A 57671-nucleotide genomic window follows, 5' to 3' on the forward strand; every position below is an offset into this window, starting at 1 on the left:
CAGCTTTTCGGCGGGATGCCCACGACTTACCAGCACCGCGAACAGACGCTGGGTTCGGGAGTCATCGTCAATGCCCAAGGCCAGGGTTACGTGCTGACCAATAATCACGTGATTGCCCAGGCGGCGGATATCCAGGTGTTGCTCTACGACGGCCGCATCGCCAAGGCCACCCTCGTCGGCGCTGACGAGGAAACCGATCTGGCCGTGCTGAAGATCGATGCCAGCAATCTCCCGGTGATCCAGATGGCCAGCAAGCAAGATCTGCGCGCTGGCGATGTGGTGCTGGCGATCGGCAACCCGCTCGGTCTCGGCCAGACCGTGACCATGGGCATCGTCAGCGCGGTCAGCCGCCAGCTCAACAGCTCCAGCGCCGAGGATTTCATCCAGACCGATGCGGCCATCAACCTGGGCAACTCGGGCGGCGCGCTGATCAACACCGAAGGCCAGCTGATCGGCATCAACACCCTGCTGATCGGCGAAGCCGCTGGCGCCGAGGGCATCGGTTTCGCCATTCCCGTCACCACTGCCCGCAAGGTGCTGGATCAGATCATCGCCAGCGGTCACGTGGTGCGCGGCTGGATCGGTGCCAATTACGTATCCGTCCCGGTGGCTGCCGATAGCGGGCTGCCTTCCGCTGCGCGCGGTGTGCAGGTGACCGATGTCACGCCCGGTGGCCCTGCCGCGCTCGCCGGCATCCAGCCGCGGGATATCCTGCTGAAAATCGGCAACGACGACATCCTCGACCCCACCGATCTGCGCCGCCACGAAGCGGCACTGAAGCCTGGCAGCAAGGCTGAAGTTTCCGGCCTGCGCAACGGCAGTCCCTTCCATCTCGACGTCACTCTGGCGCAGCGTCCGCCAATGAGCGCCACACCCGTGGTTACCAACTGATTCGATCGCGCTGGCTCACACCGACAGCGCTATCAGCGCATGACTAACCCTGACCGTTCGATGCCAGCGGCGGATGAATCGCCACACCGTAGCGTTTGCGCAGAGTGCCAACGCGCTCCACGTAGACCTGCGTTTCGGCATACGGCGGCACGCCGCTGTAACGCACTACCGCGTTCGGCCCCGCGTTATAGGCCGCCGCCGCCAGCTGCTCGTTGCCATTGAAGTCACGCAACAGCAGGCCGAGATAACGCGCGCCGCCGCGGATGTTCTGGCTGGTGTCAAAGGCGTCCAGCACACCCATATCGCTAGCCGTCGCCGGCATCAGCTGCATCAGCCCCTGCGCCCCCTTGATGGACAGTGCGCGCGGATTGAACGCACTTTCGGCATGAATGATCGCGCGCAAGAACGCCTCGTCCACCCCATATTCGATACTTGCCGCGCGGATCACATCGGCATAGGCGGTGAGATTGAGCGCCGTCGTACCCCAGTGAATCGGCGAATGCAGGTTGCAGGCCATGCATGTGTCGATTTCGGTGTAACTGAAAAGCATGGTGACCGTGTTGCCTTTCAGGTGCACTGGCGGAACGTTGGTGTACTCCACGACGCCATCGGAGCGGACAACGCGATAAGTCGAACCCCGTCGCACGCGGTTTCCGTTTTTATCAATCTCCAACTGCGGCGCCATGGCCTCCTTGGATTCGTGATAACCCGGCTGAATGGCAACGACAGCGGCAAGCGCTGTGCTGGGCACCGCTGCCAGTAGAAGTTTGGCGGTGGTTTCCACTGAGCCCTGCACTCCAACGAGCGATGGACGTTGCGCCGACACGCCGCCATCGAGGTGACTGCTGTTTTCGACTCGCGCCAATACCCGATCGAACGAGGCGGAATCAGCGCCATTGGCCGCAATGCTTCGGGCCGAGGTAGTAACGGAGCCGCCGACCAGATTCAGCGAAGTTGGAAGATTCCTTGCCTTCTGACGCGTTGTCGGTGATGCCGAGGCAAAGCTGGCGATCTTCTTGCACCCGCGATACCCGGTCGTGCTGCTGCTGAATACGGTTTCGCCATTGACGCCAGTACAGCGATAGAGCGTGCCCGCGTGTGCCATCGAGAATGCCTGCCGGCAAAAACAGCCTCCCGTCCACAGCATGAAGCCGATCAGGGCGGCAACAAACAAGCGGCTTGGGCGGGAGCGGAAACCGGCGCGCTCCCCTGTACGGACGACGGCATTCATGGCGACGAGTCTGACGAAAGGCATCGGGCAAGCCAAGTCGTCAGTGCGGCGCCGCAAAATACTTATTGCGAATGATTCGTAATAAATATTTAATAGGCCCCAGGTTTCCAACGCAACGAGCCATTCGCCACACAGCCTTTTGCGGTTGCGGTCAGGCCTTCGCCTCCAGGAAAACCCAATGGCAGCCATGGCATCGCTTCGTCATACCGGAGTGCGCCACAGCGCGCAGCAGCACCGGCGTCGGGCAAGTCACAGACCCGCTAGTTCGTCTGCAGCGCCGGTTGCGATGACGCCAGGAATAGGCCCCCCAGACACACCTCTTACGCGTCGAGCAAATACATGTCCGAAACATCTAGTGGCCACTTGAAAAGACGCACGGCGGTTACCCCCATCTATCGACTCGCGGTGGCATCGAGGATTATCGCGACGCTGGTCGGCGGCTACCTGGTCGCCTATGCCAGCGCGGCGCTGCTCACCGTGGTGCTGCCGATGAGCCGAATCAATCGCGTCGTGACTGCCAGTCTTCTCAGCTTCGTGGTGTGGACGGTCGTGGCAATAGGCGTATTTGCTGCGCGCAATGCGTGGCGCTGCTGGTGGCCGCTGCTCGCCGGTGGCGGCGTGATGCTGGTTCTTGCTTTCGTATTCCGCAATTACGGCATGCGCCCATGAGAAACACGTTTCGGCAATCGATGGCCTGGCTGCATACCTGGGCAGGCCTGATCGTCAGCTGGGTGCTGTTTGCGATTTTTCTTGGCGGCACGCTGGCCTGCTTCGACAAGGAGCTGGATTACTGGATGCGTCCGGCCCTGCATCAGCTCAAACCGGGGCCGCCCTCGATGGATGCCGCTGCGAAGACCTTGCGCGGCATGGCTCCGAATGCCGAGACGCTATATCTCAGACCGCCCAGCGACCGCGATCCATCGATTCGCGGCTTCGCCTTTGAACCCGGCAAACCGTATATCGATGTCGCGCTGAATCCACGCGATGGAGCGCTGATTCCGCCCACGGTCGGCGGCAACTTCTTTTTCGTCCTGCACTACAACCTGCAGGCGGGCACGCTCGGCATCTATCTGGTCGGGCTGGCCGGCATGTTGATGTTGCTGGCACTGATCAGCGGCGTGATCATTCATCGCCGCGTGTTCAAGGATTTTTTTGTGTTCCGGCCGCGCCCCGGTGGCCAGCGTGCGTGGCTGGACGGGCACAATCTCACCGGCGTGCTGGGCCTGCCGTTTCATCTGATGATCGCTTACACCGGCGTGATCATCATGATGTCCAGCTACATGACGGCCGGTGTGCAGATCGGTTATCGCGGCGACACGGAGCGCTACTACGAAGCGCTATCCGGCACGTCGCATCCGGTCGAGCAGCACCGACCACCACGCCGGGTGGCCTCGCTGGACAAGATTCTGGGCGATGCGGTGCAACGGATTGGCGGCCCGGTGGAGTATCTGGAGATTGAACATATCCACGATGCTTCGATCACGATCAGCGCGCTGTCGGCCGGCAACGATGAAGTCGCCGGAGGCCGCCGCAACCTGATCTATGACGGCACCGAGGGCAGCTTCCGCGGTGAGCGCGAGGGTCCGCCGACCGCCTATCGCACCTATCAATTCTTGAGCGGACTGCACCGCGTGCAATTTGGCGGCGCGGCAATTCGCTGGTTGTATTTTCTGCTCGGCGCCACCGGCTGCGTGATGCTTGCCACTGCAGCGCAGGTATGGATCGAAAAACGCACACGACAAGTCGAGGCCGCCGGATTGCGCTCCGGCTACGGGCTGGTGCGCGCGCTGAACGTCGGCGTGATTGCCGGCATGCCGCTGGCAAGCGTTTCCCTGCTCTGGGCAAACCGTCTGCTGCCGTATGAACTAGCCGGGCGCGCAGGCATGGAGGCGCAAAGCTTCTGCGCGATCTGGTTGCTCGCGACGATCTGGGGCGTGCTGCGCCTGCGCCACGGCAAGCCATGGCGCGATCTGTTCGGCACCACCGCCGCACTGTTGTTCGCGTTGCCGCTGATGAACGCTTTGACCCAGCCCCACAGCAGCCTGCTGGCCAGCATTATCGCTCGCGACTGGGTGCTTGCCGGCATCGATGCAACGGCTTTGCCCTTCGGCTTGGGTTTCGCGTGGCTGGCCTGGATCAGCACGCGTCCGCGTCAGCTCGCCAGACGTGATCCGCGCATGGCACCGCCTCGATCATCCGTGGCTCGGTCGGAAACGGCGCTTCCCGCGGTGGAAACGCCATGACGATGTGGCTGTCGTTGTTGGCACTGAATTACCTGAGCTGGGCATGCTTATGCCTCGCTGTCGCGCGGCACTACCGGCAGCACTTCGGCGTCGACCCATCGCCCGTACGTAGTCGCGTGCTGCGAATCATCGGCTGGCTGACGACGCTGCTTGCCTACGCCATCAGCGTGCGCTGGCGCGGCTGGGACATCGGCAGCGTCGACTGGTGTGCGAGCTGGATGCTGGCCGCCATCGCCTGGGTCCTGCTGCAACCGTATCGCCCCCGCTTCGCGCGCTGGCTTGCCTTCGTCGGCGCTGCCGCGAGCCTTTTCGCTTTGATCTTTTATCCATCACCAACGCTCTTTTGAGGAACTCCATGAACATTTCGACCCAGTCGTCGGCTCCAAGTCGTCAGTATGTCGGCCTGCGCCGCGCCGCATTGCCCTGCCTGCTGGCAGCGACACTGGCAGGCAGTTTTGCAGCGCACGCGCAAACCCAGCCGACCGATGCAACCAGTACCAACGACGCCAGCAGTACCAAGGAAATCCGTAAGGCGAAAACCATGGACACGGTGAATGTGCAGGGCGTCGGCTTGCCGACCTTCGGTGGCGGAGAAATCGCCCGCCGCGGCAATCTTGGCGTGCTGGGCGAACAAGACCTGATGGACACACCGTTTGCAATGACCAGCTACACCGAGAACTACATCGCCAGCCATCAGGCGTACACCATTGCCGACGTGGTTGCCGATGATCCGGCCGTGCGCGTCGCCGATGGCTTCGGCAATTTCGCCGAAACATTCGTGCTGCGTGGCTTTCCTCTTGATGGCGATGACATTACGTTCGGCGGTCTGTACGGCATCATTCCGCGACAGATGGTGGACGCCGACGCGATCGGCCGACTCGACGTACTGCGCGGCGCCAGTGCGTTTCTCTACGGCGTGTCGCCCGGCGGCAGCGGCATCGGCGGTTCGATCAACGTGGAACCGAAGTGGGCGCTGGACACACCGCTGACGCGTGCCACGGTCGACTACGGCAGCGACAGCCAGGCCGGCGCGCAGTTCGATTTCAGCCGGCGCTTCGGCACCAATGACGAATACGGTATCCGCGTCAATCTCGGCGGCCGTGATGGCGATACGTCGATCGATCGCGAAAGCCGCAAGTCGAATGAACAGTCCATCGCGTTCGATTACCGCGGCGACAAATTCCGCATCAAGGCCGACATCAGCCATCAGCTTCAACGCATCGACGATGGTCGCAGCGTGGTTTACCTGACTGGCGACGGCGTTCCCAAGCCACCATCGGCGAGCGCGAACTACGCACAGCCGTGGAGCTACTCCAGTCTGGAAGATACCTACGGTCTGGTTCGCGCCGAATACGATTTTCTACCCAACCTGACCGGCTACGTCGCGGTCGGTGCCGACCATTCCAACGAAAACGGCGAGTACGCGTCACCCACCGTGGACGGCAACGGCAGCGGTTCGATCTATCGACTGGGCGTGCCGTATCAGAACGACGCGCAAAGTGGTGAGGCCGGCCTCAATGCGCATTTCACCACCGGCGCGGTCAGCCAGAAGATCAATCTGGGCGTCTCCGCGCTGAATCAGAAAAAGACCGTCAGCTACACGTTCTCCGCGTCCTCGCCGACCAACCTCTACGACTATGTCGCGATGCCGTATCCGCCGACTGTCTTCAGCGGCGGCGATCCGGTGGTGACCGGCCGCACCAAGCTGCACAGTCTGGCGCTGTCCGACACGCTGGGTTTCGCCGACGATCAGGTGCTGCTGACCGTTGGCGCCCGGCGGCAGACGCTGCAGACCCTGGGCTATGCCTACACCACCGGCGTGCAGACCGCGGACTATCGCAAAACCGCCACATCGCCGGTGATCGGCCTGGTGGTGAAGCTCAATCCGAATTTCTCGCTGTTCGCCAACTCCATCCAGGGCTTGTCGCAAGGACCCGAAGCACCGATCGGCGCCGCCAATTTCGGCCAGGTGTTCGCGCCGTATCGCTCAAGGCAGCTCGAAACCGGCATCAAGTATGACCAGGGCAACTTTGGGAGCACCTTCAGCCTGTTCCAGATCAAGCAGCCCAGTGGCATCACCGATGGCGTCACGCGCGTTTTCAGCATTGCTGGCGAACAACGCAACCGCGGTGCGGAGTGGAGCGTCTACGGCGAACCGGTGAGCGGGCTGAAACTGGTCGGCGGTGCCAGCTATATCGATGCCAAGCTGACCGAGACCGCTGGCGGCCTCGACAATGGGAACACCGCGGTCGGCGTACCGAAATGGCAATACAACGCCGGCGTGGATTGGGCTGTGCCAGGCACCAGCGGGCTGGGGCTGAATCTGGGCGTGACCCGCACCGGCGGCGAATACGTCGATCTGGCCAACACCTTGCGCATTCCAGCCTGGACACGGGTCGATGCCGGCGCCAGCTATGCCACAACCATCGACGGTCGTCAGGTGACCTTCCGCGCCGCGGTACTCAATATCGGCAACAGCAATTACTGGGCCTCGGCGCTCGGTGGTTATCTGACGGAGGGCGCCTCGCGCACGATCAAGCTCTCGGCCAGCGTCGACTTCTGAGTCGAAACGCTGGCTCTGAACAAGCGGCCCGGTCCATCCCGGGCTGCCTGTTCACTGGCGAGCCCGATCACGGCGGCGTAAACTACGCGGTTCGATGCTGCACAATGGCGGCATCGCGCTGGCTGGCAAGGTATGCAGCCCTCAGCCTTCTGTTTACGAACCACGGTAACTCCCCAATCATGAGCGGCAAGCTTTTCATCAAGACCCACGGTTGTCAGATGAACGAGTACGACTCGGCCAAGATGGCCGATGTGCTCAAGGCGTCGCATGGCATGGAGCTGACCCTGGACGAAGCCGAAGCCGACGTGATCCTGATCAATACCTGCTCGATTCGCGAGAAGGCACAGGAAAAGGTCTTCAGCCAGCTCGGCCGCTGGAAGCAGCACAAGAAAGACGGCAAGCCGGTGCTGATCGGCGTCGGCGGCTGCGTGGCCTCGCAGGAGGGTGACGCGATCGTCAAGCGCGCGCCGTATGTCGATCTGGTATTCGGCCCGCAGACCCTGCATCGTCTGCCCGAGCTGATCGAAAAGCAGCGCGCTACCGGCCGACCACAGGTCGACATCAGCTTTCCCGAGATCGAAAAGTTCGACAACCTGCCCGAGCCGCGCGCGGAAGGCCCTACCGCCTTCGTGTCGATCATGGAAGGCTGCTCGAAGTACTGTAGCTACTGCGTTGTGCCGTATACCCGCGGTGAGGAAATCAGCCGTCCGTTCGACGACGTATTGGTCGAGGTCGCGCAACTTGCCGCCCAGGGCGTACGCGAAGTGAACCTGCTCGGCCAGAACGTCAACGCCTATCGCGGCCCGACTCATGATGGCAGCGTGGCTGACCTATCAGTGCTGATCCATGCGATCGCGCAGATCGACGGCATTGGTCGCATCCGCTTCACCACCTCGCACCCACTGGAGTTTTCCGATTCGCTGATCGAGGCCTATGCCAACGTGCCGCAGCTGGCCAACTACCTGCACCTGCCGGTGCAGGCCGGTTCCGATCGCATCCTCAGCGCGATGAAACGTGGCTACACCGCGCTGGAGTTCAAGCAGAAGATCCGCAAGCTGCGCGCGGTACGACCGGACATCTGCGTGTCATCCGACTTCATCGTCGGCTTCCCCGGCGAGACAGCCGAGGATTTCGACAAGACCATGAAGTTGATCGACGACGTCGGCTTCGACCAGAGCTTCTCCTTTATTTTCTCCTCGCGCCCGGGCACGCCGGCCGCCAACCTTGCCGATGACACGCCAGCGGCAGAGAAGCACGAACGGTTGATGCGCCTGCAGGCGACGTTGAACGCCAATGCGAAAAAAATCAGCGCAGCGATGATCGGCAGTGTGCAACGCGTACTGGTGGAAAAGCCGAGCACACGCGATCCGAGCGAACTGACCGGCCGCACCGAGAATATGCGTTTCGTCAATTTCTCCGGCCATTCGCGCTTGATCGGCCAGTTTGTCGATGTGCTGATCACCGACGCGATGAGCAATTCGCTGCGCGGTCGCATCGTGCTGGCTGACGAAATCACCGACACACCGGTCGCACTGGCTTCATGAGCGAAGCCGTTGCGCTGCGCGAAATCGGTGCCGACGAATTTGTACGCGTGTGGCCGATATTCCAGTCGGTGATTGCTGGCGGCGACACGTACAGCTATCCAGCCGACATGCGTTTCGAACAGGCGCGCGACATGTGGACCGTGCCGCCCAACCGCTGTTTTGTCGCCGAATGCGATGGCAAAGTGCTTGGCGCTTATCTGCTGAAACCCAACCAACCCGGCCTGGGCGATCACGTCGCCAATGCCGGCTACATGGTCTCACCCGCGGCACGTGGCCAGGGCATCGCAGGCATGATGTGCGAGCATTCGATGGAACAGGCCCGCTGCGCCGGCTTCACGGCCATGCAGTTCAACTTCGTGGTATCCACCAACGCCACCGCCGTGCGCCTGTGGCAGCGCCACGGTTTCCAGATTGTCGGCCAGGTGCCGGGCGCGTTCCGCCATGCCGTGCACGGACCCACCGATGTTTACGTGATGCACCGGGAACTATGACCAGCACAAGCACGAATAGCGGCATCGGCGAGAACGACTTTGTCCTCGATCCCGAAGACAACGCACGCCTCGCGAATCTCTGTGGTCCGTTCGACGAACATCTACGCCAGATCGAGCTACGCCTGGGTGTGGAGATCAACCATCGCGGCAATATTTTTCAGATACTTGGTGAACCCGCCGTCATCAGGGCGGCAGAAAAAGTGCTGCGCGCGCTGTACATAGCCACCGAAGACGAATCGTTGACCGGCGCCAAGATCAACCTGCACCTGGCCGAATCGGGCATCGATGCCATCACCGACGCATCGACCGAAAGCACGCAAGAAGTCGCCATTCGCGTGAAGCGTGGCGTGATCAAGGGCCGCGGCACCAACCAGACCCGTTACCTGCACGCCATCGCCACCCATGACATCAACTTCGGCATCGGCCCGGCCGGTACCGGCAAGACCTATCTCGCCGTCGCCAGTGCCGTGGAAGCTCTGGAAGCGAATCGCGTGCAGCGCCTGCTGCTGGTGCGCCCCGCGGTGGAGGCTGGTGAAAAACTCGGCTTCCTGCCCGGCGATCTCTCGCAAAAGGTCGATCCGTATCTGCGTCCGTTGTACGACGCGTTGTACGAAATGCTCGGCTTCGAGAAGGTCGCCAAACTGATCGAACGCAACGTCATCGAGATCGCACCACTGGCCTATATGCGCGGTCGCACGCTCAACGATTCCTACGTGATTCTCGACGAAGCACAGAACACGACCGTCGAGCAGATGAAGATGTTCCTGACCCGCATCGGTTTCGGCACCGTGGCCGTGATCACCGGCGACGTGACTCAGGTCGACCTGCCCCGCCACGTCCGTTCCGGCCTGCGCCAGGCGACGGAAGTACTGCGTGATGTCAGCGGCATCAGCTTCACTTTTTTCACCTCGCGCGATGTGGTGCGTCATCCGCTGGTGGCGAAAATTGTGCGAGCCTATGAAGCATTCGAGGACACTGGCGATACCCAGTCAGGCCTAGGCCACGGCAAGATGTCGGGCAATACGGACTGAGCCGCCGTGCCTGAAAGGCCATCATCATGACTCATGGCAGCAGCAAGGCTTCCACACATTCCGTCGTCGCCATCGGCTATGCGCTGCCGCGATCAGGTCTGCCCGCTGCCGTCAGTTTTCGGCAATGGGTGGCGGCAGCGCTGCGCGGAGCGAAATACCGCAAGCCCGCAGAGCTGGCCATCCGCATTGTCGATAGCAATGAGGGGCGCGCACTCAATCGCGATTACCGCGGCAAGGACTATGCGACCAACGTACTGTCCTTCCCCGCAGAGCTGCCACCGGAATTCAAGTTGCCGCTGCTCGGTGATCTGGCCATATGTGCCCCGGTGGTTCTGCGTGAAGCCGCGGAACAAAACAAGCTGCCACGCGATCACTGGGCGCATATGACCATCCACGGTGTGCTGCACCTGCTTGGCTACGATCACATCAAGAACAGCGAAGCCGAGGTAATGGAGGCACTGGAAACACGGATCCTGGCCGGCCTCGGCATTGCCGATCCGTATCGGTAGTTGCGCCCGCTTCGGAGAAACTTGCGCAACCCGTTACACCACACCGTCATCCGCACATCAACGCCACTGCGCTGAATCGTCACGAATTTTCCGTTAAACTCGATTTACCGTCCCGTTAGCGGGCAGCACCCACGCGATAAATGAACGACGACCCTGGCAGTACCAGCGGCCCGGCGCACCGTAGTTGGTGGGACCGACTGGGCCATATGTTTTCCGGCGAACCACGCAACCGCGTCGAATTGATCGAGGAGTTGCGCGCCGCCCAGACCAACGGACTGCTATCCGTCGACACCCTGACCATGGTCGAGGGTGCCATCAAGGTCACTGAGCTGAGCGTCGACGATGTCATGGTTCCTCGCGCGCAGATTGTGATGCTCGCTGCCGAATCGTCGCTGTCGGAGATGCTGGCCGTAGTTGTGGAATCCGGCCACTCGCGGTTTCCCGTGCACGGCGAGGACAAGGACGACATCCTCGGCATCCTGCTGGCCAAGGATCTGCTGAAATTCTTTGGCGATGCCAGTCAGTTCGACATCCTCACGATTCTCCGCCCGGCCGTACTGATTCCCGAATCGATGCGGCTCAACGTGTTGCTGGCCGAGTTCCGACTCACCCGCAATCACATGGCCGTAGTGATGGACGAATACGGTGGTGTGGCCGGCCTGATCACCATTGAGGACGTGCTCGAACAAATCGTCGGCGAGATCGACGACGAGCACGACGACGACGAACCCGAATTGATGCATGAACAGCCCGGCGGCGACTGGATCGTCAGCGCGCTGACGCCTATTGCCGACTTCAACGAAAACACCGGCGCCGATTTTTCCGACGAGGAATATGACACCGTCGGCGGCATGGTCACTTCGGAATTTGGCCACCTACCTGAAGTTGGTGAGGAAGTGGTCATCGGGATTTATCTGTTCCACGTCACCGAAGCAGATGATCGCCGCGTGCAGGCGTTTCGCGTGCTGCGACAAGGCAAGGATTGAAACGGCAGCAGCTTCCGTTTCTTGATCGAACGGGAGCCTCTTTCGATTCCACCGCGATATCAGAAATGGCGAAAATCATCACTCCAATCCTTGCCTGCTTCGACCGGCACCCATGCATCTCATGAATCGACTTTTGCTGCTCACACTGCTTTTTGTCGGCCTGCTTTTAGTCGACAGTACATCTGCGGTCGATGCCAGCGTCGCCAATGCACCGGGCACGAATCTGGAAGTCTCACTGATCAGCTATGGCCCTGGCGAAACCTATTGGGAGCGCTTCGGTCACGATGCAATTGAAGTGCGTGACACCGTTTCCGGCGAGTCGGTCGACTTCAACTATGGCGTGTTCGACTTCAACGAGTCGAACTTCTTCGTCAATTTCGCACGCGGCCATATGCATTACCTGATGGACGCCGAATACAGCGCACCCGAGCAGGCCAGCTACACGCAGGATGGCCGTTCGGTCACGCGCCAGCGTCTTGCATTCACGCCGCAACAGGCCGGTGCGCTGCGCGACTTTCTACTCTGGAACCTGCGCCCGGAAAACGCCGGCTACAACTACGACTACTACGCCGACAACTGCACCACCCGCGTGCGCGATGCGCTGGACAAGATTCTTGGTGGCGCGTTGAAAACACAACTGATGGCGCAGCCCGGCGGCATGACGTTTCGCCAGCAGACCGCTCGCCTGATGAGTGCGCAGCCATGGCTGATGTTGGTGCTCGATCTGGGCCTCGGACCGTATGCCGACCAGCCGCTCAACGCCTGGCAGGAAAGCTTTCTGCCCATGGTGCTGCAGGAACAACTGCGCACGGTGCGGATCGACAACGGCCATGAAGGTACGCAACCGCTGGTGCAGAGCGAGCAACTCATCTCGCCGAATCGACTGGACGTGCCGCCAGTCAATGCCCCCGATCTGCGACCTCCGCTGGCGGTAGCCGGTCTGTTCCTCGCCGTAGTGATCCTGCTGACGCGACGCTGGTGGCCCATCGGCTACGCCCTGCTGAGCTCGCTGTACCTGATCGCAGCCGGCATCGTCGGCATCCTGCTGCTGGTGCTGTGGACACTGACTACTCACCACTCCGCATGGGCCAATGCCAACCTGTTTTTGTTCAATCCGCTCGCATTTCTATTGCTGCCCACCGTATGGCGTGCGCGTCGCGGCAGCGCGCCTTCACGTTTCATCGAAGTACTGCTTTCATTGCAGCTACTGGCGATGCTGATCGCCCTGCTACTGCACCTGCTACCTGGCGTCGTGCAACAGAACCATCCCTGGCTATTGTTCGCGCTACCCTGCTGGCTGGTGCTGGCATGGAGCCTGCGGCAGAAGGCACGTCTTTCTGCATAGCGCGCACTGCAATTGCCCTGTCTTCGGACGCGGGGCATCATGTTTGACATGAACCTGACAACACCCGCCCCGCCCGCACCACTCGTCACCGACAGGAAAATGGTGGTCAACTGCATCGCCTATCGGAAGGATGGCAGCCGAATCGGCGACATCGCTCTTGAGGCCATAAGCGATGTGCTGACCGAGCCGGACACTTTCGTATGGGTCGGACTGCATGAGCCAGACGAAGAATTACTGCTGAAGCTGCAGCAGGAATTCGGCCTGCATGATCTGGCGATCGAGGATGCGCATACGGCCCATCAGCGCACCAAGATCGAAACCTATGGCGACTCGTTGTTCGTCGTGGTGCAGACGGCGCAACTCGTCGAAGGACAACTCGCGCTAGGTGAAACCCACATTTTTCTCGGCCCCCGTTATCTGGTCAGCGTGCGCCACGGCGCATCGCTTTCCTACGCGCCAGCACGGCGCGCTTGCGAACATACGCCCGAGCTGATGTCGCATGGCCCGAGTTACGCGCTCTACAGCATTCTGGATTTCATCGTCGACAACCTGCTGCCCATCGTGCGCGAGTTCCGCGAAGAATTGCAGCAGCTGGAAAAAGACATCTTCGCCGAGACGTTCAAACGCAACACCGTGCGCCGGCTTTATGACATGCAACGTGACTTGATGACGCTGCGCCTTGCCGTAGCACCCATGCAGGACGTCATCAGCCAGCTGACACGGCTGCATGCGAATCTGATACCAAAGGAACTGCGCGCGTATTTCCGCGACGTCTACGATCACGTATTCCGCGTCAACGAATCGATCAGCGCCATGCGCGAAATGCTCACCGCCGCCATCAACGTCAACCTTTCCCTGGTCACCTACGGCCAGAACGAAGTCATGAAAAAACTCGCCGGCTGGGCCGCCATGCTGGCCGCCCCCACCCTGCTCACCAGCTGGTACGGCATGAACTTCACCCACATGCCCGAACTCGCCCAACCATGGGCTTACCCCGCTGTCATCGTCGTCATGCTGATCGTCGTCGGCGGACTTTTTGTTGCGCTCAAACGAGCGAAGTGGCTATAAATCCAGCCCCTCGGCCGATCAAGCAATAGGAGCAAAGTCTCTAGACTAGCTTGACCGTGCGAGCACCGCCGAATGAAAACCTAGGGAAACGGGATGTTCAAAAGAAGTAACTACCGATTTGCGGTCATTTACATCGCGATTATAGTTTTGGTCGCCATTACTTATTGGCCCGTCGTCCATGGAGATTTTGTATGGGATGACATGCTCGATCTTCATGACAGCTCGTGGCTACGTGTTGGGGATGAGTGGAAGCACTATATTTTTAGAGGCTTTCACTACTGGTCGAATTACTTTCGTCCGCTCGGTATCGGGCTTCTCACTCTGCAAGTCCGATTGTTTAACGATATGCCAGGACCGATGCACGCCGTCTCACTGGCAATGCATCTGATCGATACCGTGCTAGTCGGCTTGCTTTCCTGGATATGTCTTACGAAGACGACAGGCAATGGCAATGGCAAGATATTTATCGCTGCCTCCATGCTGCTTTATGGACTACATCCGATATTGATCGAACCAGTTGCGTGGATCGGCTGTCAATTTGAACTTCTCTTGACCATGCTCATTCTGCTTGGGCTAATCGCAAATTTGAGCGTTCGAAACATTTATATTAGAGCAGGAAGCGTGGCCTGCCTGTTTTTCCTCGCTGCATGCGCAAAAGAAGCGGCTTTCTCGTTTCCGTTATTACTGTTTATTTTTGATTGGTTGCTATTCAGAAGCCGACTTGGCCAAAATACGTTTAACAATATACTCTCAGTTATTGCTCGAAATTGGCTGGTCTATGCAACCACATTCTTGGCTGGCATGGCTTATCTGGCCTTTCGCTACTGGGCCCTTGGAAAGATCATTAATCCGGCCGTGGTCAGTTCCTTATCCGCTTTCGCAAGAATGCAGGAAGTGTGTTTCCTATACTTGCACTATTGGAAAACACTGATCTGGCCCATGGGTAGCATCGGCCCCATCCACCCCGTCGACGTGCAGCAGTTCGCCATCATCTCGCCGCTATCCTTACTGACGGATATAATTGCTATCAGTATTGTGCTCATCGGCTTTCGTCTCGTTGTCAGCAAGTCGTCAGTCGTCGGATGCATGCTCCTGGCGGTAACCGCGGCTCTGCTGCCTGTAATACATATTGCCTCGGTGGATTTTGACAGCAGCCTTTATCACGAGAGATACGCGATGACGGCTCTGACGGCTATGCTCCCAATGCTCCCGCTGGTGCTGCTGCGCATTCAGAACTCCGGCAAGCTGAGCAAATTAGGCTCACTGGTGTTGGCGACCGCAGGGCTTTTCTGGCTCATATTTGCATTCGTCAATATTCGCGCCACGTTGCCCCTTTGGTCCAATAACGTGAATCTTTGGCGCTGGGCTGTCGCTCAAAACCCGGGTTATGCCGAGGCCGAAAACGGCTTGCTTGTCGCATATATCGATTCACATGATTATGCCGACGCACACAAGCTGATAGATACGCTACTGCTCAATCACGTTGAGTGCCCCAGCTGCATGATTAGTGCTGCTTTTTTAGCTATCGCCGAACACAATACTGCTGCCGCAGCCAGCGCGTTAAACCAGGTTAGAGACTCCAAGCAAGTCCTGGTAGATAAGAAAATGTTTGCCGCTTATCTCTTCGCTACCGGTGAAATGCTTACCTTGCAAGGTAATCTGGTTGACGCCGAGGGGGCGCTGCGTGCCGTTGTAGAAATGGATACTCTCTCTCCCGAACCGAAAATTGCGTTGGCCATGACGCTCGCACTTGCCGGCAAAGCAGAGGAGGCGAGGCAAGTTGGTGATGCGGGTATCGAGATACTGCCTGCCAATGAACGCAGCGCCAGGCAAAAAGCGCTTGACCAGGTTATCGAGTCGGTCCAATCGAAGGCATCTATCAAACACTCGCACTAAGTTGGCGCGTTCGACCCAAGGAATCGGATCTTCATTACCGTCCACCCTTATCCGCCGCCGTACAGCCATCCAATTCGGGCCGATTTTCGTTGAATTCGCCCACCACCCTAAGACCTCGGAACAAGAAAGAGTTCGTCCCTGGTAATCAGTTGCGATGATTTCGGCGGCTCATAGTTCTGGAACAAATCTTCCATCAGAAAACGCGGCAATCGGCCATCATCCAGCGAAACCCGTTCTATCACCACGTAGGTATAAGTCCTTTTACTTATCTTGGCTAGAAAACCTGTCGGCGCATCCGCATACACCGATCCGGTAAGAAGCTTTTGGCCATAGTTGAAAAAATCAATCTCCATTGGTTTATGCGCCCAATAACATATTGCGAGTGTTTCGCATGCTACCGGCCCATCTGATCGAGCCAATGTTTCGGATAATTTCTCCCATTTCGGAGCATCCAAGATTTCCGCTAACGTCGTAATATATGGATTACTCAAATAAGTTAACAAACTTGTCGCCACCCATGGAACTACAATAAGGAGTACAGCGAATACCTGCATTTTCCCACGTAGGGCGTCGAATCGATTCGCGATGTCTCTAATCGAGATAATAAAGATCGTGGTTCCGAGTGATAAAGAAATAATCGCATCGCACATGACGTTTTGATTCACCCCGGCCCCCGAAAACATCCAGAACGCATTGAACATCGACCAAACGAGATACCAAAGAACGAAAGAAAATTTTTTCCCATCTGCCCTCAACAACCAAGCAATAACCGTCATCAAAATGTAGGGCAAGAGAAGTGGCAGATCGTGAAGCATCATGAACACTGATCTCTGGATGGATTTTTGTCTGGCATTAAATAAAACGCTGTCGAGCATCGCCATGCCCCAAACGGAGTAGGCAATAGCACCCACTAGTATGCCAACAATTATGCTGGCAATTAGAAACACGCCAAGGCGACGACGATCATTAAATGCCGTATAAGCACAAAGAGCGAGAGGTAGTGAAATTGTGCTGTGTTTAATCAACCCGCCCAATATCATTAACAATGAGGCAAAGAACATTCCTTGCCATAGACGCGACTCTCTTGCCTTGAGAAAAGCGAGGCCTGCAGATGTGACAAAAGCATGCGCCAAGAATCCTGGGTCATTCAGAGCAATATACTGCGGCATCAAAGTATAGATCCCCAGCAAGAAAACTCCCATGCTCAATCCCGCGAGCATACGATCTGACCCGAGCCAGCGGCTGAATTCGAATACATTCCTCGCGATAACCATTAACGCCAAGAAAGCAATCATTCGGCCAGCCACGATATTGTCGCCCACCAATTTTCCGACGGAACCAATAATATAAAAGGACAGCGGCGGATAATTATTAATCATCATCGAGTCGCCAGACGGATAGAGAGCTCCGCCAGTGATGGCTGCCTGCGCAAAGTAAGCGTTCCATCCTTCGTTATAGTTTCTAGAGATATGAAAAGGGATGGAATAAAGCGGAATGGCAACCAAAGCCAAAAATTCAAGCACGATGCCAAGCATCAACAGTCGCTCCCAACGTACCGTTCTATGGGTAATCATCTAGGCCCCAACACTTTCCGATCGAAGAGGGGTCAGTCTGCGGGATCGAAGGACGCGCGACAATGCTTTTTAGTAGAAGTAGAAAGCGCTACGCGTTGGTTCGACTGCAGTTTCGTTGACAAGCTCAGCACAGCAGAACCGACTGAAATTCGCACCTTTCCTTTGGCGCGCCATCGCCGGAGTTTAGGATCAACGGCGGCGGCCAACTTCAAAATACGGCGTTTGAAGGGAGCAGAAAGACATAGTTGAGTGTTTTAAATCCTAGCGTTTCGCGAATTGTTGTTGAACTAGACCTTCGATGCTCTGAAGATGCTCGTCGGCGAACGCGTTCATGCTGATGCGCTCTGGTAACTCCACTTGCAAGTAGAACCGCCTAGGCTACGGGGCGCCTGACCCACTACGACGCTGCGATGGTGCCATATTTCATAGTTGAGTCCGCTCCCGTGGCTTGAGCTTTATTGAGCCGTCCATCGCTTAAGCCATGCTGCTACAGCATCGTGCCACTGCACGCTATTGTGCGGTTTCAGCACCCAATGGTTCTCGTCCGGGAACGTCAGCAGCTCGCTGGGGATACCGCGGCGCTGCAATGCAGTGAAGGCTCCCAAGCCCTGCGTGATCGGAATACGAAAATCATCGCCACTGTGCACGATCAGCATCGGCACGCGCCAGTCCTTGACGTGATTGACCGGATTGAACTTTTCGTAGTTCTGCGGCTGGTCGAATGGCGTGCCGCCGTTTTCCTTTTCCTCGAACCACAGCTCCTCGGTGTCGTAATACATCGCACGCGCATCGAACACACCGTCGTGATCCACCAAGCACTTCCACGGCTGGTTCCACACGCCCGCAATCCAGTACGTCATATAGCCACCGTAGCTCGCGCCGAGTGCGCAAGCACGATTGCCATCCAGGAAACGATACTTGCCGAGCGCAGCCTTCCAACCAAGTTTCAAGTCATCCAGCGGCTTGCCACCCCAGTCGCCCGAGATCGCATCTGTAAACGCCTGGCCGTAGCCGGTGGAACCATGGAAGTTGATCGTCACCACCGCAAAGCCCTGCCCAGCGTAAGTCTGCGGGTTCCAGCGATAGCTCCACTCGTTGCTCATCGCACCTTGCGGGCCGCCATGAATGATAAAGGCCACGGGATAGGTCTTTCCCGGCTGATAATCGACCGGTTTCACCACATAGCCCTGTACTGTCTCGTTGTTCCAGCCCGCAAACTTGAAGAACTCGAAATCACCGACCTTGGCATTTTTCAGATCCTCCGCGTTGAAGTGTGTGACCTGCTTCGAATGCGCGCCGGTTGCCGATGCCAGATACAAGTCGACTGGCCGCTTCAGGTCATCGCTAGCCATTAGCAGCTTGTCTGCGGCCAGCGAATAACCTTCTACCGCGCCGTCACCAGACAGTCGCGTGACCTCCCCATTGGACGTGCTGATCGCGAACAGTGGATGCTGGCCTTCATCATCGGCCGTGGCATAGAGCGTTTTGCCATCAGCGGAAATCGTCATGCTTCCCGGCGAGCGGTCCCAGTGCGGGTCAACCTCATGCGTGGCACCGGTCGCTAGATCGAGCGCCATGATCGCGAAGCGATCGGCCTCGAAGCCGGGCGTCTTCATCGCCAGATAGTAAAGCATCTTGCCGTCTGGCGAAGGTACCGGATACGCATCCCAAGCCTTGTTGTCCGCGGTGAGATTTTTCGGGGCGGATGAACCATCCACCGGCACGCGATAAACATCGAAATTGGTCGACCACGGCTCGCTGTTGCCCGCAATGCGTACATCGAAATAAACGCTCTCACCATCCGGCGCGAATGCAAATTCGCTCTCATCGCCAAAAGGCTTGCTGGGAATATCGCCATCGATACCGCGGCTCAGCAGAGTTGGTTCGATAGGCAGCTGTCCCTTGTCATCGAAGCTGGCGACAAACAGCTGATTACGCCGACCGTTGGCCCACGTACCCCAATGCCGCACGAACAGCTTGGTGTAAAGCGTGCCGCTGGCCTTGTCCTTGTCACGCGCATCCGCACGCTGCTTTGTACATGTCAGCGTGGCGCAATCCGTAAACACTTCATACGACAACAGCACACTCTTACCATCTGGCGACAGCTTGTACGCGCCTAGATCCAGCGGTGCGTGACTGACCTGCACAGGGTTGGCATGAGCCGATAGATTCAAGCCACTTTTCCCGCCAATATCCGCCCGCCAAAGCTGAGCCACGCCGCCCACCGATGCCATGTAATAGAGACTGCGCCCGTCTGCCGACCAGCGCGCCGAGCTCGCCTTGTCGAGCACCTTCACCGGTTTAACATTACCCGCCGAATGATCGGCAAGATCCAGCACGTAAACCGCGTTCACGCCCTTGTTGGCCGCATAGTCCGTACTACGCACCCCGAACGCCGCGTACCGTCCATCGGGCGAAAGCTGCGGATCACTCACCCGATCCATCATCACCAGGTCTCGTATGTTGAAAGAGTGCGGAGAATTCCGCCCGGCAAACGCCACCGTCGAAATATCCGCGGCCACGGCGGGAAGCGCCAGGGAGAAAAGTAACAATGCCATAGACAGCGGTTTCATGAGGATTCCTTGACCGAAATTCCAGGGTGGAGATCGAACTTTCATTGGCGCCGGACAAGCTCATGCTCTATAAGCGAGCAAGCCTTTTAGCATTCTACAAATTGTCCGAAGCTATCGGATCACTATTGCGCACAAATCCTCCAATCACCATGAATCATACGCCGCGAATGCTACCCCGGTTCCTCGAACACTCGCCGTGGAAGTGGTGGCTGCTTATGGCGGTTATCGGCAGCTTCGCACTCGGCATACGCCTCTATTACGTAACGCATGCCGTGGTGTTTCAACCGGCCAACCTGCCAAACGCCCACGGGGATGCTGTCGAGTACTACGACTATGCCCGCAACCTGTTCAAATACGGAATTTTTTCCAAGGATCCCTTGGGGGTGCTCCCGCCGGTCAGCGATAGCTTCCGTGATCCGGGTTATCCGGTTTTCCTCGCTGCTTGGATGATGATTTTTCCGCAGTGGGATAGCTGGTATGCCGCTGTGCTGTTCGCCCAGGCAGCACTTGGCGCATGGACTGTACTGCTGTGGTTGCAAATCGGACGCCGATGTATGCCGCTGGGATGGCTTGCTGCGGCCGGCATGATCATGGCGATCTGGCCGCATAGTGTTGCAATGAGCAGCGACATCATGTCCGAAACGTTGTACGGATTTCTTGTCGCACTGGCGCTGGCAGTTTTTGGCATCGCCGAGCGAAGAAGCAGCGTGGTCTGGGGTGTAATCAGTGGATTCTGCTTTTGTCTGGCCGCGCTCACCAATGCGGTATTGATCCCATTCGCCGTGCTGATAACACTCTACAAGCTCTCCAGGCATCAGATGCGTATTCGTGTGGCCACTGCGGTAATTGCAAGCACGCTGGCTCTTCTTAGCCCCTGGATTATCCGCAATGCAACCCTGCACTCCGACAGACAATCCTCTTCGGACCGGGTACAGATGAACTTTGTGCAGGGTTCTTGGCCGCTGTACCACAGTGCAGTCAAGGCATCTCAAATACTCAAGGATCCTCGTGCCACAATGGTGGTAAATCAAATCAACAATGAAATCTATGCGATAGAAGCCAACCACCTGGCCGGCCTGTCAATGATGTACCAGCGGATAGCGCGCGACCCGGGAAGCTACCTGCTCTGGTATCTGCAAAAGCCCGCCCTGCTTTGGGAATGGAGCCTCCGCACTGGCGCGGGGGACATCTACTTTCATGTGACATACCATTCACCGTTTGACGTCAATCCGGTATGGGAAGCAGCGGCTGCGGTTTGTCACGCGTGCAATGGACTGGTGATGCTCCTGGCGCTGGCTGGATGCCTGATAGCGTTGTCCACCAGGCTTTCTCCGAACGATCTAGCTGCCTCCGCTCTGATACTGTTGTTCGTTACAGCCATTTACACCGTACTACAGGCAGAACCCCGCTATTCGATTCCGTGCCGGGGAGCAGAAATCATGCTCGCCGTGTTTGGACTCAACCTGATTGTTCGTAAAGTGTGGGAGATTCGAAATCGATCTAATGCTGGCGTCCGATCCGGTTTTTAAATCTTGGCATTGAGCAAATATCGACAGCTGCCTGAGTTTGGCCAGCATGGGGGGATGACTTTTGAGGGAGTCGTGGCTGAATGTTTTTCGCGAAAACGTGTCGCTGGTGGAGCAACCGAGACGCGCACTCGAATGGCGGCAACAACTATGGAAGCTCTCTAGCTAATTTTCCTGCCTATACCGTCATTCCGTGATTTTCTCGAAAAGCGACATCGACGAACACGTCAACTTATGTCGGCACCGTCTCAATGCTGAAATCCATGGCAGCACCTTATTTTCTGGCTGAGTGCGCGGCTCCAATTCCGCATGTAATAGCCAATTGAATTCACCGAAAGTTTGTCGCACACATCATTTATCCATCAATCTCATGAATAACTCGGCACGCGTATCCATATCAATCACCGCCCGACTCCAGGACAAACGCTGGTGTTGGCCGCTCGCCTTGTTTGCCATCACGGCATTGGCCATGGCGCTGCGATGGTATTACGTAAGTACTGCGGTGGTCCTAAATCCGGTGCGAGGCGATGCGGTGCAGTATTATTCTTACGCGTTGAATCTGGTCAATCACGCCACCTTTGCCAAAGACGCACCCGGATCAACCTCCATTACACCCGACAGCTATCGAGATCCCGGGTATCCGTTTTTTCTGGCGCTCTGGATGAAAGGATTTGGCACAGGAGATGCCTGGTATGCGGCGGTACTTTTAGCCCAGTCGTTGCTTGGCGCCTTGACGGTAGCTCTGGCTACACAACTGGGGAAATACTGGCTGTCATCACCTTGGGCTATTCTAGCCGGGTTTCTGATGGCTATCTGGCCGCATAGCATAACCATTAATGGTTACTTGCTTAGTGAAACCCTTTTCAGCTTTCTGTGCACGCTAGGGATGTTTCTATGCATTACCGCTTATCATAAAAAAAGCACAGCGCTGGCAGTTCTTGCCGGCCTGATATTGGGCGCTGCCGCCCTTACGAATGCCATTTTTTTGCCATTCGGACTTTTGCTGGCGATATTTTTAATATGGCGAAAATATATTGGTAAAGGCATTTTTTTTGCCGTCGTTCTTGGCGCACTACTGCTGCCTTTTTGCTGGGCAATCAGAAATTCACAGATTCCACCTGCGTCCGATTTCGACTCATCGACGGATCGCGCATTGATCAATTTTGTACAGGGTGCTTGGCCGGATTATCACTCAGCATGGCGCGCTTCTTTTTCCGGGAATGCGTCCGAGAAAGAACATTCAAAATTTGTGTCCGATGGTTATGAAAGAGAATTTGGCGAATTGAAAAGGTCCCCGATTAAAGGCGGCAAGGCCATACTTGAGCGATTCGGAGGACATCCATGGAGATATGCCTACTGGTATCTACTGGAAAAGCCGCATTTGCTGTGGGATTGGGATATCCGCATTGGGCAGGGCGATATTTATGTCTATCCCACCCGCCATTCGCCATTCGATGGCAATCCTTGCTGGATAGCGCTGTACGCCCTTTGTCACGCCATCAATCTGCTTTTGATGCTGCTGGCGCTCGCCAGCTTATTTTTTGCGTGGTCAAAACGAAGCGTATTGTTTGCAAGTCCATCGGACCACATCGATCGCGGTGCACTTGCGGCGGTCGCTTGCCTGATGGTTTTCGTAACGACGATCTATTCCGTGCTGCAAGCTGAGCCGCGGTATTCGATTGCTTTTCGCCCCTTCGAAATGCTGTTGGCAACCACTAGTCTGTGCGGTTTCAGCTTCATGTGGAAACACCGAAAAGTGATCAGTCCACAATCCCCAGAGGTGCGCCGACCGATCGGTTGAACACAACTTTGTAGCTTTCAAGTAACGTGATCCAGCGCACGCCACATTTAGTTGACTTGGTACGAAACGTGATTGATCCGTTCTACCAATGGGGACTAACGGGGACTTTTTCATGCGACGCATGCGAATCTGGTCGGGCTTCACCTTGATTGAACTGATGATCGTTGTCGCTATCATTGCGATCCTGGCGGCTATTGCGATACCGGCGTATCAAATTTATTTGATACGTGCCCAGGTATCCGAAGGCATGGTTCTCGCTGCCGGGCCTCAAGCAGCGGTGTGGGAATACTACGTCAACACGGGCGATTACCCCCTCAACAATTTATCGGCCGGCCTACCCGCAAGCCCCTCATCCATCAGTGGAAAATACGTAAAGTCAGTGACTGTGGCAGGCGGCATTATTACTTCTGCCTTTGGCCCTGGCGCCAACTCAAATATCGCCTCCAGCGCGTTTGTCCTTTCCGCCATCACAAAGGGGGGTTCGATAGCTTGGAGCTGCAGAAACTCCAACATCTCTTCGATTTATCTGCCAACACCATGTCGCCAGTGACATCCAAATAAGTTCTCAAAACAACGTCGTGTTTTCGTAGCAACAAACTGACAAAAAGCGTCACAAATAGTCAGATAGGGACAGAAGCTTCACTGCTAGCCTCGGGTTGTTTTTCTTAGAAAAGCGGATGCGTCGCTTGCTCCCTGCTAGCTTTTGTGACGAAAGGCACAGCAGATACGACTCGGCCATGTCGAAATGCGCTGCCTGCAAAGATGGCACGTAAACTGCTATGCCTTACTCAGGCTTTCTGGTCGGTCCTGACCAAGAGCATGGGGGTATCGGTCTCGCATAGAAGAACGCGGGAGTGGGGCTCGGGGGCATCACCAACGGTTAGCTAACCAGACAAACAGAGGAACAACATGAAGACCATGCAGAAAGGCTTTACCCTGATCGAACTGATGATCGTGGTTGCGATCATCGCCATCCTGGCCGCCATTGCGATTCCGGCCTATCAGAACTATCTGATTCGTGCGCAGGTGTCTGAAGGCGCAGTACTCACTGACGGTGCGAAGACCGCAGTGGCCGAGTTTTACTCCAACACGGGTCGTTTCACTTCAACGTCCGCATCCCTCGGACTGCCGACAACCGCCACTTCAATCTCTGGCAAATACGTCAGCCAGGTCACGTTTGGGTCTGCCGGCACCATTCTGGCGCAGTTCGGCAACTCGTCCAATAGTGCAATCCAGTCAAGTGTGTTCGCGCTTTCAGCGATTGTGAACGGCGGTTCGATCGCCTGGAGCTGCAAGAGCAGCGCCACCTCAGTGCCAAAGGCGTACCTGCCGACCTCCTGCCGCCAGTAATTGGCAAGTGGTTTGACGAGCGAAGGGCCACCTAGTGTGGCCCTTCGCTTTTTTGTGTTTGCGCAGTTATGGACGAGTTGACCACGTGATTGAGCGTTACCATCGCAGTCTTTTCCTGTTGACCTTGACGTTGCTGCTAAGCGCGACTTGGCTGATCTATGCGCCGGGCTTGCACGGTGGTTTTCTGTTTGATGATTACGCCAATTTACCCAGCCTGGGTGCCGCCGGCCCGGTAGACAACTGGCCCGCCTTCTGGCGCTATATCACGTCGGGTATCGCTGACCCTACCGGTCGACCACTCGCCCTGCTCAGCTTTCTTCTGGATGCTCACGACTGGCCCGCTGATCCACTTCCGTTCAAGCGCAGCAACCTGATCCTGCATCTTTTGAATGGCGCACTGCTTTCGCTGCTCCTCCGGCGCCTTGGGCGGTCGTTCGCTGTCCTCAATGGTCCACTGAGAAAAAATCAGTTAGCGCTTCGAATTGATCTGGCCGCCGTACTGGCCGCCGGACTTTGGTTGATGCACCCACTGCTGGTTTCGACCACGTTGTATATCGTGCAACGTGAGGCAATGCTTTCTTCGACATTTATCCTGCTTGGCCTATTGGCATGGCTGCGGGGGCGCGCGGCATTGCACGCCGGTCGCACGCCCGGAGGCCTCTTGTGGATAATTCTTGGCCTGGGTGGATGCACATTACTGGGCCTATTAAGCAAAGCGAACGGCATCCTGCTGCCTGCGCTGGCGATTGTCATTGACTGCACTGTACTGCGCACAGCAAGGATCGCTAGCGACCAACAACGAAGCATCAGGTGCACCTATCTATCAACGATGGCACTGATGGCATGGCTACCCGCAACGCTGGTGGCCGGCTACCTGCTCGAACAAGGCTGGAGCGGCCTGACGCATGGTATTTCATTGCTGCGCCCATGGACCTTGGGGCAGCGACTGTTGACCGAGCCTCGCGTGCTGATGGATTACCTTCATTTGCTGTGGCTGCCGCAACCGTTTACGCCCGGACTATTCAACGACCAAATCAAGGCCTCAACTTCGTTATGGTCACCGGCAAGTACCCTGCCTTCGCTGCTCGCTGTACTAATTTTTATCATCGGCGCATGCCTCGGACGGCGTCGCTACCCGGTATTGGCACTAGCGGTGCTTTTCTATTTCGTGGGCCAGTCGCTGGAGTCGACCACCGTACCCCTCGAGCTCTATTTCGAACACCGCAATTATCTTCCTGCCATGCTGATGTTCTGGCCCTTGGCGCTGTGGCTTTGCGGAGTAAGCCCGAGCCAGAGCACCTTCAGCGGAGGCATTGCGGCAACGAAGGCCATCCCACAAAATTTGCCTGTACTGGAACGCCTTCCTACCGGAGTAGCTCCGTCAAAAGAACCCATCACTGTGTGGAGGGTCGCCAAACCATTCGTTGCCATCGCGCTGCTAACTGGACTGGGCGTGATGACCTACTCGCTAACCCTTCTGTGGGGGAATACAAAGGATCAGATACAACTCTGGGCTTTGCTCAACCCTGATTCGCCGCGGGCACAGGCCATTGCCGCTGGCGTCGATATGAGTGCAGGCCATCCCTACAATGCCGTTGGACGGCTAAAGCCAGCTCTCGCCAAAGCACCAAATCAGGTGCAGCTGGCAATGAACCTCTTTGACGCAGAATGCCAGCTGGGCCGGGTCGATAAATCAGTGCTTGCGCAGTTTGATAGCGCATTGCGTACAACGCATGATCCAGGCACCTTGCTTGTGAACTGGTTCGCAGGTGAAATGGATCAAGTCCACAAAAACGTTTGTCCCCAGCTGACTTTCAGCACCATTGACAGATTGCTAGGCGCTGCCGCTGTCAACCCAAATCTGAATAGCGTTTACGGGCGCCGACAAGATATTTTTTACCTGCGCGGTCGACTTGCCTTGCTGCAGAACGATGCGAATACGGCACTGATCGATTTCAACAGCGCGCTGGATCAAGACGCTCAGGTATCCACGGCACTTCAACAGGCGGCGCTTCTCGGCGAAATGGGATTTCCACGTGTGGCGCTCGCGCATCTGGACCATTACGAGTCAGTGCGAAAGCATGTGGTCAATTCGAGCTTTGGGATGGCACGATTGCATGATTGGGTTTTGCAACGTCAGCAATACTGGCCCAGAGAACTGGCACACTTGCGCGATACACTGAATAAAGATGCATCCCACCAGGCAAGTGCAATCAATGAGCCCTGCAAACCTAGCGAAAAAAACTGTGCGGAGTAGTTGGTGCGGATGGTCGCTCTTGCTGGTCGCGATGATCATCACGGGTGCGGTCTATAACACGGGTCTATCGGGAGCTTATCTGTTCGATGACTACCCGAACATCGTCGATAATCATGGTGTGCAACCAGCGCATGCAAACCTTCCCAACCTGGTAGGGGCTGCGCTTGCTTCACCGGCGAGCGAGTTCAAGCGCCCTCTCGCTTCGCTGAGTTTCGCTGCGAATTATCTTGCAAGCGGACTTGACCCTTACTGGATGAAGCTTACCAATCTCGTCATTCACCTGTTGAATGGCCTGCTTGTGTTTCTGCTGGCCAAGTCACTGCTGAAAACATCTGCCGAAGTGAACTTAGCCAAAAATAGCGGCTGCGCAAGGGTCTCTACTGCCGTAATAGATGAGGGTGCAACGGAGAATACTCATGCCGCACCGACAGGAAATGAAACTCCACCAATCAACCCGAATTCTCAGGGACTCTCCAAGCATGAATACGTCGTTGCAGCGCTGATCGCAGCGAGCTGGATGCTGCTACCGATTAACCTCACCGGAGTGTTGTACGTAGTGCAGCGCATGGAAAGCATGGCCAATGTGTTCGTACTGTTGGGGCTGATCGGCTATATCGCTGGCCGCCAACGAATGATGGATGCCCGGAAGCATCCAACATACGGGCACTCGGTTAACCGGGGCTGGAAAACGCTATTCGACCGCAGCTTTATTCTTTGCCTCATCAGCATCACTGTTCCAGCCGCGCTTGGCATTTTGGCCAAGGAAACAGCAGCCATGCTGCCACTGTACGCGCTACTCGTTGAATGGGCACTTTTCGATTTTAAAACCAGTGCGCACGAAGAAAACCTGGCTCAACCACAGCCTAGAAGTGACCCACGTATCATCGGCATGTTTTTGCTGATTCTGCTGCTGCCAATGGTCCTCGGCCTGACGTGGCTATTGCCTGGCATCCTCAAACCAGAAACATGGGCGGTCCGAAATTTTACGCTTGAAACTCGCCTTCTCAGCGAAACCCGTATCGTCACCGACTACATGATCTGGACGGTACTACCTACGCCGCACGCCTTATCGTTTTATCACGATGATTTTTCCGTTTCGACAGAACTGCTGAAGCCATGGACGACACTGGCAAGCATCGTGTTTCTCGCACTTTTGCTTGCCTTCACCATATGGCTACGCCCGCGTCGACCATTGATGGCGCTAGGCTTGGCTTTTTTTCTGGGTTGCCAGCTGCTGACCGCTACGATTATCCCGCTTGAGCTCATATACGAACATCGCAACTACTTTGCCAGCTTCGGATTGATGCTTGCTCTCATACACTGGCTCGCCGCTCCACCCAAGCGCCCGGCAAAGCATGCGACTTTGTCGCAAAGTGAAGCCGTATCGACTGCTTTGATGGATGAGTTTGGAAACGCGCGGGACAGCCTGCCCATGGCCTTGCCGCGTTATGTCTTACTGGGCGGCCTAATGCTTTGCTGGGCCTCACTAACTGCAATGACCGCTTATGCGTGGGGCAACCCGCTGCGCCTTGCGGAAGATCTGGCCGCCCGCGCGCCATTGTCGCCGCGTGCCCAATATGAACTCGGACGAACCTACATCATCTACTCGCACTACGACCCGGCGTCACCATTCACAAAGCTGGCTTATGGCCCACTGGAAAAAGCCACTGCTCTGCCCGACTCATCGATCCTGGCTGAACAGGCGCTGATCTTCATGAACGCTCGCATGCATAGGCCGCTAAAAGACGCCTGGTGGAAAAGCATGATTGCGAAGTTGAAATCGCGCAAGCCCACCGTGCAGGATGAAAGCTCCCTGAGTGCACTTACCCGATGCGCAAATGAATACAGCTGCGACCTGCCAAGCCGCTATATGGTAAGTGCCTTTACCGCCGCCCTTTCCCATCCCGATCCCAGCGCGCGCTTATTCGCTACCTACGGTGACTACGCCTGGAATGTCCTCGGAGATCACGCGCTGGGTCTGCGGATGACTCAATACGCCGTAAAAGCAGAACCGCACGAACCTGCGTACCAGATCACGCTTGTCCGCATGCTTGCAGCCGATAAACAACCCGAACAAGCACGCAGGGCACTCGAAGCGCTGCAAAATTTGAATTACGGCGGCCAACTCAACGACAGCATCAAAGACCTTCGTGCGCGACCAGGAATGCAATGAACCGGCAACGTTTCAAGGCGCAGCCCATAAGCTCATCGTTGCAGGCAACGCCTGAAAATCACAGCAACGTCTTCAAACCCTTATCGAGACGGTTGGAACTGTCATCTCGCATCGCATTTCGGGGATCGCTCCGTTGACGTTCAATCATTAACCACGTGCCTGCACGTCGACTCCATCAAAAATACAGCCGCTTCATCACAGTGAATACCCAAGGATTTTTGCACAGCCATGCTCGCCAATGTTCTTCGCCGATTCGGATTCGGGCAGCTTGCACATAACACTGTGCTCGGCTCGATATGGCAATTCGTGCGTATTGGGGGACAGGCCTTGTGGGCAGTCTCCATTGTGCGTGTTCTTGGTCCCTCCAACTACGGTACGCTTGCACGCATTGGCGGGATGGCGGCTAGAGTCGGCGGCCTTGCTGGCATGGACACTAGCTACATTGTTGTTACAGAACGTTTCGCGCGATCACACCACTGATGCGTCTGCCTGACCGCACAGCATTCAGCGGGCCTATAGCCCGCGCCACGATACGCACCAGCTTTGTGCTCGGTCTGCGACTGCTCGTCCAGACCGGCACGCTATTGTTTGTCGCACGCTTGCTAGGTCCACAACAATTCGGCGCATTCGCGGGCGTAGCAGCACTAGCCGTCGTGCTCGGCACTTTGTCCACGTTCGGCATGCACTTTGTGCTGCTAAGTGAGGTATCGCGTGAACCGGCACTGCGTCGCGAGGTGCTGCGCTACGCGCTACCCACCACCCTCTTGTGCGGTAGCGTCCTGTTTGCCGTCTACCTGCTGATCACCATGCTGGCTCTAGGCCGCACCGGCATGTCGCTACCGACGCTGATCGCTATCGGTGTCACCGAAACGCTGCTGCAACCGCTGTTTGGTATACCTGCCGCAGAACACCTCGCACTTGAGCGCACCGCCCGTTCGCAACTGTTGACCACCCTGCCTCTCGCGCTGCGCCTGGTGGCCGCAGCCACGGTATTTTTTCTGCATCCGACCGACCCGCTGTCCGCCTACAGCTATGGCTACCTGCTTGCCTCTTTGATTGCACTCGCCGTCGCTACCTTCAGTATGCCCGCCCCATGGCCGGCTCCGAAATGCTGGCGGCTACCGACAGGTGGCGAGATTCGAAACAGCGCCGGCTACGCCGCGCTTGCGGTCACCGCCAACAGCCCTACCGAGCTCGACAAAACACTGGCCGCGCGACTCCTGCCACTTGCCTCGGCAGGCATATACGCAGCCGGTACGAGAGTCATTGGTGCGACGACCCTGCCAGTGATCGCGATGATGCTGTCTGTATTGCCTCGCCTGTTCCGCGAAGGACATGTCCTGCATCAGCGGACCACGCAACTTGTTCGCTGGGTACTGGGAGCTACGTGCGCCTATAGCTTCACGCTGGCCGCTCTGATGTGGTTCATTGCACCAATCTTCGTTTACCTGTTTGGTCCGAAGTACCATGGCCTGGGACACGTCATGCACTGGTTGTGTCTCGCCATTCCCGGCATTGCGCTGCGGTTGGCCGCCGGCAGCGTCCTGATGGCGCTGGGCAATCCGTGGATGCGGGCGGGGTTCGAAGTGATCGGTCTTGCTGTCATGCTGGTGGCGGCCATCCTTCTGACCGCGCGATTTGGGGCCACAGGCATGCCGCTGGCGCTGGCATGCTCGGAGTGGATGATGACCTTGCTTGGGTGGGCCTTTGTCTTTGCTTGCATGCGAAGGAAGAGGACAACGTGAGCACGCGTCTGTCTGACGAAAATCCGAGCTTCACCACTTGAAAGTCGGGCAGTTCGACGCCTTTCGGTATTGTTCCAATTAATTAGTGTTTAAAGGATTTGTATGACGGAAATCCTGGTTAACGCTGAAACGTTGGTTATCACACTGGCGACGTCAAGCGCCAATAACCCATGATTCGCTTATGACGTCCAAATCGTCAACGATGGCGAGCAATACTAGCCGTACTCTTTCGGCTCACACACCGCGCAATTAATTAAACACAAAATGTAACACTGGGAGACTAGATTAATGTTCGATCCAATTGCGGCTTGGAAGAAAGCTATAGCCACGTTTTCGCGAAGGCTGCATGAGCTGAGCAATGAGCAGGCTTTATTGCATCAAGAATATACCCGCATCAAGAAAGATGTCTCAGTTCGTACGCCGGGAAACCCTGCTCTGCACGGATACAAAGTGTATTCCCAGTTCGACGAGGACGGGATCATCGCGCATATTTTTTCCAAGCTCGGATTCGGTGATCGTGTTTTCGTGGAGATCGGCTGTAGCGATGGCCTTGAAAACAACACTCATACACTGTTGCTGAGTGGGTGGCGAGGCGTATGGGTTGACGCCGATATGGGCAAAATTCGTTACGTCTCAAAACAGCTGCCCGAAAACAGGCGCCTCGTAGTAAAGCAGGAGTTCGTCTCGGTCAGAAACGCCAGCAAAATCGTATCAGATGGACTTACCGCACTTGGCGTGTCCTCTTTGGATTTTCTTTCAGTCGACATTGATGGTGATGACCTAAATGTGCTGATCGCTCTGCTCGAAAATACTAGCCCACGTGTCATATGCGCAGAGTACAACGCCAAGTTTCCGCCCCCCATCAATGTCGCCATACAAGCCAAGGCCAACAAGTTCTGGCAGGGAGATGATTACCAGGGAGCCTCGCTGACGGCCCTTTCAGAAGCACTGAGGCCGATGGGCTATACGCTGATCACCTGTGGCCTGTCTGGCGTGAATGCCTTCTTTGTGCGTGATAGCGATTCCGCTCTTTTCCCCCGTTTTTCCGTCGAACAGCTCTTCCAGGAGCCACGCTATTATCTAAGGCGCCTCGCCAGCGGCCACCGACCGTCGCTTAAATTCCTGGCAGATCGGATGTCTGTCAGCGACTAGATGCTGCCTCGCGAAACAACCGTGCCATAACTTTTCCAGCATCATCCCAGTCGTGGTCCAGCTTGACGGGTACAGGCGCCGGTTTCGCCAATGCTAGTTCTAGTCCGGCGGCGATGCCTTGGGGCGTCGGGGCAACGTAGGTGGTAGTGGCTCCGCCGGCTTCGCGTAGTTCGGGGCTATCGCTGGTGATCACTCGACACCCCAGAGCCCGCGCCTCGATGACAGGCATCCCGTAACCCTCATACAAGGACGGAAAGAGAAATGCCTCGGCATGCGAATAGAGGGCGGCCAGCATTTCGTCACTGACATGGCCAAGAGGCTTGATCCAGTCGCTTCCGTTATCCTGTTCCACGGAACGATTACTGCGGTTCCAAGCCTCCCCTCCGGCCATCACCAGCTGGTAATCCAGCAATTGGCCGCGCGCCTTGAGCAATTTCACGGCGGCCACCACACTGACAAGATTCTTCCTCGGCGCTCGGGTGCCCACGGTCAACAGGAACGGCCTCCGCACCCCTAGTTTTGAAAGCGTCTCCGCGGCAGTCCCGCGATCAAGTGGCAGCACTGGAACTGCAGGATAGGCTATGCCGTCAGCGTGACGCCCAAGGCGATCGCGCAGACGCTCGGCAGTCCCCTGCGAAATGACTACCACTTTATCAGCCCGTCGCACGTCAGCGTCGAACCAGCGCCCATAGCCGAGCCGGGTGAGCGGGGGTAGTGTCTCCGGCACAAAAAGGTGGATCAGATCGTGGACCGTCGTCACGCAAGGCGCAGATGCCTCGAGCCCTCGGGGCACCAACGTATTCGCCGCCCAAAAAACGTCCAGTCCATCGGATTTGGCCATACTCATCAGTCGATAGTGAATCCACTGCGGCGTCGGCAGGCGACTGAGGATGGGGTGCAGGTCACTGCGCACCGACCAGCGACTGGACGGAAGCACAACACTGCATTGGCGACGTGCATACAGGACGAAGGTGGCATCCGGAAGCTCCCGATCCAGCGGGGCCAGAATGCCTTCCGTATATCTGCCAACGCCAGTCATCCCTGCTTTCAGCCGACTGGCATCAATTCCGATCTTCATGGTCCAACCTATCGTTGATGGAGCGGCTCTGCTTTGGCATGGCAGGGCCGCGCTTTCGGCGCTCAGACACGGCAGTTCAAGCAACCGAGCCGTGAAGCATGCTGAGTTTCAAACTTTTGTTGTACAGGCGCACGTACGCGTCAACCATCAGATTCTGATCCAGTGCGTCGACCGCGCGCTGCCTGGCCGCTTGCGACATGCTCGTCCTCTTGCCCTCGTCATCGGCCAGTGCACGTATCGCCGCTGCGAAAGCCACTACGTCGTCTTGCCGACACAAGATACCAGTGACGCCGTCGTCAACCACCTCCGGCAGTGACGATCCACGCGTGGCGACCACAGGCAAACCGCAAGCCATTGCCTCGGCAGCGACCAGTCCGAAGCCCTCGCTGCGGGACGGGAAAATCAGGATGTCGGCATCATGCATTGCAGCCACTACCGCATCGTCTCCGTGCAGTCGCCCCAGATCATGTGTATTGCCAGGCATGCCGGCTCGTCCGCTGAGCGCCTCCTCTCCGCCCGTGTAACGCAGCTCGAATCCTTCACCAAGCATTCGCATGATGGGCGCCAGCAGATCGACCCCCTTCAGCGGCGCCCACTTGCCTATGTACAGCAACCGGAATCGCCGGTTCGAGGATCGCTGCGCCGGCGGTCTGAATTTCTCCACATCAACACCGTTATGGATCACCGGAATTGGCCGATCGACTTGAGTCCGACGCGCGGCCTCGGCGGCGAACAGGCTCACTGCCACAAGGCTATCGGCCCGAAGCATGGTGCGACGCTCGGTCGGAACAAACCAATACTGGTGATAAAGCGACCTAAGCCAACCCTTGTACCGCCTGAGTTCAGCCTGATGCATGGCATGGTGCAGCGTTGCCACTACCGGCATGTTCCCTGGCAGAAATCGGGGGTGCAGCCAAGTGTTGACGTGCGTGACGTTCGCCCAGGAGGGGGGCTCGGGAACCGATACGCACCACGGCGCGAATTCCGTGTGGTGCGGTAGCCAGGCGATTTCCGCGCGCAGCCCGCGCCTGCGCAAGCAATCCACCAATCGTTCAGTGAACACGGCGCTGCCGCTATCCGTGCGAATTGTCGGAAACCATACGGCAGGTTGTCGTTGCTCACTCATGGCTATCGCCGCTCTAAGCGATAAATCAGCGTCGGAATAATGCGCCGCAGCGGCACCAGCAACGCGTCGGGCATCGCACGTAACACCCGCGCGCCAAACGTGTGCGCCTTTTCGATCTCCAATGTTGCACGCCATGCCTCAATACAAATGTTGCGATAGCCCAGGCCGACAGCGTCCAGCATGCGCTCCAACTGACGCATCTGCAGGGGCTCGCAGTCGTATATGTCGCCCCTACGCATCACGCGCAGGTAGGGCGTGCGCCAGGCATGCGGCCACCAGCTCAGAAATTTCAGCTGAAAGTGCGGCTCGGTCAGCATCCAGCGGTTGGGTACGGCGAGGTAGCCGATGCCGTCGGCTTTCATCACCCGACGGATTTCCGCAAGATGACGATGTTGCGCGTTGGCATCGCCGACGTGCTCGATGACGTGATTGGTGAGCACCACATCGAAGGTGCCATCAGCAAAAGGCAACTGCGTGTCGCGGACCTGTTGGTAGCGAAAACCCTCTGTCATCAGGCGGTTGTCGTGGACATCCACAGCCTCTACGTCACATCGCAACTGCGGATGCGTGCCGAAGTATTGCGCAATGCCGCCAGAGCCAGTGCCAACCTCGAGCATTCGAATGGGCTGAGGTCGACTGGAAAGATCAAGCAGGCGCTCGATTTTTAGAGCCTTCCAACGCCGCGACGGCAGGTCCAGCACGGCATGCGGCTGGCGCGCGGAGGAATCCCCGGCATCAGCTAGTTCGTGCCCTTGATTATTGGATGACATGTCAGGCACGGTGCGAATCCAGCAGACTGCGCAGGCGCTCTGCGAAAACCGGCCATGCCTTGTGGGCAGCGAAATCGCGACACGCCGCGACAATGTCATTTTCTCGCGCCAAGGTCAGTTGCCGGGTCACTGCATCGGCGAGCGCAACATAATTGCCCGGCTCGATCAGGATACCGGTATATCCATCCAACACGGCATCGGGCACTCCTCCAACTGCAAACGCCATCGTTGGAAGTCCGTGTGCCGCAGACTCCAATGCGACCATGCCAAAACCCTCGACGTCACCCGGCAGCTCAAGCACGGGGAAAACATGGATGTTTGCGGCCTGATATGCAGCGCTGAGTGATGCGTCATCGCAGCGGCCGAGGAAGCATAGATTCTGTTCCACTCCGTGGATTTGAGCTGCTGCGAGAATGCGTTCGCGCTCCGATCCGGTCCTTGTGTGAAGCGCATCGCTGGCTTCATCACCGATCACCATTAAAAGTACATCGGAACGGTGCGAGGCAATGCTGGGCAACGATTTCGCGACAAATTCGGCCAATCCTTTGCGCTGGGTCAAGCGGCCTACCGACAGCAACAAAGGGCGCTCCCCGAAACTGTTCCGTTGACGAAAGTCTCGAGCAGCTTCGGCATCCAGCGTTGGCAGATCGGTGCCTGGATGCAGCACATGCGTATTGGCGAACGGCACTCCTCGACTCCGGGCCAGCTTGGCCGTGTTCGCGCTATTGACAATAGCGAGGTCGCAGCGTCGGATGAATGGCAGCCAAAGCCACTGATACAGACGACTGGGCGCGATAATGTCGAGCCCATGCAGATATACGGCTGCCCTGCCCCCCGCGCATCGCGCCGCCAACCATACTATCGGTGCGGTCAGCCCGCTCCCCGCGATGACCCACTCGGGCTTGCGCCGCCACGCAAAGCGTGTCGCGCGCCACAGTGTTGTAGCCAAGAACAGTGGCAAAGGCTTCACCCTGCTCTGCTGCACATCAGTCTGTGGCGGAGCGTACTGGGCGCATCCGGCAGGCCCGCACAAAGCCGTACGCCAAACTGGCTGCAATGCGCCAAGTAGGTGCTGGTTAACCTTTTCCATGCCGCCGAGCAGCGGGGGGAAGTTACGCGTAACAAGCAATGCCAGAGCGTTTGAGTTACTGAGGTCAGGCATCTCGACGGTACATCAACCCGGTAATCTGCTCTGACACCAGCCCGATAAGGAAAACAATCACTGCTGCACTCCACATCAGCGTGCTTCCGTTAGTCAGCCTGCCCTGATGCACATATGTCCAAGCGTAGTTCACGCATCCAAGCAGGAAAAACAGGCCGCTCGCCGGCACGAACAGTTTCAGTGGCGAATACAGCGTGGCAATCTTGAAGATGATCAGCAAAAAACGCAGGCCGTCCCGGACCGGCTTGATATGGCTCTTACCGATGCGCTGTGCAGCCTTGATCGGCACATACGCCACCGGATAGGCGCTACGAAAGAAGGCCATGGTGCTGGTGGTTGGATAGCTGAAGCCGTTCGGCAGCAGGTGCAGGAATTCGCGAAACTTGTTCGCACGCACGGCGCGGAAGCCCGACGTAAGATCAAGCACGGGATGACCGGTCATGCGAGTGGCCAGCCAGTTGTACAGGGTGTTAGCAAGCCCTCGGCCAACGCCAGCCTGGCTACCCCAGTCACGGGCACCAACCGCCATATCGTATCCCTTATCCAGCTCATCGGTAAGCCGATCGATATCGGCAGGGTCGTGCTGCCCGTCACCGTCCATGAACACCAAGACGTCGCCAGTTGCCGCTCTTGCGCCGCGCTTGATTGCTGCTCCGTTACCCATGGAATATGGTGACGACAGACATTCAATCGCGTTGCCGCGACAAATACTGCGCGTGTCATCGGTAGAACCGTCGTCGACTACAATAATTTCGGCACTGGGATGAGCTGCGCGCAGCCGAGGCAGCAGTGCTGCTAGCGCTGGCGCCTCGTTCTTGGCAGGTAGAATGATGCTCAAGTGATTCAAAGATGTTCCCCGATTTCTGGCAAATCATAGCGTGAAGCCAGGAAGCGCGTTGACCCGATGATTTGAAACTCGATGGTATCTACAGGGTGCTGTCCAGTGGCTTCCCGCTGCAATCTGATAGCTTGAATGGCTGCGTCATCAGAAATAACGAATCACGCGTGCCTCATAATCTTGCGAACCGATTTAGACCTTCTCGACAGGCCGTATAAATAAACAGCCTTATGCAGCACATGGAGTTCCCAAGGTCGGAGTGTAGGTAATGGATGACCTGACGACCGAACTGCGGTAGATTCAATTACATACGCGCAAGGGGTCAGAAACCATGTCATCACAATTGCAGCCGTCGCTAGTGGGCCTGTCAGGGATGGCTCGCCGACTGGTTTCGGAGGGCGTGTTGCCCGAGGCCGACGTGCGCAAGGCGATGGCCGACAGCGTCCAGAACAAGACTGCCCTCGCTTCCTGGTTGCTCGATCACAACCTCGTCGAGAGTATTCAGCTGACGCAGATCGCTTCGGCTGAATTTGGCATGCCGATGATTGATGTGGCGTCACTCAATCCTGCCAATATGCCGCTCGATCTGATCAGCGAGGCTCTGATCAGCAAGCATCAGGCGCTGCCGTTGTTTCGCCGCGGCAAACGTCTTTTTGTCGGCATTGCTGACCCCATGCAGTCGCATGCGCTGGACGAGATCAAGTTTCACTCCAACTGCATGGTCGAGCCTATCCTGGTCGAGCGCGGTTCGCTGGTACGCGTGATCGAAAGCCTGCTCAACAATATGCGGGACACCATGCCCGATTTGGGCGGCGGCGATTTGGAAGGCCTGGATCTCGAGGGTGGTGATGAGGAGGCCGAACAGACAGGCATCGATGCAAATGCCAATGATGACGCTCCCGTCGTCAAGTTCATCAACAAGATTCTGGTGGACGCCATCCGTCGCGGCGCCTCGGATATCCACTTCGAGCCGTTTGAGACGCAGTACCGGGTTCGTCTGCGCATGGACGGCATGCTCAAGGCTGTAGCCAGCCCGCCGATGAAGATGGCCAATCGTATCTCATCGCGATTGAAGGTTATGGCGCAGCTGGATATCGCAGAAAAACGCACGCCACAGGACGGCCGAATCAAGCTCAACCTGTCCAAGACACGTGCAATCGATTTTCGCGTGAGCACCCTACCAACGCTGTTTGGCGAGAAAATTGTGTTGCGTATCCTGGACGGTTCTTCGGCCAAGATCGGCATTGAGAAGCTGGGTTACGAGCCGGAACAGCAGAAGCTTTATATCGACGCCATCCACAAGCCCTACGGCATGGTGCTGGTTACCGGCCCGACCGGCTCCGGCAAGACGGTGTCGTTGTATACCGGGTTGAATATGCTCAATACGGCCGAACGCAATATCTCAACGGTGGAGGATCCGGTCGAAATCCGCGTCGAGGGCATCAACCAGGTTCAGCAAAACGTCAAACGCGGCATGACCTTCGCCAGCGCGCTGCGCTCGTTTCTGCGACAGGATCCCGACGTGATCATGGTCGGCGAAATTCGTGACCTGGAGACCGCCGAGATCGCGATCAAGGCTGCGCAGACCGGCCACATGGTGCTGTCCACCCTGCATACCAATGATGCGGCGCAGACCATCGCGCGTCTGATGAACATGGGTATTGCGCCTTACAACATCACGTCCTCGGTCACGTTGATCATCGCGCAACGATTGGCGCGGCGCCTGCATGAGTGCAAGAAGCCGCAAGAACTGCCGCCCGAGGTGCTGCTCAAGGCCGGCTTTACCCAGGCCGACATTGATTCCGGCATGGTCATTTATCAAGCTGTCGGATGCGATGGCTGCAATGAAGGCTACAAAGGTCGGGTAGGTATCTATCAGGTGATGCCAATGCTTGAAGACATCCAGAAGATCGTGCTCAAGGGTGGCAACGCCCTGCAAATTGCCGAAGTAGCCAAAGCTGCGGGTATCAATGATCTGCGCGCGTCAGCGATGCTTAAAGTCAAAAATGGTTTTACGAGTCTCGCGGAAATTGATCGTGTGACCAAGGATTAAACCGTAAACCGCCCCGAATGCTGCAATGAACTTGCGCACGCGACCACGGTTTACAGTCGTGATTTGAGATAAATTGGCTAAATACCTTGTCAGTGTCATGTTTGCTGACGGGTCTGAGCTGGACCACAGGGGAAAACGGCATGGCCACGGCTAACACAGCAGCAAACAAGTCGCGAGCACTCGGTGCTCAGCGCGCTGAAGTCAGCAAGCAGGCAACCTATGAATGGGTTGCCCTGGACAAGCGCGGCAAACGCATGAAAGGCGACATGCCGGCAAAGAACGCCTCATTGGTCAAGGCTGAACTGCGTCGCCAGGGCATGAACCCGCAAACCGTGCGGGAACGCGCAAAACCGCTGTTCGGATCCACCGGCAAAAAGGTCAAGCCGGGAGATGTGGCCGTTTTCAGCCGGCAGATCGCGACCATGATGGCTTCGGGTGTGCCGATGGTGCAGTCGTTTGACATCATCGCCGATGGTCAAAAAAACATCCGCTTCAAAAACATGCTGTTGGATGTGAAGCAGAACATTGAAGGTGGCGCAGCGCTGCACGAGGCACTAGCCCAATATCCGCTGCAGTTCGATGAGCTTTACTGCAATCTGGTCCACGCAGGGGAAACCTCAGGTGTGCTGGATACCGTGCTCGATACGGTCGCCACTTACAAGGAACGTACCGAAGCGCTCAAGAAGAAGATCAAGAAAGCGCTGTTTTACCCGATGATGGTGCTAGCCGTGGTTTTTGTCGTCATCCTGATCATGTTGTTGTTCGTGGTGCCGGTATTTGCCAAGACCTTTGAGGACGCTGGTGCACAGCTGCCCGCTCCGACCCAGCTTCTCGTTGACGCATCGAAGTTCATGCAAAGTTATTGGTGGGTTGTGATCGGAATTATCGGTGGCAGCATTGCAGCCATCGTCATCGCAAAAAAACGCTCTCCAAAATTTGCGCATTTCATGGATCGGGTTGCGCTGAAAATGCCGGTCATGGGCGATATCGTGCGTAACTCGGCCGTCGCCCGCTTTGCGCGCACGCTGGGTGTGACTTTCCGCGCCGGTGTCCCCCTAGTCGAGGCGCTGGACGCTGTGGCTGGTGCCACTGGTAGCATTGTCTACGGTGACGCCGTGCGCCAGATGCGCGAAGACATTGCCGTAGGCCATCAATTGCAACTGGCGATGAAGCAGACGAATCTGTTTCCCAACATGGTGGTTCAAATGGTTGCGATTGGCGAAGAGTCAGGCGCATTGGACAATATGCTGTTCAAGGTTGCCGAGTTCTACGAAGAAGAGGTCGAGAACGCCGTCGATACGCTATCCACGCTGCTCGAGCCACTCATCATGGTGGTTCTCGGTACCATCGTGGGTGGCATCGTGATCGCTCTGTATCTGCCGATCTTCAAGCTAGCCGGCACATTCTAAAATTCGTTGTTCAGAGACGCCGCAGAGTTGCCATTGCCTGGTGATGATGCGGCGTTTTGTTTAGCTCAGGAATTAAGTCATGCCCGAGATGCCACTGGTGGTCTGGATTGCCTTTGCCGGTGTGCTTGGATTGGTCATGGGAAGTTTTCTCAATGTGGTTATTTTGCGCTTGCCTGAGCGTATGGCGGCATCGTGGGAGCAGGAGGCGCGCGAAGTACTGGCGCTGGAAGCCGAGCCAGTGCCGCTACCACCCGGTATCGTGCGCGAACCATCACATTGTCCGCAGTGCAAGCACACGCTGTCGGCGCTAGACAATATTCCTGTGTTTGGCTGGCTGTTTTTGCGAGGACGTTGCCGCTACTGCCAGATGAAAATTTCCATCCAGTATCCCTTGGTGGAATTGCTGTGCGGTGTACTCAGTGCCGTCATCGTCTGGAAATTCGGTCCGTCATGGTCAGCCCTTGCCGGACTGGTGTTTACCTGGTCCCTGATTGCGCTTTCTGGCATTGATTTCCGCACACAGCTATTGCCGGATCAGTTGACCTTACCCTTGCTGTGGTTAGGATTGTTGCTGGCGCTTTTGCCGATGTTCGTCGCTGCACCATCGGCCATCATTGGAGCAGCTATCGGCTACCTGAGCCTATGGAGCGTCTACTGGCTTTTCAAACTGCTGACTGGTAAGGAAGGCATGGGCTATGGCGACTTCAAATTGCTGGCTGCACTTGGCGCATGGATGGGGCCGGTTTCACTGTTACCCATCGTTTTGCTTTCCTCGTTGATCGGCGCGTTGGTAGGCAGTAGCTTAATCGTGTTGCGCAAGCGGGATAGCCAGATCCCCATGCCGTTTGGGCCATTCATTGCTGCGGCCGGTTGGGTATGGTTTATTTTTGGCCATCGCATGCTGGAGAGCTACTTCACCATGTTCAACTTGGCCAGATAAAGTCCAGTATGCGTTTTTCACTGAGTCTAAAACGTCGCTCATGGGTCGCAATATCTGCACTTATTGTACTTCTGATGTTGCCGAACCTTATTTGGATCTACGTGGGATATGGATCGCTCATATGGATACCGGGGCTGATCATTCCTACGCTTTTGCTGACGTTTTTTTTCGCTGTGTTTGGCAAAAGAATGTGGCTGGGCTGCATTTTTCTCGTACCGTTCGCGGTATTAGCGCCCATCGAGGCAGGCTACATAGCGACGTATCTGCATCCTACTAATGCGGAGATATTGGCCACCTTGTTTGCCAGCACACCACGAGAGACCTACGAATATTTGGGAATATCGTTGCTGCCAGTATCAGCATGCGTTGTCGGCGGCGCCTTAATAGGCTTTATTGCTTCACACTGGGCGTGGCAATCGTCAGTCGGCTGGCAACATAAGTCACGCTCGCTCGTTATTGCCTTAATTATTGCTTTGCCGCTGGTTGGAGCGATTGCCACATTTGTCATACCTGAGCGTCTGCATCCGGGCGAACATATGGTGTCGGAACTGAGTGACTTGATTGAGTCTGGTTATCCTTTTGGGCTCCTGCAGCGGATCGAAAAATACCGATCGCAATGGCAAGAGGTTCGGGCCAATAGCTCCAAGCTTGATTCGTTTCATTACGGCGCTTACCGCACAGCGCCCGTCGCTCATCGCCAAGTATATGTGTTGGTAATCGGTGAAAGCAGCCGCCGAGATCGCTGGCAGTTGTTCGGCTATAAGCGCACGACAAATCCAGAATTAGTCAAAGTGCCGAACCTGATTCCAATTCCAAATATGCTGTCGTCGTGGCCCGTAACGATAATGGCCATACCACAATTATTGACAAGAAAGTCTATAAACGACACGCGATTGACCGGAACGGAGGCTTCGATCTTGCGCGCAATGCAGGAGGCTGGTTTCGAAACATGGTGGATATCAAACCAATCACCGGTGGGGGAGTTCGATTCACCTGTATCAATGTACGCGCTTGAGGCGAATAACACCCTGTTCCTCAACCATGCTACGTTAGCGTCAGCAGGCAGCTATGACGAGGTGCTCCTGCAGCCATTACGTGACGTACTGAAGGAATCCCATAAGGATCTTTTCATCGTGTTGCACATGATGGGCAGCCATGACAGCTATGACAAACGTTATCCAGCAGAATTCAAACACTTTCGGCCAACGTTCGACGATGAGAACAGCAGTTTGTCATCAGGAGAGCGGCAACCAAACAGCTACGACAACAGCATTCTTTACACTGATCACGTATTAGCGCAGGCAATCAATATTCTCCGTACGGATAATGCAATCAGTACGCTATTTTACGTATCTGATCATGGAGAAGCGCTGGCAACACCAACCTGCTCAAAAACTGGGCACGGCGAAGGAACTCGTTACGAATTTGAGGTTCCCGGCCTGCTCTGGTATTCAGATTCTTACGCTAAAGCATTCCCTCAACGGCTGACCGCATTTCGAGCCAACGCCGATAAGCCCACCTTAAGCGCGGACACGTTTGAATCGCTGTTCGACATGGCGGGGATTGAATTCCCCGGCCTCGATCGTCAAAAAAGTCTGTTTAGTACCAGCTGGCGGTACGAACCCCGCATCGTTAATTCTATTTGGCAAACCGACTTCGACAAAGCCGTATTCAGCAAAAAGTGCGCGATTGTTTTGCCACCAGGCGCGAATACGGAAAGCCATTAAATTGCACATCTTCGACCCAGTCACACAGATAGTGGCCATCACGGGTGGCGTCGCGGCTGGGAAGAGCGCTGTGGCACGCAGGTTTGAGGCGCTAGGCATACACGTACACGATGCTGATATCGCAGCGCGGGAAGTGATTGCACCGGGTACATCGGGACTGAGCGCCGTAATTGAGGCTTTTGGTGCGGATGTGCTTGATGCCATGGGCAAGTTGGACCGCCGGGCCATGCGAGAAAGGGTATTCACGGACCCAATGGCCCGACGCAAACTGGAGGCGATTATTCACCCTCTCGTTCGCGACTGGTTGCGCGATCGTGTTGCCGCCGAGACCGGGCCTTATTGTCTGCTGGCCATTCCCTTGCTGGCTGAGAACCTCGCGCACTACCGGTGGATCAAACATGTGCTGCTGGTCGACGCGCCGGAGTCGGCGCAACTCGACCGACTTGTCCTGCGTGATGGTATTGATGAAACATTGGCTCGCCGCATGCTCGCCCAGCAGGCCAGCCGCGCGGAGCGACTGGCGCTAGCGGATTACGTCATCGACAACAGCGGCGACGAGGTCGCGCTCGATATGGCTGTTGCTCAGCTGCATCAGAAATTTCTGGCGCTGTCACAACGAGCCCAGTAATGAACGCATTGTGCCTTCGCTGAATGGGCAGACACCCGATATTTCGTCTACTCAGACAACACTCTTCAAATCGGCCAGAATCCCAGAATACCCGCCATGCCTTGGGCACCCATCTGCTTTGCTTGCGTCAGGTCCCGTGAACCGAGTACGCCCACGGTATACACCGGTAACGAAGCTTCTTCTGCGAGCAACTGGAAGTCTGACCATTCCGCCCGCAGGGCATCCGTACCGCCGACTGAAGCCATTTTCAAAGGCAAGATAGCGAAGTCCGCTTGTATCTCTGTTGCTTTGGCCAATTGCGACGCATCGTGGCAACCGACACTAATCAGTTGATGCCACGGCAAAGGCCGCTCCGAGGTTTTCAGCAACTGTTCGCTGGTGATGTGAGCACCGACACCGAGTCCCTGCGCACCCTCAATATCGCCATTGAGCAGAAGCTGCGCGCCGTACTTGCGAGTGGTCGGCAATAACTCCGCTGCAAACGAACGAACGGCCGTGACCGGCCAGAGCGGCAGATGAAGCTGCAACAGCCGCACACCGTCTTGAATTGCCCGACAGATTCGCTCGCGCCATTCATCACGCTGATCGAGCGTGACATCGGCAGGCGTGATCATATACATGGCCGGTAGCCGCAGCGCCTGCAGGATCGGCCGATCAGCAGGCGTCATGCTTTCCGGATCAATCTGCGCGGGATCGCACCATTGCAGCGCCTGTCCTTCCAGCGATTGCGGCATACCGTCCCATCGATCCACATGCCAGGCGTCCAGCACCAAGGTGCGGTCATCGTAGGTCCACGGCACTCGTATAAGTGGCGTGGCCGACTTGAGCTCGATACCAAGCTCCTCGCGCAATTCACGGGCTAACGCTGCGAATGGTGATTCGCCCGGCTCAAGCTTGCCGCCGGGGAACTCCCAGAATCCTGCAAGATGCTTACCCTGCGGACGCTCCGCCAGCAGCACGCGTCCATCCGTATCAACGATGAGACCGGCCATCACATGCATGGCGGGCGGGACTCGGTAGCTAGAGCGTGTCATCAAATGCCAGCGGCCGCGACGGGTAGTTCCGTCAGTTGCTGCGCAGGTACTCGACCATATCGAAGTCGTAAGCGTGTTCGGCATCGGCCTTGTGATGCACACGGGAAACTTCGGTCCAGTCGCTGAAATGCGTGCCGGGAAAGAAGGTATCCGCACCGTTGATCGCTGCGCTGACCCAGGTCAGATACATGCGACGGGCAATCGGCAATGCCTCGGCAAATACCTGACCGCCGCCAATCACCATCAGGCCGGTCTGATCGGTACGCGCCAGCGCTTCTTCCACCGAGCGCACGGTAATCTGACCCGGAAATGGTGCTTCGTGCCGGCGGGAAAGCACCATGTTGACGCGATCCGGTAGCGCACGGCCAATGGATATAGCGGTGTTGTAACCCATCAGCACGTTCTTGCCGGTGGTCAACTGCTTGAACCAACGCAAATCATCCGGCAAATGCCAAGGCAATTGCCCCTTGAGGCCAATGGCAAAGTTCTCATCAAGCGCGGCAATCAGCGAAATAGCCATGAAATTCCTTGGAAAGCATGATCGGTAAGTTGGCTTCTGACCTCAAGGAGTCAGTACCAGCGGCGACGAATCTTAGCAGGCCGGGGCTCTGCAGGGCGTCTCGCCCAACTATCAGGCGGTCGTGCCCGGAGGTTCTGCTCCATCGGCCTGAAGCCTCACAGCTGAAGCAGCGTTCAGACCGCCACGGCCCCCTTGATCAGCGGGTGTGACGTGTAATTCTCGATGACGACGTCTTCAAAGCGGAAATCGAAGATCGATCTCACCTCGGGATTGAGCTGCAGCTGCGGCAGCGGACGAGGCTCACGGCTCAACTGCAGCTGCGCCTGCTCCACGTGATTGTTGTAGAGATGCGCATCACCCAGCGTATGCACGAAATCACCTACGCCCAGCCCGCATACCTGCGCCACCATATGCGTCAACAAGGCATAGCTAGCGATATTGAACGGCACGCCGAGAAAGATGTCGCCCGAGCGCTGGTACAACTGACAACTGAGCTTGCCATCAGCAACGTAGAACTGGAACAGGCTGTGGCAAGGCAGCAACGCCATCTTCGGCAGCTCCCCGACATTCCACGCACTCACTATCAGCCGTCGCGAATCAGGGTTGCGTTTGATCTCATCGATCACCCAGGCAATCTGATCGACCACGCCGCCATCGGCCGTGGGCCAGGCTCGCCACTGTTGGCCATAGACCGGGCCGAGATTGCCATCCGCGTCGGCCCATTCATCCCAGATACGCACGCCATTTTCTTTCAGATAAGCAATATTGGTATCACCACGCAGAAACCAGATCAGCTCGTGCACAATCGATTTCAGATGCAGCTTCTTGGTGGTCACCAGGGGGAAACCCTGCGCCAGGTCAAAGCGCATCTGCCAGCCAAAGACGCTGCGCGTGCCGGTGCCGGTGCGGTCGGATTTCTCGGCGCCGTGTTCCAGCACATGGCTTAGCAGATCGAGATAAGGGCGCATGATCAATCAGGCCTTCGTGCTAATGGGAGCCAGTGGCAACGTGGGTGCGCGCCGTGACAGCAGGATCAACCACAGTCCAACCACGATCAGTGGCAACGACTGCAACTGGCCCATCGTCACCCAGCCGAACGCGAGATAACCGAGCTGCGGATCCGGCAACCGAACGAATTCGATCGCAATGCGGAAACAGCCGTATAGCAGTCCAAACAGACCCGATACCAGATAACGTGGCCGTGGCTTTAGCGACACCAGCCAGATCACCACAAACAGCACGGCTCCCTCAAGGGCCATTTCGTACAGTTCGGAGGGATGACGCGGCAAACCGCCAAATTGCTGCAACGTGGGCAACCAGGTCGGATGGCTTTCGGCATACGCAATATCATCGGCGCGTGCGTTTGGGAAAATCATGCCCCACGATAACGTGGTCGGCTTGCCCCACAACTCGCCGTTGATGAAGTTGCCAAGCCGGCCAAGCCCCAGACCGATCGGAACAAGTGGCGCGACGAAATCGATCGTGTCGAAAAAATGCAGCCGTTGCCGGCGCGACCACCACAGGCCTGCAGCCAAAACGCCAAGCAGGCCACCGTGGAAACTCATGCCGCCATCCCACACCCTGAACAGCGCAAGCGGCTCGGTCCAGATCCAGTGAAGACCACCCGCGTAATAAAACAGCATGTACCAAAGGCGGCCGCCAATGATCACGCCCATCATGCCGTAGAAAAACAGGTCTCCCAACGTTTCTCGACTCACCGGCAGACGACCACGCCTGCGGCGATATTCGCCCAGCACTGCCACGACCAGAAAACCCAGCAGATACATCAAACCGTACCAGTGCACCTGGATGGGTCCCAGGCCGAAGGCCACCGGGTTGAACTGGACGATGAAAGGCTGGGTCATGAGCGAACCACGGTAATGGGAATGTCCAGTTTAGCGGGACGCCTACCCTCATTGCAGCGCCATTGTCAGCGATACCTTGGCTTGACTAGACTCACAGCCTGTGGCGAACCGCTGGTATGCGAAATATCCGCCACGCATATGGTTCCGTTGAGACAGCCATAAAGGGGACATTGATGTTTACTCAAAGAATGAGGGCCTTGCTGGCCTTCATGTGCGTGATGCTACCCGCTGCCGGGTTGGCGGCGGACCTGCTTCCGGTTGAGGACTTTGCGAAACACGCCGAGTTGTCGATGCCGCAACTATCTCCGGATGGACAGTATCTGGCGCTACGCGTGGATGACGATAGCGGCCAGCACGCCCTGGTCGTCTACAAGCTTTCTGACATGACCGCGCCAATCAGCATGCTGAGGATGCCGAAATACGAGCTGCCGGCGAGTTTCGACTGGGTCAGTCCGACGCGATTGGTCATCATGAAAGGCCAGAAGTTCGGCTCGCTCGACAAGCCCGAGCTGACCGGTGAGATCATTGCCACGGACATGAACGGCAAACATCAGGACTACCTATACGGTTACCAGGGTGGCGGCAGCCGCGGGGGCACCCGCAATCATGACGAGGGTTATGCCGAATACGACAGCCGACCGGAGCCGGCAAACAACCACTTCTACATAACTACTCATGCGTGGAATGCCGACCGCGAGAGCTCGCTCTACGATGTAGACGCGACTGCCAACAAACGCCTTCTGATCGGCAATATCGGGGTGGCCGACATGGACTTCATGGTCGGCGCGGACGGGAAAGCTCACTTTGCCTATGGCGTCAACGACGACTACAAGTACGTCGTCTATCACCGTGAAGCCAATAGCTGGGTCCAGATGAACACCGCGGAGATGGGCCGAAGCTTTGTGCCGATCGACTTCACTCCCGATCACCAGCGCATCTATGCAACCTATGCCGCTGCGGGTGGCCCGACCGCCTTGATCGAAGAAGACGAAAATGGCGGCAACCGTAAAGTGCTCGCCAAAGACGATTCCAGCAGCATTGGCGGCATCGAATGGACCGCCCTGCCGCACCAGCCGTTCGCCACCGTGCCTGCCACCGGACTTCCAAAAGTCAGCTATGTCGACCCCAACATGGATGCCGCCAAGCTGCACATGGCACTCAGTCTGAAATTTCCGGGTGAGTCCGTTGACTTCATCAACTACAGCGAAGACGGTGGCCAGTTGCTCTTCGGGGTCAGCAGCGACCGTGATCCGGGCACGTACTACCTGATTGACACGCACAGTTACAAAGTACGCAAGCTGTTTGACGTGGCTCCATGGATCGATCCGGCCAAGATGGCCGAACGGCGACCACTCCATTTCAAAGCCAGCAATGGCACCGAACTGGAAGCCATCCTGACCTTTCCGAAGGGGGCCGCCGAGACGAATCTGCCCATGGTCCTGCTGCCGCACGGCGGCCCAATCGACGAGCAGGACGATTGGTCCTACGACAACGTTGCACAGTTTCTTGCCAATCGCGGCTATTTGGTCTTGCAGGTGAACTTTCGCGGCTCAAGCGGACGCGGCACCGATTTCATGAAAGCCGGTTACCGCCAATGGGGCACTGGTATTCAACAGGATCTGATTGATGGCGTGAAATGGGCGATCGCAGAAAAATATGCCGATCCGAAGCGTATATGCGTGTTCGGCGGCAGTTTCGGCGGCTATTCGGCCATGATGGCCGTGATCCGCGCACCGGGCATGTTCAAGTGCGCCGTCGGCTATGCCGGCATCTATGACATGGCCATGCGATACACGAAGGGCGACACCCAGGAAAGCGAACTCGGACGCAACGCATTACGCGCCCAGATGGGTGACGACCCAGCCGACCTCGCGGCCAACTCTCCCGACAAGCTGGCTGACCAGATCAACGTCCCGGTATTTCTGATCCACGGTGAGGACGACCAGCGCGCGCCGTTCGCCCAGGCCAAGGCGATGCGCGCAGCGCTCGATGCGGCCCACAAGCCGTATGAATGGATGAGCAAGCCGGGCGAAGGGCACGGCTTTTATGATGAGAAGAACAATATCGAACTCTACACCCGACTGCAGGCGTTTCTGGAGAAATACATCGGCAAGGGCTCCTGATTCGATAACCGGTCCCCCTGGAAACGGCCACCGCGAGGTGGCCGTTTTTTTGCCGCCTCGTCAGAGCAATACCGGACGGTCAGGCAATTCATCAGGATTGTCGATACCTTCGCTGGGAAAGTGCTGCGCCAGCAGCGCATGCGCAGCGGCGATGCCCGCAAGGCTGCCTTCGCACCAGCGCCCGGCCGCATAGCTGTTGCGCATGGCGGCGCAGACGGCGTCCCATTCGGACTGGGCAACACGGTTGGCGATGCCGCGATCGGCGACGATCTCAATGCGCTTTTCGGCCATCAGCACGTAAAACAGAACGCCGGTGTTGTGCTCGGTATCCCATACTTGGAGCTGGGCGAAAATCTGGCGTGCGCGGGTCGCCGCATCGACGCCTTCCAGCACAGCCCAAGGCGACAGTCGAGACTCGACCGCAAATCGTACTTCACCCAGATGCGTGCGCTCACCGTTGGCGATGGCTGCGGTCATTTCGTCGAGTAGCGATTCGGGAAAGCTGCGGCGCATGGCAAACCATTGGCCGAACAGGTTGGTCAGCAGCCGCTGCAGTCGCGCCATCACCAGCTCCCCGACGAACCGCCACCGCCGAAGCTGCCTCCACCGCCGCTGAAGCCACCGCCTCCGCCCCCACCAAAACCACCACCACCCGAACCAAACCCGCCACCGCCGAATCCGCCCCAGCCACCGCCGCCTATGAAACCACCGGCACCGCCTGGCAGCAACATCAGAATGCCGCCCATGACCGCGCCAATGATGCCGGCGCCAGTCGACACGAGCAGCCACAACAGGCCTCCGGTGAACAGCGCGCCAATCGGCGCACGAACCCAGCTGTTCGCCCGCCCGAGCACACTACGCAGGAACAGCGCCAGAAACAGCCCCATCATCAGCCCGTGCTGCAATCCGAAGCCGGAACGCTGATGCTCGGGGTTGCCCTGCACAGGCGGCGGTAACGGCTCGCCGTCGATCAGCTGAGTCAGCGCACCAACCGCATCCGTGATGCCGCCGAAATAGTCGTTGACGCGAAATTTGGGGGCGATGTATTCGCGGCTGATGCGTGCAGCAGCGGCATCAGGGATTGCGCCTTCCAGGCCATAACCGACCTCGATGCGCACCTGCCGATCGTTCTTTGCAACGAGCAGAAGCACACCGTCATCGGTGCCTTTGCGGCCGATCTTGTTGGCCTCGGCGACCGCAATCGAATAAGCGTCGATATCCTGCGGCTGGGTGGTCGGAACCATCAGCACCACCAGTTGCGCGCCCTTGGCTTTTTCCAGCGCAATCAACTGCGAATCCAGCTGATCGACCTGCGCCGCGGTGAGTGTGCCGGTCAGGTCGGTGACGTGACGCGCGAGCGTGGGCACCGCATCGGCCGCATGCAGTAAAACCGGCGACAGCAGAGCTATCGCCAGGATCGACAACAGGCGCGAAAGGCGCCGAGGCATCATCAATGGGCCGAGCTGGCAGGGGCTGGCGTATTGGTACCGAAGTCCACGGTTGGTGCGGTGGAGATCGCTTTCTCGTTATCGACGCTGAAATTCGGTTTGATCTGGTAGCCAAACATCTTGGCGGTGAGATTGTTCGGAAAGGTGCGGATCATCGAGTTGTAGTCAGCCACCGACTGGATATAGCGGTTGCGTGCCACGGTCACGCGATTTTCGGTACCCTCCAGTTGCGCCTGCAGATTCTGGAACAGGCCATCGGCCTTCAACTGCGGATAGTTCTCGCTGACCACCATCAGTCGCGACAGCGCGCCGCCCAACTCACCTTGCGCCGCCTGAAATTGTTTCAGCTTTTCCGGGTCATTCACTGTATCGGCATTGACCTGCAGGCTGCCGACTTTGGCGCGCGCATTGGTTACCTCGACGAAAACCTTCTCTTCGTGCTGCGCATAGCCCTTGACGGTATTGACCAGATTCGGCACCAGATCGGCGCGCCGCTGATACTGGTTCAGCACCTCGGACCAGGCCTGCTTGACCGCCTCATCCTGCCGCTGCATGGCGTTATAGCCGCAACCGGACAGGCCACCGAGAATCAGCAAAAGCACCAGTACGCGCAAAGTTTTCATCAAGGCTTGCTCCATTGCGGATTGACTACCATTGCAGCACCCCTGCAGCCCATACGCAATAAAGTGCCGGGATCGGATCAAAACTCCTGACCGACGCCGTAGCGCTAGGTCAGAACCAACGCGGTAGCAGGATCAGCCCCCAACTCAACGCCACCAGCACCAGCAGCACGAAAACCGCGGCTGAGCCCATGTCTTTGGCACGGCCGGCCAGCTCATGAAATTCCGGACTGACTTTGTCGACTACGGCCTCGATGGCGGAATTGAGCAACTCGGCTGAGAGCACCAGCATCGGCGGAAAAATCAGCGCGAGCTTTTCAAGCGCGCCGTTGCCGAGCCATAGTCCGAGCGGAATAAGAGCAATGGCCAGACAGGCTTCCAGTCGAAACGAGGCTTCATGACGCCAACCGGCACGAAAACCTTTCATCGACCACTGAAATGCTTTCCAGAGCTGCTTGGGACCGCGAAAACCTTCGGCTGCCATCGTCCGGGATCCGGTCAGGCGATCGCTGGCAGCAACTGGCCAGCAGATTGACGATCGAACTGGCGCTTGCTGGCGATAAAAGACCTGGCCACCAAGGTGCGCGATGGAATAAAAGCAACGATCAACATGGTGAGGCAAGGTCCCTGGTTCCAGAGGCGACTTGAAAGCAGCACGCTTCAAGCAGCCGGTTCAATCAACAAACACAAGCGACTAATAATGCCACAAGCCCCGATGTTTCAAGATTTGGCTGGCTCCCGCGACTTACACATCAGCCCGAGCAGCCGTAAAGGCTCCCCCTCATCGCATGCTGCACTGCTACTACACCCGCGTGGTGAATAGGTTACGCTTCTAGAGATGTGACCCGCTCCACAGTCGCCTTGAACAGGGGATGCCACGGCAGAGCCGCGGCCCGAACCACGTATATCGAATCACGCACGGAAACGTTAATGGCAATTCAGAATCCGCCCGTCTCGCAAAATCGCTCCTTCAGCGCCGTCTTCCTGATTGAAATGTGGGAGCGCTTTGGCTTCTACGGCATGCAGGTGCTGATGGTCACTTTTTTGATGAAGAAGCTCGGCTTCGTCGATACCAAGGCCAATCTGGTCTGGGGAGCGGCGGCCGCTTTGATCTACGCCACGCCAGCGATCGGCGGCTGGGTCGGCGACAAGCTGCTGGGCACGCGCCGCACCATGCTGATCGGCGCCACGGTGCTGGCGTTGGGCTACGCCATGTTGTGGATCCCCTCGAACAACCCGTACATGGTGTATTGCGCGCTCGGCGTCATCGTGGTCGGCAACGGTTTCTTCAAGCCGAATGCGGGCAATTTGGTGCGCAAGATCTACGAGGGCGACGAAACCCGCATCGATAGCGCCTTCACCATCTACTACATGGCGGTGAACATCGGCTCGATGATCTCGATGACGCTGACTCCATGGATCCGCAACGTCGTGGCCGCGCGCTACGGCGACGACATGGGCTGGCATACCGCTTTCGGCGTCTGCTCGATCGGCCTGATCCTGGGCTTGATCAACTACATTTTCATGAGGCGTGCACTGGCACATATCGGCTCACCGGCGGACGAGCGTCCGATGGAGATGCGCCGTGCGCTGCCCGTGTTCGCAGCAGGCATCGTGCTGGTGTTTGTGGTGGCTTTCATTCTGCAAAGTCAGGTGGTGGCACGAGCCTGCGTGTATACCGCCGGCGTGATCATCCTCTGCGTATTCGCGCATTTGATCCGAAGCAGCCAGAAGAACGAGCGCGCAGGTCTAATCGCCGCCTTGGTGCTTACCGTTCAGACGATCTTCTTCTTTATCTTTTACTCGCAGATGGCGACATCGCTGAACCTGTTTGCGCAGCACAACGTGAACCTGTCGTTCGACCTCTTCGGCATGCATCTGTTCAACTGGATTCCCGAGCAGTATCAGAACCTCAACGCGATCTGGATCGTGGTCCTGAGTCCGATACTCGTCTTGATCTACAACACGCTGGGCCGCGTCGGCAAGGATCCTTCCATCGCGTTCAAGTTTGCGCTGGGCTTTGCAGCAGTCGCGATCGGCTTTTTCATGTATGGCGTCGGTGGGCACTCGGCGGTCAACGGCCAGGTGTCGTCATGGACCATGGTCTGGGGCTACGGCTGGTACTCGCTGGGCGAAATGCTGGTCAGCGGTCTGGGCCTGGCAATGATCGCGCGCTATGTGCCCTCGCGCATGGGCGGCTTCATGATGGGTGCTTATTACGTCGCGGTGGGCCTGTCGCAGTATCTGGGCAGCATCGTGGCCAACGCGGCACACATCCCGGATAACATCACCGATCCAGTACAGTCGCTGGCGATCTACGTGAGCCTGTTCAACAAGCTCGGCTTCGTCGGCATCGCCTGCGTGGTGGTCGCGCTGATCATGCTGCCGCTGATGAACCGGCTGTCGGCCAGCCACTCCGATCCTGCGGTCAACCACCATCCGCTGCCGGCCGTTCGCAGTGAGGAGTTCGACAACCGCGCCTGATGCGCATCCACCCGCCGCATGATGCGGCGGGTTTGCTGGATGATTGATTACCCATGACGCGACGTCCAGCCCAACGCATCGGTCCGTTTGCGCTCACACGCACCCTGGCGTGGCTGAGAATCTGTGCCATCGCCGGCCAGAGCGTCGCCGTGCTTTTCTGCGCGTGGTGGATGCAACTGCAGATTCCGCTGCTGCCACTGTTGGTCGGCATTGGCCTGCTGGGAGTGTTTGCGGTGTTCGCTGCGTGGCGGCTCAGCCAGCCATGGCCGATGCGCGAACGGGAAACCCTCGTTCATATCGCCGTCGATATGCTGGTGCTTGGGTACCTGCTGTATTTCACCGGCGGCGCCAGCAATCCGTTTATCACCCTGCTGCTGGTACCCATCGCCTTGACGGCGGCGGCGTTGTCGGCGCGTGCATTGCTGGCAGTATCTGCACTGGCAGGCGTGGCTTACGTGATTCTGCTCACCTGGCACGTACCGCTGCCAGTGCCGATGCACGACGATTTCCAAAACAACCTGACCCTGAATGTGGCCGGCACCGGCGTCAATCTGCTGATCAGCGCGCTGCTGCTGGGGTTTTTCATCAATCGGCTATCGCACGCATTGCGTCTGCAGCAGCATGAAGTGCAGCGCGTACGCGAGCGGGCACTACGCGACGAGGGCATTTTAGCCATCGCCACCCAGGCCGCCGGCGCCGCGCACGAACTCAATACGCCGCTATCGACCATGCGCACGCTGCTACCTGAGCTGCGTCGTGACTATGCCGCCGACGGCCTGCTGTCTGAAGATCTGCTGCTGCTGGAAGACCAAGTCAATCGCTGCCGCACGATCCTTCGCGAGATGGTGGCGTTCGGCAAGGCACAACTGTCGCAGGAATCGGAACGGCTCACCGTCGCCCAGTTCACCCACGGCTGCCTGGAACGTTTTCAGCTGCTGCGACCAGAGGCGGATGTCTCCCTGGTGCTGGACGACAACACCTCCCGCACTGCACTGCGCACACCGCCGGGTTTACGCCATGCACTGCTCAATCTACTCAACAACGCGGCGGATGCTTCTGCCAGTCGCGGCTCACAGATGGTCGCATTGATCGTGGTGCGCGAAGGCAGCTGGCTGCAGCTGTGCGTGCGCGACGAAGGACCTGGCTTTGCGGTGACCGGCGAACTGGCACTGCTTGGCGAGTCGCAGAAACAGGGTGGCCTTGGTATTGGCCTGGCACTGGCCGAGGCGACCGCCGAGCGACTCAATGGCGAACTGATCGCCGGCAACACCGAACACGGCGCCGAAATGTGCCTGCGCCTGCCGCTGGCCGTGATCGCCGACCGATAGCTAACACGGGCTATAGATCGCCATAATGACGCGATATCGACTGACCTGAGGCAAAAATACCGGTCGATCCACCCGAAAGAAGTGCCACCATGATCGAGTCAAATGAAATCTTGTTGAATCCGTCGGCATCCCACACCACCCTCTCGACTCCCGGGACGGTTACGCGCCCGCTGCTGCTGCTCGATGACGATGCGACTTTCGTTCGCGTGTTGGCGCGTGCCTTGGCTTCGCGCGGCTTCGAGGTACTCACCGCCACCAATTTCGATGAAGCGCGTGCGCTAACCCGCCGGCATCAGCCGCGTTACTGCGTGCTCGATCTCAAGCTGGGTGAGGAGAACGGACTGCGACTGATACCTGAGCTGCATGCGCTGGTTCCCGACATTCGCGTTTTGCTGCTCACCGGTTACGCCTCCATTGCCACCGCGGTGGAAGCGATCAAGCGCGGCGCGCACGACTATCTGGCCAAACCGGTCGACGCCGACGCCGTAGTGCGCGCCCTGCTCGACGGTGACACCGCCGACAGCGAAGACAACGATCCACCCGATGCACCTGAAGCGCCGCTGGCACTGCGCCGACTGGAGTGGGAACACATCCAGCGCGTACTGACTGAATGCGATGGCAATATTTCCGAAACCGCGCGACGGCTCGGCATGCACCGCCGCACTCTGCAACGGAAGCTGAGCAAGCATCCTGTGCGTGAGCGGCCGGAGCGCGAGGACTGACGGCTTGAGTATCGGATAATGCGGCGCATTTCACTTCGACTTGGCTGCTTCACTTGCTCCACAACCTTCAGTCGGTGTCATCGTCAAGATCATTGGTGCTGCACCTTCTTGATCGGCCAATTTCACCACCTTTGAGCGGTTGAATGGTCCCCGCAAAACGGGATTGAAATCCGTCGTGTGCCCATGTGGCGCACGGATCGAACCTTTGACGTCTAGCTCCACCACATCAGAAGCCAAAGGCTTTAGCATCAAATCAAACGTCCAGCCTGGTTTTCCATTGCCATCAGCATCTGGCGTGGAAATACTCGCATGCTCATTCGCTCGGACGCAAAGCGTCGGTGCAGCCAGTGTTTTGTCGCCCTGACTGAGACTCATCACAAGTTGAAAAATCTGAGGCGATGAGACCGAGGATTTCGACTCTGCCTGCGGCTGGTTCACCGCGTATACCGCTGTGGTAAATCCAGTAATAAAGGCAAAGACACAAGCTATCCCAATCAACCGACGACCAAGGCTTGGCGAACTCAACTTCAACATGGCAATACGCTCCGTAATGGGATGGTAGGAGAACCACGGGCAGCCGACAGGCAACGAAAAGGCGGCCGATTGGGTTTTCAACATGGCATTGGCGTAAGCGCGACGCTGAGTACCGTGCTCGCACAACACTGCGGCATCGCAGGCCAGCTCCTGATCTTGGCGCAATGCAGCGAGTGCGAACCAAGCGAGCGGATGAAACCAGAACACGGCGACAATGACCTGAGCCAATAGGCACCACCAGCCATCACGCCTGCGCGCGTGCATCGCCTCGTGAACAAGAATCAGCGAACGCTCAGTCGCGTCATAGCGTTCATCGAAATCGGACGGGAGTACGATACGAACTCGCCATGCCCCAACCAATGCAGGTCCGATATCCGTGCTGATGGCTCGTAGTACAGGCCAACGCGATGGCAGATTGTCGATTCTGGTTGCCCCTAGCATGCGTATTCGATATTGCGACTGCGCTCGCATCGCCATGCCCAGGGCGATCACGATGCCTGCAAGCCAGATCAGAACCACGGCGGTGCGCCAGTCGATGGTGTGTGACTGATCGACGTGCGTTGGAATGACACCTGCCATCGTCGTGATCGTGCTGACCACAATCGAGAATGTGGAGGTCGTCGCGCTGGCAGCGTGCGGTAACTGGCTGGCTATCATTGCCAGCGGCGGCAATAGCCACAGCTGGAATGCGCGCTCCGCACCAAACAATCGACGACACGGCTTTCGTAACAATGCGACAACGAGTAGTGCCAAGGTAAATGCCAGCAGAAGTAGCCAGCCATGGCTGATCCACGCCAACGCGATCGAGTCAATGCGCGTCATGGTCAAGCTCCTCCAACAATTTACGTAACTCGGCAATATCCTTTTTCGATAATTTGCGCTGTTCGGAAAAGTGAGCCACCAGCGGTGCCACGCGGCCGCCGAACAGGCGATCCAGCAGCCCCTTGCTCTCCTGCTGCACGTACTGCTCGCGTTTGAGCAGCGGCGTGTACAGATAGCGGCGACCTTCACGCTCGGCGTGGATGGCCTTTTTTCGCAACAGACGATTGAGCAGGGATTTCACCGTGCCCTCCTGCCAGTTTTGCGCCGGCCCCACTTCGCCGAGAATCTCCTCGGCACTGCGTGGCGCGCTTCGCCACAGCACGTCCATCACTACCGCTTCGGCTTCACTGATTGCCATAGGTCACCGTTTACACGTGTAAGTGAATTTATGTTTACATGCGTAAACAATGTCGTCAAGTCTATGCATATCCCCTGCATGACAACGTCGGACCCAGCTCCTCCTGACAACGAAAAAGGTCAGCCACTCGTGC

At 57.3% G+C, this 57671-nt stretch carries 48 protein-coding genes (1 of these 48 cut by a window edge); 30 read left to right on the plus strand and 18 right to left on the minus strand.

Annotated elements, in window-relative coordinates:
• A protein-coding gene (locus HDE79_RS08605) for a trypsin-like peptidase domain-containing protein (protein WP_184601517.1) crosses the window boundary here: on the plus strand, positions 1-891 show its 3' portion. The gene continues 291 nt to the left of window position 1, outside the view; the window shows 891 of its 1182 coding nt (coding positions 292-1182); its start codon lies off the left edge, out of view; its stop codon occupies positions 889-891.
• 43 nt (positions 892-934) lie between these two features.
• On the opposite strand, the gene HDE79_RS08610 is transcribed toward HDE79_RS08605, so the two are convergent.
• Positions 935-2038 carry a lytic transglycosylase domain-containing protein gene (locus HDE79_RS08610; RefSeq protein WP_255488357.1) on the minus strand — a complete coding sequence of 368 codons (1104 nt, stop codon included), beginning with the start codon at positions 2036-2038 and terminating at the stop codon, positions 935-937.
• A 423-nt stretch (positions 2039-2461) separates the two neighbouring features.
• On the opposite strand from HDE79_RS08610, the gene HDE79_RS08615 reads away from it, so the two are divergent.
• From HDE79_RS08615 to HDE79_RS08670, 12 genes are all read left to right on the plus strand, one after another.
• Positions 2462-2791 carry a hypothetical protein gene (locus tag HDE79_RS08615; RefSeq protein ID WP_221440086.1) on the plus strand — a complete coding sequence of 110 codons (330 nt, stop codon included), beginning with the start codon at positions 2462-2464 and terminating at the stop codon, positions 2789-2791.
• The gene (locus HDE79_RS08620; protein ID WP_184601518.1) at positions 2788-4365 is read left to right on the plus strand and encodes a PepSY-associated TM helix domain-containing protein; all 1578 of its coding nucleotides are present in this window, start codon (positions 2788-2790) and stop codon (positions 4363-4365) included. Before HDE79_RS08615 ends, HDE79_RS08620 begins: the two co-directional genes overlap by 4 nt.
• The gene (locus tag HDE79_RS08625; RefSeq protein ID WP_184601519.1) at positions 4362-4712 is read left to right on the plus strand and encodes a DUF3325 domain-containing protein; all 351 of its coding nucleotides are present in this window, start codon (positions 4362-4364) and stop codon (positions 4710-4712) included. Before HDE79_RS08620 ends, HDE79_RS08625 begins: the two co-directional genes overlap by 4 nt.
• 8 nt (positions 4713-4720) lie before the next feature.
• Positions 4721-6928 carry a TonB-dependent siderophore receptor gene (locus HDE79_RS08630; RefSeq protein WP_184601520.1) on the plus strand — a complete coding sequence of 736 codons (2208 nt, stop codon included), beginning with the start codon at positions 4721-4723 and terminating at the stop codon, positions 6926-6928.
• Positions 6929-7107: 179 nt separating this feature from the next.
• The gene (gene miaB, locus HDE79_RS08635; protein ID WP_184601521.1) at positions 7108-8472 is read left to right on the plus strand and encodes a tRNA (N6-isopentenyl adenosine(37)-C2)-methylthiotransferase MiaB; all 1365 of its coding nucleotides are present in this window, start codon (positions 7108-7110) and stop codon (positions 8470-8472) included.
• On the plus strand, positions 8469-8963 hold the full coding sequence (locus tag HDE79_RS08640; protein WP_184601522.1) for a GNAT family N-acetyltransferase: 495 nt from the start codon (positions 8469-8471) through the stop codon (positions 8961-8963). The genes miaB and HDE79_RS08640 overlap by 4 nt, the downstream gene beginning before the upstream one ends.
• Positions 8960-9994, plus strand: a complete 1035-nt coding sequence (locus HDE79_RS08645; protein WP_184601523.1) for a PhoH family protein — start codon at positions 8960-8962, stop codon at positions 9992-9994. The genes HDE79_RS08640 and HDE79_RS08645 overlap by 4 nt, the downstream gene beginning before the upstream one ends.
• Before the next feature lie 26 nt (positions 9995-10020).
• Positions 10021-10503: an rRNA maturation RNase YbeY gene (gene ybeY / locus HDE79_RS08650; RefSeq protein ID WP_184601524.1), complete on the plus strand. Its 483-nt coding sequence runs from the start codon at positions 10021-10023 to the stop codon at positions 10501-10503.
• A gap of 140 nt (positions 10504-10643) precedes the next feature.
• A complete protein-coding gene (locus HDE79_RS08655; protein WP_184601525.1) occupies positions 10644-11489 on the plus strand; it encodes a transporter associated domain-containing protein in 846 nt (281 codons plus the stop codon).
• Positions 11490-11601: 112 nt separating this feature from the next.
• Positions 11602-12834: a DUF4105 domain-containing protein gene (locus tag HDE79_RS08660; RefSeq protein ID WP_184601526.1), complete on the plus strand. Its 1233-nt coding sequence runs from the start codon at positions 11602-11604 to the stop codon at positions 12832-12834.
• A gap of 48 nt (positions 12835-12882) precedes the next feature.
• A complete protein-coding gene (gene corA, locus HDE79_RS08665; RefSeq protein WP_184601650.1) occupies positions 12883-13902 on the plus strand; it encodes a magnesium/cobalt transporter CorA in 1020 nt (339 codons plus the stop codon).
• 93 nt (positions 13903-13995) lie between these two features.
• Entirely contained in the window at positions 13996-15798 is a 1803-nt protein-coding gene (locus tag HDE79_RS08670; protein ID WP_184601527.1) for a hypothetical protein, read from the plus strand.
• 107 nt (positions 15799-15905) lie between these two features.
• Here the strand turns inward: HDE79_RS08670 and HDE79_RS08675 are convergent, their stop codons facing one another.
• Positions 15906-17333 carry a glycosyltransferase family 39 protein gene (locus HDE79_RS08675; RefSeq protein WP_184601528.1) on the minus strand — a complete coding sequence of 476 codons (1428 nt, stop codon included), beginning with the start codon at positions 17331-17333 and terminating at the stop codon, positions 15906-15908.
• Between the two features lie 494 nt (positions 17334-17827).
• Complete coding sequence (locus HDE79_RS08680) at positions 17828-19945, minus strand: S9 family peptidase (RefSeq protein ID WP_184601529.1); 2118 nt, start codon at positions 19943-19945, stop codon at positions 17828-17830.
• 26 nt (positions 19946-19971) lie between these two features.
• Between HDE79_RS08680 and HDE79_RS08685 the strand changes: the two genes are divergently transcribed.
• The 8 genes from HDE79_RS08685 to HDE79_RS08720 all read left to right on the plus strand — a co-directional run bounded on the left by HDE79_RS08685 (position 19972) and on the right by HDE79_RS08720 (position 31949).
• On the plus strand, positions 19972-21474 hold the full coding sequence (locus tag HDE79_RS08685) for a hypothetical protein (protein ID WP_184601530.1): 1503 nt from the start codon (positions 19972-19974) through the stop codon (positions 21472-21474).
• Between the two features lie 367 nt (positions 21475-21841).
• Positions 21842-23272, plus strand: coding sequence for a hypothetical protein (locus tag HDE79_RS08690; protein ID WP_184601531.1), 1431 nt, complete (start codon positions 21842-21844; stop codon positions 23270-23272).
• A gap of 112 nt (positions 23273-23384) precedes the next feature.
• A complete protein-coding gene (locus HDE79_RS08695; RefSeq protein WP_304625070.1) occupies positions 23385-23822 on the plus strand; it encodes a pilin in 438 nt (145 codons plus the stop codon).
• A 359-nt stretch (positions 23823-24181) separates the two neighbouring features.
• On the plus strand, positions 24182-24622 hold the full coding sequence (locus HDE79_RS08700; RefSeq protein ID WP_184601532.1) for a pilin: 441 nt from the start codon (positions 24182-24184) through the stop codon (positions 24620-24622).
• Positions 24623-24707: 85 nt separating this feature from the next.
• Positions 24708-26879, plus strand: coding sequence for a tetratricopeptide repeat protein (locus HDE79_RS08705; protein ID WP_184601533.1), 2172 nt, complete (start codon positions 24708-24710; stop codon positions 26877-26879).
• A gap of 31 nt (positions 26880-26910) precedes the next feature.
• On the plus strand, positions 26911-29052 hold the full coding sequence (locus HDE79_RS08710; RefSeq protein ID WP_184601652.1) for a hypothetical protein: 2142 nt from the start codon (positions 26911-26913) through the stop codon (positions 29050-29052).
• 479 nt (positions 29053-29531) lie between these two features.
• The gene (locus tag HDE79_RS08715) at positions 29532-30797 is read left to right on the plus strand and encodes an oligosaccharide flippase family protein (RefSeq protein ID WP_184601534.1); all 1266 of its coding nucleotides are present in this window, start codon (positions 29532-29534) and stop codon (positions 30795-30797) included.
• A 288-nt stretch (positions 30798-31085) separates the two neighbouring features.
• The gene (locus HDE79_RS08720) at positions 31086-31949 is read left to right on the plus strand and encodes a hypothetical protein (RefSeq protein ID WP_184601535.1); all 864 of its coding nucleotides are present in this window, start codon (positions 31086-31088) and stop codon (positions 31947-31949) included.
• Here the strand turns inward: HDE79_RS08720 and HDE79_RS08725 are convergent.
• The 5 genes from HDE79_RS08725 to HDE79_RS08745 form a co-directional block, all read right to left on the minus strand.
• Positions 31939-33027 (minus strand): glycosyltransferase family 1 protein, encoded by a 1089-nt coding sequence (locus tag HDE79_RS08725; RefSeq protein WP_184601536.1) that lies wholly within the window; start codon positions 33025-33027, stop codon positions 31939-31941. The genes HDE79_RS08720 and HDE79_RS08725 overlap by 11 nt on opposite strands.
• Before the next feature lie 76 nt (positions 33028-33103).
• Positions 33104-34153, minus strand: a complete 1050-nt coding sequence (locus HDE79_RS08730) for a glycosyltransferase family 4 protein (protein WP_221440087.1) — start codon at positions 34151-34153, stop codon at positions 33104-33106.
• Positions 34154-34155: 2 nt separating this feature from the next.
• Entirely contained in the window at positions 34156-34854 is a 699-nt protein-coding gene (locus HDE79_RS08735; RefSeq protein ID WP_343205932.1) for a methyltransferase domain-containing protein, read from the minus strand.
• Between the two features lie 70 nt (positions 34855-34924).
• Positions 34925-36085: a glycosyltransferase family 4 protein gene (locus HDE79_RS08740; protein WP_343205933.1), complete on the minus strand. Its 1161-nt coding sequence runs from the start codon at positions 36083-36085 to the stop codon at positions 34925-34927.
• Entirely contained in the window at positions 36078-36932 is an 855-nt protein-coding gene (locus HDE79_RS08745; RefSeq protein WP_184601538.1) for a glycosyltransferase family 2 protein, read from the minus strand. The genes HDE79_RS08740 and HDE79_RS08745 overlap by 8 nt, the downstream gene beginning before the upstream one ends.
• Positions 36933-37254: 322 nt before the next feature.
• Here HDE79_RS08745 and pilB point away from each other — a divergent pair, with 322 nt between their 5' ends.
• The 5 genes from pilB (at position 37255) to coaE (ending at position 43680) form a co-directional block, all read left to right on the plus strand.
• Entirely contained in the window at positions 37255-38976 is a 1722-nt protein-coding gene (gene pilB, locus HDE79_RS08750) for a type IV-A pilus assembly ATPase PilB (RefSeq protein ID WP_184601539.1), read from the plus strand.
• Positions 38977-39116: 140 nt separating this feature from the next.
• Positions 39117-40385, plus strand: a complete 1269-nt coding sequence (locus HDE79_RS08755) for a type II secretion system F family protein (RefSeq protein ID WP_184601540.1) — start codon at positions 39117-39119, stop codon at positions 40383-40385.
• A gap of 79 nt (positions 40386-40464) precedes the next feature.
• Positions 40465-41325, plus strand: a complete 861-nt coding sequence (locus HDE79_RS08760; protein WP_184601541.1) for an A24 family peptidase — start codon at positions 40465-40467, stop codon at positions 41323-41325.
• 8 nt (positions 41326-41333) lie between these two features.
• Positions 41334-43052, plus strand: coding sequence for a phosphoethanolamine transferase (locus tag HDE79_RS08765; protein ID WP_184601542.1), 1719 nt, complete (start codon positions 41334-41336; stop codon positions 43050-43052).
• Positions 43053-43059: 7 nt separating this feature from the next.
• Entirely contained in the window at positions 43060-43680 is a 621-nt protein-coding gene (gene coaE / locus HDE79_RS08770) for a dephospho-CoA kinase (protein WP_184601655.1), read from the plus strand.
• A 65-nt stretch (positions 43681-43745) separates the two neighbouring features.
• On the opposite strand, the gene HDE79_RS08775 is transcribed toward coaE, so the two are convergent.
• The 4 genes from HDE79_RS08775 to lgt all read right to left on the minus strand — a co-directional run bounded on the left by HDE79_RS08775 (position 43746) and on the right by lgt (position 47099).
• Positions 43746-44681: a Nudix family hydrolase gene (locus HDE79_RS08775; RefSeq protein ID WP_184601543.1), complete on the minus strand. Its 936-nt coding sequence runs from the start codon at positions 44679-44681 to the stop codon at positions 43746-43748.
• 64 nt (positions 44682-44745) lie between these two features.
• Entirely contained in the window at positions 44746-45234 is a 489-nt protein-coding gene (locus HDE79_RS08780) for a dihydrofolate reductase (RefSeq protein ID WP_184601544.1), read from the minus strand.
• Positions 45235-45407: 173 nt separating this feature from the next.
• Complete coding sequence (locus tag HDE79_RS08785) at positions 45408-46202, minus strand: thymidylate synthase (RefSeq protein WP_184601545.1); 795 nt, start codon at positions 46200-46202, stop codon at positions 45408-45410.
• Between the two features lie 6 nt (positions 46203-46208).
• Complete coding sequence (gene lgt, locus HDE79_RS08790; RefSeq protein ID WP_184601546.1) at positions 46209-47099, minus strand: prolipoprotein diacylglyceryl transferase; 891 nt, start codon at positions 47097-47099, stop codon at positions 46209-46211.
• A gap of 173 nt (positions 47100-47272) precedes the next feature.
• Here lgt and HDE79_RS08795 point away from each other — a divergent pair, with 173 nt between their 5' ends.
• Positions 47273-49222, plus strand: a complete 1950-nt coding sequence (locus HDE79_RS08795) for a S9 family peptidase (RefSeq protein ID WP_255488336.1) — start codon at positions 47273-47275, stop codon at positions 49220-49222.
• A 60-nt stretch (positions 49223-49282) separates the two neighbouring features.
• Here the strand turns inward: HDE79_RS08795 and HDE79_RS08800 are convergent, their stop codons facing one another.
• The 4 genes from HDE79_RS08800 to HDE79_RS08815 form a co-directional block, all read right to left on the minus strand.
• Positions 49283-49786 (minus strand): TPM domain-containing protein, encoded by a 504-nt coding sequence (locus HDE79_RS08800; RefSeq protein WP_184601547.1) that lies wholly within the window; start codon positions 49784-49786, stop codon positions 49283-49285.
• Positions 49786-50670: a TPM domain-containing protein gene (locus HDE79_RS08805; RefSeq protein ID WP_184601548.1), complete on the minus strand. Its 885-nt coding sequence runs from the start codon at positions 50668-50670 to the stop codon at positions 49786-49788. Before HDE79_RS08805 ends, HDE79_RS08800 begins: the two co-directional genes overlap by 1 nt.
• A 2-nt stretch (positions 50671-50672) precedes the next feature.
• Complete coding sequence (locus HDE79_RS08810) at positions 50673-51296, minus strand: LemA family protein (protein WP_221440088.1); 624 nt, start codon at positions 51294-51296, stop codon at positions 50673-50675.
• A gap of 106 nt (positions 51297-51402) precedes the next feature.
• Positions 51403-51774 (minus strand): diacylglycerol kinase, encoded by a 372-nt coding sequence (locus HDE79_RS08815; protein ID WP_184601550.1) that lies wholly within the window; start codon positions 51772-51774, stop codon positions 51403-51405.
• Positions 51775-52220: 446 nt separating this feature from the next.
• Between HDE79_RS08815 and HDE79_RS08820 the strand changes: the two genes are divergently transcribed.
• The 3 genes from HDE79_RS08820 (at position 52221) to HDE79_RS08830 (ending at position 55824) form a co-directional block, all read left to right on the plus strand.
• Positions 52221-53774: an oligopeptide:H+ symporter gene (locus HDE79_RS08820; RefSeq protein ID WP_184601551.1), complete on the plus strand. Its 1554-nt coding sequence runs from the start codon at positions 52221-52223 to the stop codon at positions 53772-53774.
• 53 nt (positions 53775-53827) lie between these two features.
• Complete coding sequence (locus HDE79_RS08825) at positions 53828-55102, plus strand: ATP-binding protein (RefSeq protein WP_184601552.1); 1275 nt, start codon at positions 53828-53830, stop codon at positions 55100-55102.
• Between the two features lie 89 nt (positions 55103-55191).
• Entirely contained in the window at positions 55192-55824 is a 633-nt protein-coding gene (locus HDE79_RS08830; RefSeq protein WP_255488337.1) for a response regulator transcription factor, read from the plus strand.
• Between the two features lie 30 nt (positions 55825-55854).
• Here HDE79_RS08830 and HDE79_RS08835 read toward each other — a convergent pair whose 3' ends face one another.
• Together HDE79_RS08835 and HDE79_RS08840 are read right to left on the minus strand one after the other, a co-directional pair.
• Entirely contained in the window at positions 55855-57180 is a 1326-nt protein-coding gene (locus tag HDE79_RS08835; protein WP_184601553.1) for a M56 family metallopeptidase, read from the minus strand.
• Positions 57167-57538 (minus strand): BlaI/MecI/CopY family transcriptional regulator, encoded by a 372-nt coding sequence (locus tag HDE79_RS08840; RefSeq protein WP_184601554.1) that lies wholly within the window; start codon positions 57536-57538, stop codon positions 57167-57169. The genes HDE79_RS08835 and HDE79_RS08840 overlap by 14 nt, the downstream gene beginning before the upstream one ends.
• Between the last annotated feature and the right edge of the window lie 133 nt (positions 57539-57671).

Origin of the sequence: Rhodanobacter sp. MP1X3, from assembly GCF_014207165.1 — a bacterium.
Taxonomy (GTDB): Bacteria; Pseudomonadota; Gammaproteobacteria; order Xanthomonadales; family Rhodanobacteraceae; genus Rhodanobacter.

Coding starts and splice junctions, on each gene's coding strand:
- HDE79_RS08610 (WP_255488357.1), bottom strand. CDS start 2,038: ATGCTGTGGACGGGAGGCTGTTTTTGCCGGCAGGCATTCTCGATGGCA.
- HDE79_RS08615 (WP_221440086.1), top strand. CDS start 2,462: ATGTCCGAAACATCTAGTGGCCACTTGAAAAGACGCACGGCGGTTACC.
- HDE79_RS08620 (WP_184601518.1), top strand. CDS start 2,788: ATGAGAAACACGTTTCGGCAATCGATGGCCTGGCTGCATACCTGGGCA.
- HDE79_RS08625 (WP_184601519.1), top strand. CDS start 4,362: ATGACGATGTGGCTGTCGTTGTTGGCACTGAATTACCTGAGCTGGGCA.
- HDE79_RS08630 (WP_184601520.1), top strand. CDS start 4,721: ATGAACATTTCGACCCAGTCGTCGGCTCCAAGTCGTCAGTATGTCGGC.
- miaB (WP_184601521.1), top strand. CDS start 7,108: ATGAGCGGCAAGCTTTTCATCAAGACCCACGGTTGTCAGATGAACGAG.
- HDE79_RS08640 (WP_184601522.1), top strand. CDS start 8,469: ATGAGCGAAGCCGTTGCGCTGCGCGAAATCGGTGCCGACGAATTTGTA.
- HDE79_RS08645 (WP_184601523.1), top strand. CDS start 8,960: ATGACCAGCACAAGCACGAATAGCGGCATCGGCGAGAACGACTTTGTC.
- ybeY (WP_184601524.1), top strand. CDS start 10,021: ATGACTCATGGCAGCAGCAAGGCTTCCACACATTCCGTCGTCGCCATC.
- HDE79_RS08655 (WP_184601525.1), top strand. CDS start 10,644: ATGAACGACGACCCTGGCAGTACCAGCGGCCCGGCGCACCGTAGTTGG.
- HDE79_RS08660 (WP_184601526.1), top strand. CDS start 11,602: ATGCATCTCATGAATCGACTTTTGCTGCTCACACTGCTTTTTGTCGGC.
- corA (WP_184601650.1), top strand. CDS start 12,883: ATGAACCTGACAACACCCGCCCCGCCCGCACCACTCGTCACCGACAGG.
- HDE79_RS08670 (WP_184601527.1), top strand. CDS start 13,996: ATGTTCAAAAGAAGTAACTACCGATTTGCGGTCATTTACATCGCGATT.
- HDE79_RS08675 (WP_184601528.1), bottom strand. CDS start 17,333: ATGCTTGGCATCGTGCTTGAATTTTTGGCTTTGGTTGCCATTCCGCTT.
- HDE79_RS08680 (WP_184601529.1), bottom strand. CDS start 19,945: ATGAAACCGCTGTCTATGGCATTGTTACTTTTCTCCCTGGCGCTTCCC.
- HDE79_RS08690 (WP_184601531.1), top strand. CDS start 21,842: ATGAATAACTCGGCACGCGTATCCATATCAATCACCGCCCGACTCCAG.
- HDE79_RS08695 (WP_304625070.1), top strand. CDS start 23,385: ATGCGACGCATGCGAATCTGGTCGGGCTTCACCTTGATTGAACTGATG.
- HDE79_RS08700 (WP_184601532.1), top strand. CDS start 24,182: ATGAAGACCATGCAGAAAGGCTTTACCCTGATCGAACTGATGATCGTG.
- HDE79_RS08710 (WP_184601652.1), top strand. CDS start 26,911: ATGATCATCACGGGTGCGGTCTATAACACGGGTCTATCGGGAGCTTAT.
- HDE79_RS08715 (WP_184601534.1), top strand. CDS start 29,532: ATGCGTCTGCCTGACCGCACAGCATTCAGCGGGCCTATAGCCCGCGCC.
- HDE79_RS08720 (WP_184601535.1), top strand. CDS start 31,086: ATGTTCGATCCAATTGCGGCTTGGAAGAAAGCTATAGCCACGTTTTCG.
- HDE79_RS08725 (WP_184601536.1), bottom strand. CDS start 33,027: ATGAAGATCGGAATTGATGCCAGTCGGCTGAAAGCAGGGATGACTGGC.
- HDE79_RS08730 (WP_221440087.1), bottom strand. CDS start 34,153: ATGAGTGAGCAACGACAACCTGCCGTATGGTTTCCGACAATTCGCACG.
- HDE79_RS08740 (WP_343205933.1), bottom strand. CDS start 36,085: ATGCCTGACCTCAGTAACTCAAACGCTCTGGCATTGCTTGTTACGCGT.
- pilB (WP_184601539.1), top strand. CDS start 37,255: ATGTCATCACAATTGCAGCCGTCGCTAGTGGGCCTGTCAGGGATGGCT.
- HDE79_RS08755 (WP_184601540.1), top strand. CDS start 39,117: ATGGCCACGGCTAACACAGCAGCAAACAAGTCGCGAGCACTCGGTGCT.
- HDE79_RS08760 (WP_184601541.1), top strand. CDS start 40,465: ATGCCCGAGATGCCACTGGTGGTCTGGATTGCCTTTGCCGGTGTGCTT.
- HDE79_RS08765 (WP_184601542.1), top strand. CDS start 41,334: ATGCGTTTTTCACTGAGTCTAAAACGTCGCTCATGGGTCGCAATATCT.
- HDE79_RS08775 (WP_184601543.1), bottom strand. CDS start 44,681: ATGCATGTGATGGCCGGTCTCATCGTTGATACGGATGGACGCGTGCTG.
- HDE79_RS08780 (WP_184601544.1), bottom strand. CDS start 45,234: ATGGCTATTTCGCTGATTGCCGCGCTTGATGAGAACTTTGCCATTGGC.
- HDE79_RS08785 (WP_184601545.1), bottom strand. CDS start 46,202: ATGCGCCCTTATCTCGATCTGCTAAGCCATGTGCTGGAACACGGCGCC.
- lgt (WP_184601546.1), bottom strand. CDS start 47,099: ATGACCCAGCCTTTCATCGTCCAGTTCAACCCGGTGGCCTTCGGCCTG.
- HDE79_RS08795 (WP_255488336.1), top strand. CDS start 47,273: ATGTTTACTCAAAGAATGAGGGCCTTGCTGGCCTTCATGTGCGTGATG.
- HDE79_RS08800 (WP_184601547.1), bottom strand. CDS start 49,786: ATGGCGCGACTGCAGCGGCTGCTGACCAACCTGTTCGGCCAATGGTTT.
- HDE79_RS08805 (WP_184601548.1), bottom strand. CDS start 50,670: ATGCCTCGGCGCCTTTCGCGCCTGTTGTCGATCCTGGCGATAGCTCTG.
- HDE79_RS08815 (WP_184601550.1), bottom strand. CDS start 51,774: ATGGCAGCCGAAGGTTTTCGCGGTCCCAAGCAGCTCTGGAAAGCATTT.
- HDE79_RS08820 (WP_184601551.1), top strand. CDS start 52,221: ATGGCAATTCAGAATCCGCCCGTCTCGCAAAATCGCTCCTTCAGCGCC.
- HDE79_RS08825 (WP_184601552.1), top strand. CDS start 53,828: ATGACGCGACGTCCAGCCCAACGCATCGGTCCGTTTGCGCTCACACGC.
- HDE79_RS08830 (WP_255488337.1), top strand. CDS start 55,192: ATGATCGAGTCAAATGAAATCTTGTTGAATCCGTCGGCATCCCACACC.
- HDE79_RS08835 (WP_184601553.1), bottom strand. CDS start 57,180: ATGACGCGCATTGACTCGATCGCGTTGGCGTGGATCAGCCATGGCTGG.
- HDE79_RS08840 (WP_184601554.1), bottom strand. CDS start 57,538: ATGGCAATCAGTGAAGCCGAAGCGGTAGTGATGGACGTGCTGTGGCGA.